This window comes from Pseudomonas sp. GD04015 (assembly GCF_029837675.1).
GTDB classification, from domain to species: Bacteria; Pseudomonadota; Gammaproteobacteria; order Pseudomonadales; family Pseudomonadaceae; genus Aquipseudomonas; species Aquipseudomonas paralcaligenes.
In genome coordinates, this window is sequence record NZ_JAOEEE010000018.1 from 1 (window position 1) to 55,979 (window position 55,979).

At 68.3% G+C, this 55,979-nt stretch carries 53 protein-coding genes and 1 pseudogene (1 of these 54 running past the window's edge); 24 read left to right on the forward strand and 30 right to left on the reverse strand.

What is annotated here, in order from left to right; genetic code table 11:
* Together N7640_RS15725 and N7640_RS15730 are read right to left on the reverse strand one after the other, a co-directional pair.
* Positions 1-760, reverse strand: a 760-nt coding sequence (locus tag N7640_RS15725) for a MetQ/NlpA family ABC transporter substrate-binding protein (protein ID WP_279906210.1), incomplete at its 3' end; no start/stop codon positions are given.
* 153 nt (positions 761-913) lie between these two features.
* On the reverse strand, positions 914-1,126 hold the full coding sequence (locus N7640_RS15730; RefSeq protein WP_220813575.1) for a hypothetical protein: 213 nt from the start codon (positions 1,124-1,126) through the stop codon (positions 914-916).
* Between the two features lie 219 nt (positions 1,127-1,345).
* On the opposite strand from N7640_RS15730, the gene N7640_RS15735 reads away from it, so the two are divergent.
* Positions 1,346-2,506: a methyl-accepting chemotaxis protein gene (locus N7640_RS15735; protein ID WP_279905702.1), complete on the forward strand. Its 1,161-nt coding sequence runs from the start codon at positions 1,346-1,348 to the stop codon at positions 2,504-2,506.
* A 12-nt stretch (positions 2,507-2,518) separates the two neighbouring features.
* Here the strand turns inward: N7640_RS15735 and N7640_RS15740 are convergent, their stop codons facing one another.
* The gene (locus N7640_RS15740; protein ID WP_279905703.1) at positions 2,519-2,809 is read right to left on the reverse strand and encodes a putative quinol monooxygenase; all 291 of its coding nucleotides are present in this window, start codon (positions 2,807-2,809) and stop codon (positions 2,519-2,521) included.
* Positions 2,810-2,963: 154 nt separating this feature from the next.
* Here N7640_RS15740 and N7640_RS15745 point away from each other — a divergent pair, with 154 nt between their 5' ends.
* On the forward strand, positions 2,964-3,551 hold the full coding sequence (locus N7640_RS15745) for an NAD(P)H-dependent oxidoreductase (protein ID WP_220813577.1): 588 nt from the start codon (positions 2,964-2,966) through the stop codon (positions 3,549-3,551).
* A 127-nt stretch (positions 3,552-3,678) separates the two neighbouring features.
* On the opposite strand, the gene N7640_RS15750 is transcribed toward N7640_RS15745, so the two are convergent.
* The gene (locus N7640_RS15750) at positions 3,679-4,530 is read right to left on the reverse strand and encodes a CAP domain-containing protein (RefSeq protein ID WP_279905705.1); all 852 of its coding nucleotides are present in this window, start codon (positions 4,528-4,530) and stop codon (positions 3,679-3,681) included.
* Positions 4,531-4,655: 125 nt separating this feature from the next.
* On the opposite strand from N7640_RS15750, the pseudogene N7640_RS15755 reads away from it, so the two are divergent.
* Both N7640_RS15755 and N7640_RS15760 read left to right on the forward strand, forming a co-directional pair.
* Positions 4,656-4,799: pseudogene (locus N7640_RS15755) on the forward strand (SAM-dependent methyltransferase); the annotation flags it as partial.
* A 135-nt stretch (positions 4,800-4,934) separates the two neighbouring features.
* Positions 4,935-5,573, forward strand: coding sequence for a flagellar biosynthesis protein (locus N7640_RS15760; RefSeq protein WP_279905706.1), 639 nt, complete (start codon positions 4,935-4,937; stop codon positions 5,571-5,573).
* Between the two features lie 78 nt (positions 5,574-5,651).
* Here N7640_RS15760 and N7640_RS15765 read toward each other — a convergent pair whose 3' ends face one another.
* The 4 genes from N7640_RS15765 to N7640_RS15780 all read right to left on the reverse strand — a co-directional run bounded on the left by N7640_RS15765 (position 5,652) and on the right by N7640_RS15780 (position 7,989).
* Positions 5,652-6,011: a S24 family peptidase gene (locus N7640_RS15765; protein ID WP_347815597.1), complete on the reverse strand. Its 360-nt coding sequence runs from the start codon at positions 6,009-6,011 to the stop codon at positions 5,652-5,654.
* The gene (locus N7640_RS15770; RefSeq protein ID WP_279905707.1) at positions 5,950-6,414 is read right to left on the reverse strand and encodes a hypothetical protein; all 465 of its coding nucleotides are present in this window, start codon (positions 6,412-6,414) and stop codon (positions 5,950-5,952) included. Before N7640_RS15770 ends, N7640_RS15765 begins: the two co-directional genes overlap by 62 nt.
* Positions 6,415-6,560: 146 nt before the next feature.
* Positions 6,561-7,745, reverse strand: coding sequence for an NnrS family protein (locus N7640_RS15775; protein ID WP_279905708.1), 1,185 nt, complete (start codon positions 7,743-7,745; stop codon positions 6,561-6,563).
* Positions 7,732-7,989 (reverse strand): transmembrane sensor/regulator PpyR, encoded by a 258-nt coding sequence (locus N7640_RS15780; RefSeq protein ID WP_279905709.1) that lies wholly within the window; start codon positions 7,987-7,989, stop codon positions 7,732-7,734. The genes N7640_RS15775 and N7640_RS15780 overlap by 14 nt, the downstream gene beginning before the upstream one ends.
* A gap of 274 nt (positions 7,990-8,263) precedes the next feature.
* On the opposite strand from N7640_RS15780, the gene N7640_RS15785 reads away from it, so the two are divergent.
* The 8 genes from N7640_RS15785 to N7640_RS15820 all read left to right on the forward strand — a co-directional run bounded on the left by N7640_RS15785 (position 8,264) and on the right by N7640_RS15820 (position 14,291).
* Positions 8,264-8,821, forward strand: a complete 558-nt coding sequence (locus tag N7640_RS15785) for a GNAT family N-acetyltransferase (protein ID WP_279905711.1) — start codon at positions 8,264-8,266, stop codon at positions 8,819-8,821.
* A gap of 80 nt (positions 8,822-8,901) precedes the next feature.
* Entirely contained in the window at positions 8,902-9,048 is a 147-nt protein-coding gene (locus N7640_RS15790) for a hypothetical protein (RefSeq protein WP_279905713.1), read from the forward strand.
* A 209-nt stretch (positions 9,049-9,257) separates the two neighbouring features.
* Positions 9,258-11,207, forward strand: a complete 1,950-nt coding sequence (locus N7640_RS15795) for an AAA family ATPase (protein ID WP_279905714.1) — start codon at positions 9,258-9,260, stop codon at positions 11,205-11,207.
* Positions 11,208-11,342: 135 nt separating this feature from the next.
* Positions 11,343-11,624 carry a peptidylprolyl isomerase gene (locus tag N7640_RS15800; RefSeq protein ID WP_220813586.1) on the forward strand — a complete coding sequence of 94 codons (282 nt, stop codon included), beginning with the start codon at positions 11,343-11,345 and terminating at the stop codon, positions 11,622-11,624.
* Between the two features lie 100 nt (positions 11,625-11,724).
* Positions 11,725-12,531: a methyltransferase gene (locus tag N7640_RS15805; RefSeq protein ID WP_279905715.1), complete on the forward strand. Its 807-nt coding sequence runs from the start codon at positions 11,725-11,727 to the stop codon at positions 12,529-12,531.
* Positions 12,532-12,834: 303 nt separating this feature from the next.
* On the forward strand, positions 12,835-13,536 hold the full coding sequence (locus tag N7640_RS15810) for a YebC/PmpR family DNA-binding transcriptional regulator (protein ID WP_279905717.1): 702 nt from the start codon (positions 12,835-12,837) through the stop codon (positions 13,534-13,536).
* A complete protein-coding gene (locus tag N7640_RS15815) occupies positions 13,536-13,724 on the forward strand; it encodes a hypothetical protein (protein ID WP_279905718.1) in 189 nt (62 codons plus the stop codon). Before N7640_RS15810 ends, N7640_RS15815 begins: the two co-directional genes overlap by 1 nt.
* Before the next feature lie 78 nt (positions 13,725-13,802).
* Positions 13,803-14,291: a hypothetical protein gene (locus tag N7640_RS15820; protein WP_279905719.1), complete on the forward strand. Its 489-nt coding sequence runs from the start codon at positions 13,803-13,805 to the stop codon at positions 14,289-14,291.
* A 54-nt stretch (positions 14,292-14,345) separates the two neighbouring features.
* Here the strand turns inward: N7640_RS15820 and N7640_RS15825 are convergent, their stop codons facing one another.
* Positions 14,346-14,639, reverse strand: a complete 294-nt coding sequence (locus N7640_RS15825; RefSeq protein ID WP_220813591.1) for a DUF1883 domain-containing protein — start codon at positions 14,637-14,639, stop codon at positions 14,346-14,348.
* 423 nt (positions 14,640-15,062) lie between these two features.
* Here N7640_RS15825 and N7640_RS15830 point away from each other — a divergent pair, with 423 nt between their 5' ends.
* From N7640_RS15830 to N7640_RS15840, 3 genes are all read left to right on the forward strand, one after another.
* On the forward strand, positions 15,063-16,103 hold the full coding sequence (locus N7640_RS15830) for an RNA methyltransferase (protein ID WP_279905720.1): 1,041 nt from the start codon (positions 15,063-15,065) through the stop codon (positions 16,101-16,103).
* Positions 16,096-17,391 carry a leucine-rich repeat-containing protein kinase family protein gene (locus N7640_RS15835; protein ID WP_279905721.1) on the forward strand — a complete coding sequence of 432 codons (1,296 nt, stop codon included), beginning with the start codon at positions 16,096-16,098 and terminating at the stop codon, positions 17,389-17,391. The genes N7640_RS15830 and N7640_RS15835 overlap by 8 nt, the downstream gene beginning before the upstream one ends.
* Positions 17,392-17,452: 61 nt before the next feature.
* Complete coding sequence (locus N7640_RS15840) at positions 17,453-18,382, forward strand: endonuclease/exonuclease/phosphatase family protein (RefSeq protein ID WP_279905722.1); 930 nt, start codon at positions 17,453-17,455, stop codon at positions 18,380-18,382.
* Positions 18,383-18,726: 344 nt separating this feature from the next.
* On the opposite strand, the gene N7640_RS15845 is transcribed toward N7640_RS15840, so the two are convergent.
* The 19 genes from N7640_RS15845 to N7640_RS15935 all read right to left on the reverse strand — a co-directional run bounded on the left by N7640_RS15845 (position 18,727) and on the right by N7640_RS15935 (position 44,849).
* Entirely contained in the window at positions 18,727-19,032 is a 306-nt protein-coding gene (locus tag N7640_RS15845; RefSeq protein WP_279905723.1) for a hypothetical protein, read from the reverse strand.
* Between the two features lie 48 nt (positions 19,033-19,080).
* Positions 19,081-19,524, reverse strand: coding sequence for a hypothetical protein (locus N7640_RS15850; RefSeq protein ID WP_279905724.1), 444 nt, complete (start codon positions 19,522-19,524; stop codon positions 19,081-19,083).
* Positions 19,525-19,618: 94 nt separating this feature from the next.
* Entirely contained in the window at positions 19,619-19,858 is a 240-nt protein-coding gene (rpsU, locus tag N7640_RS15855) for a 30S ribosomal protein S21 (RefSeq protein WP_279905740.1), read from the reverse strand.
* Positions 19,859-20,378: 520 nt separating this feature from the next.
* On the reverse strand, positions 20,379-21,239 hold the full coding sequence (locus tag N7640_RS15860) for an SDR family oxidoreductase (protein WP_279905725.1): 861 nt from the start codon (positions 21,237-21,239) through the stop codon (positions 20,379-20,381).
* Between the two features lie 22 nt (positions 21,240-21,261).
* A complete protein-coding gene (gene ligD, locus N7640_RS15865) occupies positions 21,262-23,769 on the reverse strand; it encodes a DNA ligase D (RefSeq protein WP_279905726.1) in 2,508 nt (835 codons plus the stop codon).
* Positions 23,770-23,784: 15 nt separating this feature from the next.
* Positions 23,785-24,648, reverse strand: a complete 864-nt coding sequence (locus N7640_RS15870; RefSeq protein WP_279905727.1) for a Ku protein — start codon at positions 24,646-24,648, stop codon at positions 23,785-23,787.
* A gap of 23 nt (positions 24,649-24,671) precedes the next feature.
* Positions 24,672-24,800, reverse strand: coding sequence for a PSPA7_2676 family Cys-rich small protein (locus N7640_RS15875; RefSeq protein ID WP_262880149.1), 129 nt, complete (start codon positions 24,798-24,800; stop codon positions 24,672-24,674).
* A gap of 182 nt (positions 24,801-24,982) precedes the next feature.
* Entirely contained in the window at positions 24,983-25,291 is a 309-nt protein-coding gene (locus N7640_RS15880; RefSeq protein ID WP_279905728.1) for a hypothetical protein, read from the reverse strand.
* Positions 25,288-26,904: a hypothetical protein gene (locus N7640_RS15885; protein WP_279905729.1), complete on the reverse strand. Its 1,617-nt coding sequence runs from the start codon at positions 26,902-26,904 to the stop codon at positions 25,288-25,290. Before N7640_RS15885 ends, N7640_RS15880 begins: the two co-directional genes overlap by 4 nt.
* Positions 26,901-28,037: a VWA domain-containing protein gene (locus tag N7640_RS15890; protein ID WP_279905730.1), complete on the reverse strand. Its 1,137-nt coding sequence runs from the start codon at positions 28,035-28,037 to the stop codon at positions 26,901-26,903. Before N7640_RS15890 ends, N7640_RS15885 begins: the two co-directional genes overlap by 4 nt.
* Positions 28,030-30,393: a DUF5682 family protein gene (locus N7640_RS15895; RefSeq protein ID WP_279905731.1), complete on the reverse strand. Its 2,364-nt coding sequence runs from the start codon at positions 30,391-30,393 to the stop codon at positions 28,030-28,032. Before N7640_RS15895 ends, N7640_RS15890 begins: the two co-directional genes overlap by 8 nt.
* Positions 30,386-31,498 carry an AAA family ATPase gene (locus N7640_RS15900; protein ID WP_220813605.1) on the reverse strand — a complete coding sequence of 371 codons (1,113 nt, stop codon included), beginning with the start codon at positions 31,496-31,498 and terminating at the stop codon, positions 30,386-30,388. The genes N7640_RS15895 and N7640_RS15900 overlap by 8 nt, the downstream gene beginning before the upstream one ends.
* Before the next feature lie 34 nt (positions 31,499-31,532).
* Complete coding sequence (locus N7640_RS15905; RefSeq protein ID WP_279905732.1) at positions 31,533-35,174, reverse strand: DUF4132 domain-containing protein; 3,642 nt, start codon at positions 35,172-35,174, stop codon at positions 31,533-31,535.
* Between the two features lie 104 nt (positions 35,175-35,278).
* Positions 35,279-38,929 (reverse strand): DUF4132 domain-containing protein, encoded by a 3,651-nt coding sequence (locus tag N7640_RS15910; RefSeq protein ID WP_279905733.1) that lies wholly within the window; start codon positions 38,927-38,929, stop codon positions 35,279-35,281.
* 161 nt (positions 38,930-39,090) lie between these two features.
* A complete protein-coding gene (locus tag N7640_RS15915) occupies positions 39,091-41,256 on the reverse strand; it encodes an ATP-binding protein (RefSeq protein WP_279905734.1) in 2,166 nt (721 codons plus the stop codon).
* On the reverse strand, positions 41,241-42,458 hold the full coding sequence (locus tag N7640_RS15920) for a hypothetical protein (RefSeq protein ID WP_279905736.1): 1,218 nt from the start codon (positions 42,456-42,458) through the stop codon (positions 41,241-41,243). Before N7640_RS15920 ends, N7640_RS15915 begins: the two co-directional genes overlap by 16 nt.
* A 44-nt stretch (positions 42,459-42,502) precedes the next feature.
* Positions 42,503-42,850 (reverse strand): hypothetical protein, encoded by a 348-nt coding sequence (locus tag N7640_RS15925; RefSeq protein WP_279905737.1) that lies wholly within the window; start codon positions 42,848-42,850, stop codon positions 42,503-42,505.
* Positions 42,851-42,973: 123 nt separating this feature from the next.
* Positions 42,974-43,753, reverse strand: coding sequence for a hypothetical protein (locus tag N7640_RS15930; RefSeq protein ID WP_279905738.1), 780 nt, complete (start codon positions 43,751-43,753; stop codon positions 42,974-42,976).
* A gap of 136 nt (positions 43,754-43,889) precedes the next feature.
* Entirely contained in the window at positions 43,890-44,849 is a 960-nt protein-coding gene (locus N7640_RS15935; RefSeq protein ID WP_279905566.1) for a hypothetical protein, read from the reverse strand.
* Positions 44,850-45,063: 214 nt separating this feature from the next.
* Between N7640_RS15935 and metH the strand changes: the two genes are divergently transcribed.
* From metH to osmE, 7 genes are all read left to right on the forward strand, one after another.
* Positions 45,064-48,774, forward strand: a complete 3,711-nt coding sequence (gene metH / locus N7640_RS15940; protein ID WP_279905567.1) for a methionine synthase — start codon at positions 45,064-45,066, stop codon at positions 48,772-48,774.
* A 19-nt stretch (positions 48,775-48,793) separates the two neighbouring features.
* Complete coding sequence (locus N7640_RS15945) at positions 48,794-50,212, forward strand: FAD/NAD(P)-binding protein (protein ID WP_279905568.1); 1,419 nt, start codon at positions 48,794-48,796, stop codon at positions 50,210-50,212.
* Positions 50,213-50,224: 12 nt separating this feature from the next.
* Positions 50,225-50,551 (forward strand): DUF6176 family protein, encoded by a 327-nt coding sequence (locus tag N7640_RS15950; protein WP_220813615.1) that lies wholly within the window; start codon positions 50,225-50,227, stop codon positions 50,549-50,551.
* A 25-nt stretch (positions 50,552-50,576) separates the two neighbouring features.
* Complete coding sequence (gene pnuC / locus N7640_RS15955) at positions 50,577-51,128, forward strand: nicotinamide riboside transporter PnuC (RefSeq protein ID WP_279905569.1); 552 nt, start codon at positions 50,577-50,579, stop codon at positions 51,126-51,128.
* Positions 51,125-51,646 carry an AAA family ATPase gene (locus N7640_RS15960; protein WP_279905620.1) on the forward strand — a complete coding sequence of 174 codons (522 nt, stop codon included), beginning with the start codon at positions 51,125-51,127 and terminating at the stop codon, positions 51,644-51,646. Before pnuC ends, N7640_RS15960 begins: the two co-directional genes overlap by 4 nt.
* Before the next feature lie 68 nt (positions 51,647-51,714).
* Positions 51,715-52,368: a potassium channel family protein gene (locus N7640_RS15965; RefSeq protein ID WP_279905570.1), complete on the forward strand. Its 654-nt coding sequence runs from the start codon at positions 51,715-51,717 to the stop codon at positions 52,366-52,368.
* 77 nt (positions 52,369-52,445) lie between these two features.
* Entirely contained in the window at positions 52,446-52,778 is a 333-nt protein-coding gene (gene osmE, locus N7640_RS15970) for an osmotically-inducible lipoprotein OsmE (RefSeq protein ID WP_279905571.1), read from the forward strand.
* Between the two features lie 238 nt (positions 52,779-53,016).
* Here the strand turns inward: osmE and N7640_RS15975 are convergent, their stop codons facing one another.
* Entirely contained in the window at positions 53,017-53,490 is a 474-nt protein-coding gene (locus N7640_RS15975) for a peroxiredoxin (RefSeq protein WP_279905572.1), read from the reverse strand.
* Positions 53,491-53,506: 16 nt separating this feature from the next.
* Positions 53,507-54,064 (reverse strand): glycine cleavage system protein R, encoded by a 558-nt coding sequence (locus N7640_RS15980; RefSeq protein ID WP_220813620.1) that lies wholly within the window; start codon positions 54,062-54,064, stop codon positions 53,507-53,509.
* A gap of 167 nt (positions 54,065-54,231) precedes the next feature.
* Here N7640_RS15980 and dapA point away from each other — a divergent pair, with 167 nt between their 5' ends.
* Both dapA and bamC read left to right on the forward strand, forming a co-directional pair.
* Entirely contained in the window at positions 54,232-55,110 is an 879-nt protein-coding gene (gene dapA, locus N7640_RS15985; protein ID WP_279905573.1) for a 4-hydroxy-tetrahydrodipicolinate synthase, read from the forward strand.
* 17 nt (positions 55,111-55,127) lie between these two features.
* A protein-coding gene (gene bamC / locus N7640_RS15990) for an outer membrane protein assembly factor BamC (protein WP_220813622.1) crosses the window boundary here: on the forward strand, positions 55,128-55,979 show its 5' portion. It continues 264 nt past the right edge of the window; the window shows 852 of its 1,116 coding nt (coding positions 1-852); it begins with the start codon at positions 55,128-55,130; its stop codon lies beyond the right edge, outside the window.

The window sequence follows — 55,979 nt, forward strand, 5'->3', positions numbered from 1 at the left end:
CCGAGTAGCGTTTCTCGATGAAGGCCTTCACTTCCGGGCTGGTCAGCGCCGCGGAGAGCTTGCGGATGGCGTCGCTGTCCTGGTTGTCCGGGCGCGACACCAGGTAGTTGACGTAGGGCGAGTCGCTGCCCTCGATCACCAGCGCGTCCTTGCCGGGGTTCAGCTTGGCTTCCAGGGCGTAGTTGGTGTTGATCAGCGCCAGGTCGACCTGGTCCAGCACCCGCGGCAGGATGGCCGCCTCCAGCTCCCGGAACTTGAACCCGTGCGGGTTCTCGGCGATGTCCTTGGGCGTGGCCAGGGCGTTGTTCGGGTCCTTGAGCACGATCAGGCCGGCCTTCTGCAGCAGGAGCAGGGCGCGGCCGCTGTTGCTACCCTCGTTGGGCAGAGCGATGGTCGCGCCGTCCGGCAGGTCCTTGAGCGACTTGTACTTCAGCGAGTAGCCGCCGAAGGGCTCGACGTGCACGCCCTTGACGATCACCAGGTTGGTGCCGCGGTCCTTGTTGAAGGTGTCCAGGTAGGGCTTGGTCTGGAAGTAGTTGGCGTCCAGCTGCTTCTGGCTCACCTGCAGGTTGGGCTGCACGTAGTCGGTGAACACCTTGACGTCCAGATCGACGCCCTCCCGGGCCAGCTGCGGTTTCACCAGTTCGAGGATTTCCGCGTGGGGCACCGGGGTGGCGGCCACGCTCAGCTTCTCGCCGGCATGGGCCAGGGTGGCGGAAAGGGCGGCCGCCAGGGCGGTCAACAGCAGGGTCTTGTTCATGTCCGTTCGTCTCGCTCGATACGCCGCGGCTGGATCGTCAGCCCGCGGCAGAAGGGGTTGTGGTCCGTGGGTAGGCGGGTAGCGAGACGGTACGGATTTTCTTTTATTCCATAAAATAATGTTTTCTTATTTTTATATATCCAAAATCAAAAATCAGGCGCGACGCAGCTCGCCGTCGCTCATCTGCGCGCGGGCGGCGCGCAGGTCCTGGGCGTCCTGATTGAGCAGGTGCACCACGTTGAGCAGCTGCTGGCGCAGCAGCTGGTCGCCGGTGCGCTCGGCGGCCCGCATCACGGCCAGCGCGGCGTCCTCGTTGTGGCTGGCCACCAGGTCGAGGGTCTTGCGGATCGATCGTGTCACACGCATGGAAAACAGCTCTTGCCGATGAACGAGCAGGCACCCTACTCCGCCCTCGTTGCCTTTTTGTTGCAGCCGCCCGGTGCGCCGACGGAAGACCTTTGCCAATCGTTACATGGGAGTCATTCGGACCGCGATGCGGTCACGAAGACACCCGGTCGAAACGACAGCATCACCACAAGACACTGATTGGAAAGGAAAATCTCGCTGGCACGAAAAGTGATCCGCATGGACAACTTTTCCAGAAATCCATCGGTGATCCCCATGCTCTTCGTCAGCGCCAGCCGCCATCGCACCCTCGAAGCCGAACACGACGCCCTGCGCGAACACCTCGCCGCCTGCGAGCGGGAAGCCGACGCGCTGCGCGAGGAACTGCGCCAGTGCCGCCAGGACACCCGCCTGCAGACGGACCTGGCCTTCTACCAGGGCCTGGCCGAGAACCTGCTGAAGTTCGGCCACTCCATCCACCACGTCGGCGAGTCGTTCGGCTACCTCAACGCCCGCCTCGACGAGAACAACCGGCGCGCCCAGGACGTCGCCGGCGCGGCGATCCAGAACAAGCTCAAGTTCGGCCACCTGCAGGAGGAATCGCAGCGCATGGAGAACGGCCTGGCCAGCCTCGAACGGCGCATCTCGGAACTGGTGGCGCGGGCCGGCGAGATCGACCGCATCGTCGGCCTGATCGGCAGCATCGCCAGCCAGACCAACCTGCTGGCGCTCAACGCGGCCATCGAGGCGGCGCGCGCCGGCGAATCCGGCCGCGGCTTCGCGGTGGTCGCCGGCGAGATCCGCGACCTGGCGGAGAAGACCGCCAGCGCTACTCAGGACATCGTCCGCGAGACGGCCGACATCCAGAACGTCATCCACGCCGCCCAGCAGGAAATCCGCGACCACGCCGGCAGCGCCAACCGTTTCCACGCCATGACCACCGAGGCCAGCGCCGCCATGCTCGACGTCCACGGCCAGGCCCAGCGCATGCACCGGGAGATCGGCCAGTCGTTCTTCCGCGCCGGCATCGAACTGGCCAACCTGGCCGAGCTGTCGCTCAAGGCCTCGGTGTACGAGGCCATCCTCCACGGCGGCGACGCCGGGCTGCCGAGCGAGGAGCAATGCCCGTTCGGCCGCTGGTACTACGGCGACGGCCACGAGGCGCTGCGCGGCAGCCGCGAGTTCCGCCTGATCGAGCGGCCGCACCAGCAGGTCCACCAGTGCGGCGCCGAGGCCATCGCGGCCTTCGCCGAGCGCCGCCTGGAGGTGACCCTGGAACGCCTCGCCACCATGGAGGCGGCCAACGTCGAGGTGATGCGCATCGTCGGCCGGGTACTCGCCGAGCACGACAAGGGCCTGGCGGCACCCGCCGTGGAGCGGCCGCGGCTGCGCGCGGTGTGAGCGGCGCGGGTGTCAGGCGCTGAGCATCTCGATCTCGCGGATCTCGAAGTCGCGGCGCAGGTACTCCATGCGCCGGGCGTGGAAATCGCGCATGTGCGGCTGGTCGCTGTGTACCACCAGGTGCGCCTTCGAGGCCCAGACCTCGAAGAAGATGAACAGGGTCGGGTCCTCGGCATCGCGCAGCATGTGGTACTGCAGGCAGCCCGACTCGGCCCGGCTGCTCTCGACGTGGGCGCGGAACAGCCGCTCGAAGGCCTCGGCCCGCTCGGGCCGGGTGTGGGCGTGGAGGATGAAGCCGTACATGGATGAACTCCGTTGCGGGAAAGGCCCACACCCTAGCGCAACAGAAACCAATTCATTCATGACTTTTCGGCAATGATCATTTGCCCGCCGGCGACTGTTTCCGGCGGGCGCGAGTGCCTACTCTGCAGCCCATTCCCGATGCCCGGAGGCTTCCATGAAAAAGATCCTGCTCCTCAACGGCGGCAAGCGCTTCGCCCATTCCGACGGCCGCTACAACGCCACCCTGCACCAGACCGCCCTGGCCTTCCTCGACCGCGCCGGCCACGACGTGAAGACCACCGAGATCGACGCCGGCTACGACGTGGCGGAAGAGGTGCAGAAGATCCTCTGGGCCGACCTGGTGATCTACCAGATGCCCGGCTGGTGGATGGGCGCGCCGTGGATCGTCAAGCAGTACCTCGACGAGGTGTTCACCGCCGGCCACGGCAGCCTCTACGCCAACGACGGCCGCACCCGCTCCGACGCCTCGCAGAAGTACGGCAGCGGCGGCCTGATCCACGGCAAGCGCTACATGCTGTCGCTGACCTGGAACGCCCCGCAGCAGGCCTTCGACGACCCCACCGACTTCTTCGAGGCCAAGGGCGTGGACGCGGTGTACTTCCCCTTCCACAAGGCCAACCAGTTCCTCGGCATGAGCGCCCTGCCCACCTTCCTCTGCACCGACGTGATGAAGATGCCAAACATCGAACGCGATGTGGCGCGCTACGAGCGGCACCTGGGCGAGGTGCTGCAGGCGCTCTAGGGTCTGTACGAAAAGTCGTCGAGCGAAGGTCAGGCGAGGCAAAAACGGGTGAGGAAGCGGAGTTTACGAACCCGTTTTTAACGAAGCATCACCGAGCGCAGGCACTTTTCGTACAGAGCCCAGGGGCTCAGGGCGAGCCGAACAGCGCCGTCCAGTAGATGCCCGCGTCGCTCTTCGGGTCCACCGCGTAGGCGGCGCCCATCTCGCTGAACTCGGTGCTCATCAGGTTGGCGCAATGGCCGGGGCTGGCCAGCCAGCCCTCCACCACCTTGGCCGAGGCGTCCAGGCCGGCGGCGATGTTCTCGCCGATGCGCTGGCCGCTGTAGCCGGCCAGCTCCGCCCGGTCGCCCGGAGTGCGGCCCTCGCGGTCGCGGTGGTCGAAGAAGTTGCCGTTGGCCATGGCCCGGCTGTGGGATTCGGCGGTGCCCGCCAGGGTGGCGTTCCAGGCCAGCGGCGCGGCGGCCGGCACGGGCTGGTCGCCGCAGTTGCGCGCCTGGCTGCGGGCCAGGTTGACCTGCTCCAGCAGCTTGTGGCCCTCGGCCTGCCAGTCGCCCAGGCGGCCGCCGAGCAGCGGCCGCGCCAGGACGATGCGCCAGTCGCGGTCCTGGCGGCTGACGCCCACGTCCACGTACTGCGGGTCGAGCACCACCCGGCAGAAGCTCTCGCGCAGGGCCTGCATGGCCGAGGCGGCGTCGCGCGGGCCGGACAGCGTGATCGCCTGCACGTTGACCATCGGGTAGCCGGCACGCGCCAGGGAGTCCTGCAGGTCCGCGCTGCCGGTGGCCGGCAGCACCAGGCGGATGTCCGCGGTCAGCGGCGGCAGCTCGGGCGAGGCCTGGTCCGCACAGCGCTGCGCCTGGCTTCGGTAGCTGTTGATCGCCTCGATCAGCCTGGCCTCGTCGACCGCGTGCGCCGCCGAGGCGGCGAGCAGCCCGAGCGACAGGGTGGCGAGACGCAGAACGGGTGACATGACGCGCATGGGAATCTCCATCGTCCAGATGCCGCCCATCATGCGCGATTAGGCCGCCGACATGAAAGGCGGGCTTGCCGCGCCGATGCCCCGGGGCTACCGTCGGCGCCTCATTTGCCGCAGGGATCGCCGCCATGACCGACTCGCTCGACCTCAACCGCAGCAACTGGGACGAGCGCGCCAGCCTGCACGCCGCGTCGCCGGACTACCAGGTGGAAACCTTCGTCGCCGACCCGGCGCACCTGTCCGCCGTGGTGCGCTTCGACCTGCCTCGATTGAGGCCACGATCTTTAAGGTGACCTCTCTACTACGCGCTTTCCTCGACGCACATTCGCGCCAACGGCTGGCTTTCTACATAATCGCCCCCGCCGGCTGCGCCGCGACGGCGAAGCCAATTACGCATGGATGGATACATGGCTGTAGTAAGAACGTTGAGGGCTGCCGCACTGATGTGTGCACTCGCGGTTACCGTAGGCTGCGCGACTAGCCGCTCTGAGATCGATATCGGAGTACCCGTGGCGCAAGCTGGCCAAGTGGCCAGCAGCAACGGGAAGCGCGTTTCGATCACCGCGGTGGATGAACGGAAATTTGAGCTCAAGCCCAAGGAGGCGGATATCCCGTCGCTGAAGAATGGCGAGATCAATGACTCGTCAATTACGCAGCGCGCAGTCGCTCGTAAGCGCAATGGCTACGGGATGGGCTTGGGAGATGTGTTGCTTCCATCCGGGCGGAAGGTATCCGAGTTGATCAGGGATGCTGTAGCCGAAGCCTACACGCAAGCCGGTTATGAGGTAGTGACTGACGCGGCAACCCCTGGCGCCTCTAAGGTGAAAGTGCGTGTTGTAGAGTTCTGGTCGTGGATGCGTCCAAGCGCGTTGTCAATCTTGGTGAACAACAAGTCGAAGCTGCTGATCGAGACTGATGGCGGTGTGGCAACTGAAGTGACTACCCTCAAAACCGAATCCCGGCAGATGGTGACTGAGGGCGCATGGAAGCAAATCACTGAAGCCGGACTTCAGGAGATCATCAGAGAAACCCGTAACGGGTTGTGATGAACCTGTCGGGAGGCCAGATCTAGCGGTTTGGCTTCCCGACCTGAACTGAAGTTGAGTAGTGATTGCAGTAGGCGCTCACGGCACACTCCTAGGCGCTTTCACGTCGACGATCCGTCCGATGACATCCCACTCGTCATCCATTTCGACCTGGCGGAAGTCTTTGTTCAGCGGTACTAGGTACTCGCGCCTGCCATCGTAGATGTACTGCTTGAAGGTGGTTTCACCGTCACGCTGCTTGGCGATGCAGAACTTGCCGCTGACCCACTCAAAACCATCCGGCCGGATCAAGATCGGCGCGCCCTCGGTGAGGACGGCGAGTGGCGACTGCTGCGCGAACGCTGGCGCCTGCCCCTCAGCTACACCCTGCAGGCGGTCAGACGTAGATGCTGATGCCGCCCTTCTCCTGCAACCAGTCGCGATAGGTGGCCAGCGAATCGGTGGTCTTGTCGCCGTTGCTGCCGGCGAAGGCCTTGCTGTCGCCCAGGCCGGCGTCGATCAGCTTCTCCACCTGCACCAGCAGCTTGGCGGCGTCCTCCCGGTCCAGGGCGGAGACGTCGGGCAGCTCGATCTTGCCGCTGCCGCCGCTCAGGCCGGAGCCGAGCGAGACGCGGTCGCTGGCCAGCGGCTGGCTGTTGGTAGCGCCGCTGGACAGCGCCCGCAGCAGGCCGCCTTCGCTGCGGGCGACCATCTGCCGGGCCAGGCTGCGCAGCTCGGCGATGGGGTCGCGGGCGGTCTCGGCCGGCTTTTCCTGGCTGGCGGCGGAGGTGGCAGCGGCGGTGTTCTTGTTCGCACTGGCCAGGTAGGTGGCCAGGGACGAGGTGTTGTTGATGGTGGTCATGGCGGCTCCCTGCGGGTGGCTTGCCCCCGTTCGTGTGCAGGATGCGGGCCAGGCGTCCGCAAGGCCCGTGGCTATGGGCCTGCGGCCCTTTCGCAGGGAGTCGCGACGGGAAAGGGCTTGCCGCCCCGGGCAAGCCCTTGCCGCCTTCAGCCGGGGTGGCCGTCCACCCGGGCGCTCCAGAACATCGCCGCGTAGTAGCGCAGGAACAGGGCGAAGGCCAGGCACCAGCCGGCCGCGGCCAGCCACAGGCCGTAGCTGCTGAAGCCGGCCAGCAGCACCCGCGACAGGGCCGCGCCGTGCAGCAGCGTGAAGGCCCAGGCCATGGCCCGGGGAGGCGTCAGCGGCCGCCCGGTGTGGCCGAGGCTGACCCGGGCCAGCATGGCCAGGATCAACCCGCCCATGGCGCCGACCGCCAGCGCGTGGCTGGCCAGGCTCGGCTGGCGCAGCAGCCCCAGGTGCCACAGGGCCATGCCCAGCGCCGCCACGGCCATCCAGGCATAGGCCAGGTGCAGCGACCAGAGCAGCGGCACCCGCCAGATGCCCGGGTGGTACCACAGCCACAGGCGCGCCACATGCAGGCCGGCCACCAGCAGGAACAGCGGCGCGGCCAGCGGGCGCGGCTGCTGGCCGGGGTCGAGGGCGAACAGCGCGGCGATGCCCAGCGAGCCGGCGAGCAGGCTCCACATCAGCCAGGGCTTGGCCGGCGCCTGGCTGTCCAGGCCCAGCCCGCGCTGGGTAAAGAAGGGAATCACCCGGCCGCCGATGATGCCCATCAGCGCCGCCACCAGCCACAGCGCGGCCAGCACGCCGCGCCGCTGCAGGCCGTCGTCGCCCGCCGCCAGGCCGTACAGGGTCAGCGCCTGGCAGGCGCCGAGCAGGGCCAGCACCACGACGATCGGCGCGTTGTGCTTCTGCCGCGCCTTGAGGATCATCCGGCCGAAGGCCAGCACCAGGGCCACGGCGAAGACCAGCTGGAGCAGCGCCAGCACCACCACCGGCAACGGCAGGAACCAGGCCAGGCGGCCCACCGCCCAGGCGCCGAACAGCGCCATCAGCGGCCGCCCGGAGAGGCTAGGCAGGCCGGTCCAGGTCTGCACGGCGGTGAGCAGGAAGCCGGCGATGATCGCCAGGCCGAAGCCGAACAGCATCTCGTGGCGGTGCCAGGCCAGCAGGCCGCCCAGCGGCTGCAGCGCGGGATGGCCCGCCAGCGCGGCGCCCCACAGGGCCACCGCGAGCAGGGCGAACAGCGCGCCGCCGAGGAAGAAGGGGCGGAACCCCAGGCGCCACAGGGGCGGTATGGACAGCGCGGCGCGACGGTCAAGCACTTGCACAGTTCGCCTCCCAGCCTTGTTTGCGCAGGTAGTGGTGGGCCAGCAGGCGCATTACGTAGCCGATCTTCAACAGGGTGGGGCCGATTATCACCCCGGCGTGGGCGGTCACCAAGGCGGGAATGCTCAACTGTCCTTCCATCCCGTAGGCGCCGACCACGCCGGCCAGCAGGATCGCCAGCCCGGCGAGCAGCATCCGGGTGGAGGTGCGCAGCACGTTGTGCGGGCAGTTGAAGAACTCGATCATGGCGGTGTCTCCCTTGAGCGAGGGCCGGAAAGCCCCTTTGCCTCTTCCGTATCAGAACTCATGCCAGGAATTTATTCCTTTTGAATCAGCCAGATACGAATAAATAGTCAAAAAGACACAAGCCAAGAAAGAGTCATACAGACAGCAACGAATCAAAATGACTACAACCAGCGCACAACTCCCGGACGGCAACATGCGGTAGGGTGCGCCATGCGCACCGGCTTCGCGAACGGACCGGCGGTGCGCGCGGCACACCCTACATCGGAACCACCCCATGCCCAGCCTGCCCACCCTCACCACCCGCCGCCTGATCCTGCGGCCGCTGGAGCTGGCCGACGCCCCGGCCATCCAGGCGCTGTTTCCGCAGTGGGAGATCGTCCGCTACCTGGCCAGCCGGGTGCCCTGGCCCTATCCCGAGGACGGCGCGCTGAGCTTCATGCGCGACGTGTCCCTGCCGGCCATGGCCGAGGGCCGCGAGTGGCACTGGAGCATCCGCCGGCAGGACGAGCCGGGGACACTGATCGGCGTCATCACGCTCAGCGACGAGCCGGACAACAACCGCGGCTTCTGGCTCGACCCGCGCTGGCAGCGCCGGGGCCTGATGCAGGAGGCCTGCGAGGCGGTGACCGGCTACTGGTTCGAGGTACTGCAGCGCCCCGTGCTGCGCGCGCCCAAGGCGGTGCCCAACCTGGCCTCGCGGCGCATCTCCGAGCGCGGCGGCATGCGCCTGGTGGAGGTGGTGGAAAAGGACTACGTCTCCGGCCGCCTGCCCTCCGAACTCTGGGAGATCACCCGCGAACAATGGCTGCGGCGAAAAACGCAGGGCGGGTGAAACCCGCGTGGTTTTTTATGGAAGGAACCCTGGCACGGCGGCGCGGACCAACCTCAGGTAGCCCTTTCCGGATACCCGCCATGGCCGACGATCCCGCCACCCCGGCACCCGCGCCGGAACCCGCGACCCCGGGCGAGGAACTGCCCGAGGCAGTCCGCGAGAACCTGGAGGAAGTGGCCCCGCTGCCGGCTCCGGTGCCCGAACCCGGCCCCCTGCTGCCGCGCTAGCCGCTGCGCCTGAGTGCTTCCTGCCGCTTCGCTAGATCGACCGGCGGTATGCCCGTTCGTCCCTGATCGCTTAAACCGTCACTGCCGACGCCGATAATCCGCTCGCGTGCCGAATCGCTGCCCCCGCGCAGCGGCCCCTCGCGAGCGGAGCCTCGTTGCCGCCTGGATTGCCCCTTCGCCGGGCGCTGTATCACCACTCCGGGATCGCCATGACCAAGTCGTTCTTCCTTCGCCACCGGCGCCTGTTCGGCGCCGCCGCCCTGTGCATCGCCCTGCTCGCCCTGACGCTCGCCTACTGGCAGTCGCGCACCCCCGCCACGCCGCCGGCCGGCGACGCCTCGGCCACGATGCTGGCCGAGCTGCGCCAGTCCACCGCGCCCTGGACCGCCCAGCGCCGCGACCTCTCCGCCCTGGTGCGCGACATGCGCGACGGCCGCATCGCCAGCGCCGCGCTGAGCGACGAGGCGGTCTACGTCACCACCCGCGAGGGCCAGCGCTACTGGCTGGCCGACCAGTCCGGGCGCATCGGCGAGATGATCCTGCGCGACTACGGCAGCGGCGCCATGCTGTTCCCGGTCAGCCTGTTCGACACCGACGGCGAGGCGCCCTGGTACCGCGAGCTGAAGGGCCAGTGGCCGCTGCTGCTGATCCTGCTGCTCGGCATCGGCCTGGTGGTGTGGAAACTGCGCCCGCAGCAGGCGCTCAAGCACAACACCGGCGTGCGCTTCGCCGACGTGATCGGCGCCAGCGAGGCCAAGCTCGCCCTGCAGGACGTCACCACCTACCTGCGCGACCCGGCCGCCTTCGCCACCCTCGGCGCGCGGCCGCCCAAGGGCGTGCTACTGACCGGCGAGCCCGGCACCGGCAAGACCCAGCTGGCCAAGGCCCTGGCCGGCGAGTGCGGCGCGCACTTCATCCAGGTCACCGGCAGCGACTTCTCCTCGATGTACTTCGGCGTCGGCATCCACAAGGTCAAGTCGCTGTTCCGCACCGCGCGCAAACACGCGCCGTGCATCGTCTTCATCGACGAGATCGACGGCATCGGCCGGCGCGGCGAGCAGAGCCGTTCCAGCGACGCCGAGGCCAACCGCATCATCAACCAGTTCCTCACCGAGATGGACGGCTTCGCCGCCGACAGCGGCGTGCTGGTGCTGGCCGCCACCAACTTCCCCAACTCGCTGGACCCGGCCCTGCTGCGCGAAGGCCGCTTCGACCGCAACATCGCCGTCGGCCTGCCCGGCCTGGCCGAGCGCGAGCAGCTGTTCCGCCTCTACGTCGGCAAGGTCAAGGCCGCCGACGACCTCGACCACGCCCAGCTGGCGCGCAACAGCGTCGGCCTGACGCCGGCCGCCATCGCCTACATCGTCAACCACGCCGCCCTGCTCGCCGCCCGCGAACGGCACGCCGAGGTGAACATGCGCCACTGCGTCGACGCCCTGGAGACCTGCCGCATCGGCGAGCAGCCGACCGGCGTCAGCCCGCTGTCGGACGCCGAGCGCACGCGCATCGCCGTGCACGAGGCCGGCCACGCCATCGTCGCCGCCGCGCTCGGCTGCGGGCGGGTGGAGAAGGTCACCATCCTGCCGCGCGGCCAGGCCCTGGGCGTGACCCTGGTGACCCCGGTGGAAGACAAGCGCCTGCACCTGGAATCCGAGCTGCGCGCGCGCATCCAGATGCTGCTGGCCGGCCGCGGCGCCGAGCGCCTGCACTTCGCCGAGGTGTCGTCCGGCGCCGGCCAGGACCTGCACGAGGCCAGCCGGCTGGCGCTGTCCATGGTCGCCTCGCTGGGCATGGCGCCCAGCGGCTCGCTGCTCAGCCTGCAGGCGGTGCGCGACGCCCACCTGGACAGCGACCCGCGCGAGGCGCTGGCCGAGGCCGACCGCCTGCTGCAGGAGCTGGACCGCGACTGCCTGGCCCTGCTGCAGCGCCTGCGCCCCGCCCTGCAGGACATCACCCGGCGCCTGCTGGAAGAGGAAACGGTGGCCGGCGAGGCTGTCACCGAAGCCGTCCGCGCCCTGCTGGGGGAGCCGCGCCACGCCGACCTGCCCGTCCGCCCCTGCCACCTGGAACGGGTGGCAGCCAGCCCGGTGAACGGCTTCGACCCGTACTTCGACCTGGACGTGGAAGAGCCGCAGGAGGCCGGCCCGGGCATGGCCTGAGCCACGGGATTGCGCTAGTCTCGCGCTCCTTCGCAAGGCCTGTCACCGGTAGGGTGCGCCTCGCGCACCGGTGTGCGCGGCACACCCTACTGGCGACAGGCCCCTCTAGAACGTTTCACAACGGAGATAATCCCCATGGCCCGAGCCACCGCACGCCACATCCTGGTTTCCAGCGAAGACAAGTGCAACGAACTGAAAGCCGCCATCCAGGGCGGCGCCGACTTCGCCCAGCTGGCCAAGGAGAACTCCTCCTGCCCGTCCAGCCGCGACGGCGGCAACCTGGGCAGCTTCGGCCCCGGCCAGATGGTCCGCGAGTTCGACCAGGTGGTGTTCAGCGCCCCGGTCGGCGAAGTCCAGGGCCCGGTCAAGACCCAGTTCGGCTACCACCTGGTGGAAGTCACCAGCCGCCAGGACTGACGCCTGCCGCCCGTTCCGACCGGAACGGGCAAATTAGGTGGAGCGTTCCGCCGCCCGGCGGGGTCTTCAGTTCATGAAGCCCGTCCGGAGGAACCTCCCCATGCCTGCCCGCCTGCCCCTGCTGCTCGCCCTTCTGCTTACCACCGGCGCCCACGCCGCCGAACCGCTCGACAGCGCCGGCCGTATCGCCGACGACCGCTTCAACAACGTGCTGGCCGGCGACTGGCGCTCGCCCGAGAACCGCCTGCTCGACCCCGGCCGCCGGCCGGTGGAAACCCTGCGCTTCTTCGACCTGACCCACAGCCAGACGGTGATCGAGATCAACCCCGGCGACGGCTGGTACAGCGAGATCATCGCCCCTCTGGTGCGTGACGAGGGCCAGTACGTCGCCGCCCTGGCCAAGGGCGCCGACGACCCGCTGCGGCGCAAGTTCGAACAGGACCCGGCGCGCTACGACAAGGTCAAGGTGCTCGACTTCGACCCGCAGCAACCGGTGCTCGGCAAGCCGCAGTCGGCCGACCTGGTGCTGAGCTTCGACGACGTGCAGGACTGGACCGCCGCCAAGGCCGACGGCGCCATGTTCGAGGCCGCCTACCAGGTGCTCAAGCCGGGCGGCAAGTTCGGCGTGGTGGCCTACCGCGCGGAACAGGGCGCCAAGCCCGAGGCCGCCGAGGAGACCGGCTACCTGCCCACCGACTACGTGGTGCAGAAGGCCAAGGACGCCGGCTTCGTGCTCGCCACCGTCGAGCAGATGCACAGCAACCCGCAGGACGCCCGCGATCGCCCGGCCGAGGAAGAAGGCCACGATCGCGCCGGCCACCAGGTGGTCGGCGAGCCGGACCGGATGACCGTGCTGTTCGTCAAACCGGCGGAGCCAGCGGGTGAAGAGCCTGCACAGACACGCTAGCCACACACCACACGCCGTCATTCCCGCGAAGGCGGGAATCCACATGCCGAGCACACTGGGTCCCCGCCTTCGCGGGGATGACGGTGCATTGGAATGTGCATGCGCATAGCCTGCTGTCCCGATCGACTGTCCGGCGCCATCCTGGCGCCGGACAACCCCTCACACGCGCCCGGAAAACCGGCACCGGCATGCCCCGACCCGGCGGCCGGATGACGATCACCGGGATCAGCCGTTAGAATCCGTCCCCTCAACTCGCCCCGCCCGCGCGGGGCTCCGTCACACGCAACCCGCGAGAACACCGCCATGGGCGCACAGTGGAAAGCCAAACCTAAAGAAGCCGCAGCCAACGCCAGGGGCAAGATCTTCGGCCGCCTGGTCAAGGAGATCATGGTCGCCGCGCGCGGTGGTGCCGACCCGGACACCAACGCCAAGCTGCGCGTCGCCGTGCATGCAGCCAAGAAGGCCTCGATGCCCAAGGACACCCTGGAACGGGCCATCAAGAAAGGCGCCGGCCTGCTCGGCGAGACCGTCAACTTCGAACGCACCACCTACGAAGGCTTCGCGCCGCACCAGGTGCCGCTGATCGTCGAATGCCTGACCGACAACGTGAACCGCACCGTCGCCGAAATCCGCGTGCTGTTCCGCAAGGGCCAGCTCGGCGCCTCCGGCTCGGTGAGCTGGGACTTCGACCACGTCGGCCTGATCGAGGCGAGCACCGACAGCGGCGCCGACCCGGAACTGGCCGCCATCGAGGCCGGCGCCCAGGACTTCGAGCCGGACGAGGAAGGCTCCACCCTGTTCATCACCGAACCGACCGACGTGGACGCCGTGTGCAAGGCCCTGCCGGAATTCGGCTTCACCGTGAGCTCGGCCAAGCTCGGCTACCGGCCGAAGAACCCAGTGACCAGCCTGACCCCGGAACAACTGGAAGAAGTCGAAGCCTTCCTCGAGGCCATCGACGGCCACGACGACGTGCAGAACGTCTACGTCGGCCTCTCCGGCTGATGAGCCGGGCCGCCTACCACCAGCAGCACGCCCAGCGCGCCGAGGCCGAGGCCCGGCGCCTGCTCGCCGGGCGCGAACAGCTCGGCGCGCGCTGGCTGGACCACGTGGCCGCCGAACTGTACCGCCTCTCCCCGCCCGAATACGCGGCCATGGTGCGCCGCGAACTGCAGCGCCTGAGCGCCGGCTGATCCGTTTCGCGACCTGCGCCACGCCGCCGAGCCGGCCTTCCGCTAAGCTCGCAACTCCCCGGACCACGGAGCGGCCTCATGCGCGACCCTCGCACCCTCACCCAGACCTGCAAAGCCGGCCCGCGCACCTGGGCCCTGGCGCTGCTCGCCCTGCTGCCCCTGCCGGCCCTGGCCGACTGCGCAACGGACAGCGCGCTGGCGGTGGCCTTCATGGACAGCTATCTGGAACTGATCGACAGCCGCTCGGAGCAACCCGTCGAGGCCTGGCTGAAGGAACAGCCGCTGGCCGCACCCGTCCTCGTCGAAGGCTATATCGCCGAGCATGAACGGGGCCTGGCCGTGGACCCGGAACTGGGCTGGGGCATGGACCTGCTCCTCGACGCCCAGGACTCGCCCGACGAGGGCTTCGAGCCCTACCGCTGCGAGGCGGACGGCCTGCTGCAGGTGCAAGGCAAGGACTGGCCGGAATTCAAGCTCGCCCTGCGCCTGGTCGACACCGCCGAGGGCCGCAAGGTCGGCGCCGCCGGCCAGATCAACCTGAACGAAGCCGAACGCGCCCCACGGTAGGGCGGGTGCAACCCGCGACCCGGTGTACGTTTTTACCTGCCCGACGTGACCAACTCAGGAACCGGAGCGGCGCACGAAGCGGATCGAATACTCCATCTTCGGCTTGCGCGTCACACTGACCGCGCGGCGGGTAACGGTGTCCAGGGTGACGTTCCAGAAACCGTCGCTGGGCACGCTGATGCGCGCCGGGAAGCGCTCGAAGGCGCCGCCGTGGTAACTGTGCCGGCCGCCGTTCTTGAAGCTGCGGAAGTTCGCATCGTTCATCAGGCGGATGTTGCACGGCTGCGAACACTGGATGACGACCAGGTCGCCCTCGCTCAGGTATTCGCGCTGGTGGATGAACTTCATCACGGTCTCCGCAAAAAACGCGGACGATAGCACGCCCGAGTCGCCAGGCGGCTGCCGGCGAATGTGGGAGCGGACTTGTCCGCGAACCGAGCCGACAGCAAAGCTTCGCGGCCAAGGCCGCTCCCACAGGGTTCGAGTTCACCCACAACAGCCGACCCGGGCATAGCCTTCCGGTACCACCAGCCCCGGCCGGACCGAGAGGCCCTGCCGCCGGGCATCTGCCGGCGAATGTGGGAGCGGACTTGTCCGCGAACGAGGCCGACAGCAATGCTTCGCGGCCAAGGCCGCTCCCACAGGGCTTGAGTTCACCCACAGCAGCCGACTCGGACATAGCCCTCCGGTACAACCAGCCCCGGCAGAACCAGGTCTCCCCGCACCTCCAGCCCTGACGCCCGCCCGCGCCGGTGGTAGCATGCGCGCCCCATGCGCATCTCCGACATCCACCGCCGCCTCGCCGACCTCGGCGCCCTGCCCGCCCACAGCGGCCGGGTGGTGCGCGCCTGGCTGCAGGGCAAGCCGCTCGATGCCGGCACCCGCCGCCAGCACACCGAGCACTTCCTGCCGCTGTCCGTGCGCAACGGCCTGCCGCAGCTGAGCGACGAACTGGAGGGCCTGGCCCGGGTGCGCTCCGAGCACCCGGCCGCCGACGGCTCGGTACGCCTGCTGGTGGAACTGGGCGACGGCCAGATGGTGGAAAGCGTGCTGCTGCCGCGCGACGGCCTGTGCGTGTCCACCCAGGTCGGCTGCGCCGTGGGCTGCGTGTTCTGCATGACCGGCAAGAGTGGCCTGCTGCGCCAGGTCAGCAGCGCCGAGATCGTCGCCCAGGTGGCCCTGGCGCGCCGCCGCCGGCCGGTGAAGAAGGTCGTGTTCATGGGCATGGGCGAGCCGGCGCACAACCTCGACAACGTGCTGGAAGCCATCGACCTGCTCGGCACCGACGGCGGCATCGGCCACAAGAACCTGGTGTTCTCCACCGTCGGCGACCCGCGGGTGTTCGAGCGCCTGCCACAGCAGCGGGTCAAGCCGGCGCTGGCCCTGTCGCTGCACAGCACCGACGCCGCCCTGCGCGAGCGCCTGCTGCCCAGGGCGCCGAAGATCGCCCCCGAGGAGTTGATGACCCTCGGCGAAACCTACGCCCGCCGGGTCGGCTACCCGATCCAGTACCAGTGGACCCTGCTCAAGGGCATCAACGACAGCCAGGCCGAGATGGACGCCATCCTGCGCCTGTTCAAGGGCCGCTACGCGGTGCTCAACCTGATCCCCTACAACAGCCTGGAACTGGACGACTACCAGCGCCCGGACGGCGAGCGCATCGTCGAGATGGTCCGCTACCTGCACAGCCGCGGCGTGCTGACCAAGGTACGCAACAGCGCCGGCCAGGACATCGACGGCGGCTGCGGCCAGCTGCGCGCCCGGGCGGTGGACGTGGTCAACACCAGCCGCCTGCGGCGCCCCCATGCATAGCCTGGAACAGCTGCGCCGTGGCGAACTGGCCGGCATCACCCGCCTGGACCTGGCCGCCGACCTCGACGAATTCCCCCGCGAGATCTTCGACCTGGCCGACAGCCTGGAAGTGCTCAACCTCAGCGGCAACTGCCTCACCGCCCTGCCCCACGACCTGTCGCGGCTGCACAGGCTGAAAGTGCTGTTCTGCTCGGACAACCCCTTCGAGACCCTGCCGGAAGCGCTCGGCGACTGCCCGCAGCTGGAAATGGTCGGCTTCAAGGCCAACCGCATCCGCCAGGTGCCGGCCGCCGCGCTGCCGGCCCGGCTGCGCTGGCTGATCCTCACCGACAACCGCGTCGAAGCCCTGCCCGCCGAACTGGGCGAACGCCCGCGCCTGCAGAAGCTGATGCTGGCCGGCAACCACCTGCGCGCGCTGCCGCAGAGCATGGCCGCCCTGCACCGGCTGGAACTGCTGCGCATCGCCGCCAACCGCATCGAGGCCCTGCCCGACTGGCTGCTGCACCTGCCGCGCCTGGCCTGGCTGGCCTTCGCCGGCAACCCGGGCAGCGACGCCAGCGAGGCCCTGGCGCGTCATCCGCTGCCGGCCATCGAGCGCGACCGGATCGAGCTGGGCGAGGTGCTCGGCCAGGGTGCCTCGGGCATCATCCGCCGCGCCGACTGGCGGCGCCCAGGCCAGCCCGCGCGCACCATGGCAGCCAAGCTGTTCAAAGGCGAGCTGACCAGCGACGGCCTGCCCCACAGCGAAATGGCCGCCTGCCTGGCCGCCGGCGAGCAGGACAACCTGATCCGCGTGGCCGGCCCGCTGGCCGAGCGCCCCGGCGAGCCGGCCGGGTTGCTGCTGGAACTGATCGGCCCGCACTACCGCAACCTGGCCGGCCCGCCATCCCTGGCCAGTTGCACCCGCGACATCTACCCCGAGGGCCGCCGCTTCGCCGTGGACGAGGCGCTGCGCATCGCCCGTGGCGCGGCCGCCGCGGTGGCCCACCTGCACCGACGCGGCATCCTCCACGGCGACCTGTACGCCCACAACCTGCTGGTCGACGCCACTGGCCACTGCCTGCTCGGCGACTTCGGCGCCGCCTCCTTCTTCGCCCCGCACAGCGCCGCCGGCGCTGCCCTGCAACGCATCGAGGCGCGCGCCTTCGGTTGCCTGCTGGAAGAACTGCTGCAGCGCTGCGACGCCGACGTGCCGGAAGCCCTGTGGCAGCTGCAGCGCCACTGCGACGCGGCGAACCCGGACGAGCGTCCCGATTTCGCCGAAATCCTCAACCGGCTCGCCCGCTGAACTTGCCGGCCCGGGGCGCAGCGGCCATGCTCCGCGCTCCGCCCATCGCCGGCTCCCGCCCATGCAGCCACTTCGCTACGACCTCTGGTTCCTCGCCCTCGCCTGCCTGCTCGGCCTGCTGCTGCCCTGGCTGCGGCCGCTGGCCGGCGCCGAGGGCACCCTGCCCTGGCTGCTCGACCTGGCCAGCCACTGGCAATGGCTGTTCGCCGCCGGCCTGGCGCTGACCGCCCTGGGCGGCGCCTGGCGCGAGCGGCGCTGGCTGCTGATGTTGCTGGCCGTGCCGCTGCCCTGGCTGAGCGCCGCGCCCGTGCTGCCGTCAGGTAGCGGGGAAGGCCCGCAACTGCGCGTGGCCAGCGCCAACCTGCATCTGGACAGCACCGACCTGGCGCCGCTGGCCGCCTGGCTGGAACAGGCCCGACCGGACCTGGTGGTGCTGCTGGAAGTCTCGCCGCGCTACGCCCGGGAACTGGAAAAGCTGCCCGGCTATCCGCACCGGCTGGTGCATGCCGAGCACTCGCCCTTCGGTATCGCCCTGCTCTCCCGCCTGCCGCTGGAACAGGGCCACAAGGGCCGCGACGACCAAGGCATCGTCCACCTGCGGGCGCAGCTGGAATTCGCCGGCTGCGCCCTGAGCATGACCGCCTTCCACCCCATGCCGCCGCTGCTGCCGGAAGACCAGGCGCGCCGCGACCGGCTGCTGAAACAACTGATCCAGGCCAGCGGCGCCGGCCCCGCCCTGCTCGCCGGCGACCTCAACGCCAGCCCCTGGTCGAGCGCCTTCGCCGGCCTCGACGCCCTCGGCTGGCACCGCGCCAGCGGCCTCGGCCCGACCTGGCCAAGCGCGGGGCTGGGCCTGGTCGGCATCCCCATCGACCACGTGCTGGCCTCGGCCCACTGGCGCCTGCTCAGCAGCGAGCGCGGCCCCGACCTGGGGTCGGACCACCTGCCGGTGCTGGCGCGCGTCGAACTGGTCGACGGCGCCTGTCGCTGACACTTGGTCAAGGGGTAGAACCCGATCGGTCCCGAGTGACCGGAGCAAACGGCATTGAATCTAGGTCGCCGGGCCACTGCTTCGAATTTTCTGGATATAGGGCGAGACCGAACCGTCCCAGAAACATTTTGAGCAGCGACCCTCTTTGAAGACGTGTACGCAAACGGGGTACCCGTAAAGAGCATGGGCACATTCCGGGCACAGAGCGTCCATCTCCGAACTCTCGAAATAGAACAAGCTTCCACATTCATCACAGACGTTGGTTGAGCACTGGCTTGGCATCGTGGTTATTACCCTAACCATCAGTTAAGAGGCGGTCTTCAGCTCAGAGCGAGCAGCATTCGTCAGGCGAAGTGCATACCGATATAGGGTTGCAGTTGCTTTGCCAGATGCAGGATGGCCAAGGCGGCCAACAGGATTGCGAAGAAAAACACGATAGACATGAACGTGCTGCCGCCAAAGCGCCTGTGCCAGCGAACCCTGACCTCAAAGAACGCGAGCAGTATGAAGGGCACAGTAGCCAGGGTGATGGCTACGCCAATCCACGTACTGGGCTCTGCCATCAGTACGGAGACGACCGCAAGGAGCACGCCAGTGAAAACGGTACTTCTTCTTTGACGCCAGGGGTTGTTCAGCGGAATGGGCTTCACGAATTTGCCTGGTAATAAGCCAGCGACGCGGCAGAGGGGAAGGTGCGGCTAGCGCACGCCGTAGTGGAAATTGAACGCCTGGACCTGCTGCCACCCATCACCCGGCTCGATGAAGGCAAGCAGGATGGCCTCCAGATCGCCCAGGGTTTCCGGCGCTTCACGCGTGACGGCCGCGATCCCCTCGCGGCGGTTCCTGTACATGGCGGAGAGGCCGTGCTCGGGATCGAGGCTGCCGCCCACCTCCATCGAGGTCCCGGGCGACAGCACGACCACCACCTGGTGGAAGCCGTTCACCCAGTCGACGCTCTGCAGCGCAGAACGCACGGCGGCCTCATCGATGTCCGGAGAGTGGATCACGGGGTCATCTCCGAAGTTGGGGATGACATGGATGCCGACCTCCGTTTCGGTCGGCTCCGTCTCCCAGGTCGTCTGTTGAGCCGTCGAGGCGGGTGGGAGAAGCATGGAAAGCAGGAAGTCGAGCAGTCGTTTCATGAAAGGCCTGACGATTATGCGGGGGGGCAGGCCTCAGCCTGCCCCCCGAACGAGATGCGCGACTTGGGCGCATGACTGGAAGATGACCGCGCGATCAGCGCCCCGCGGCCGGATTACCATTTCTGGAAAATTGCGCTTTCAAACCGATCCTGAGCCACAGCGTCCCTCCTGACTGTATGGCGAGCTTCTCCATTTTCCTGCTCTTGCGCTTCAACACCGACGGCTTTTCATAGTAGCCATATCGTCGCTTGTGCCACCGGCGCCCCAGCTCGCTCTCAACCTTCCGGCCCAACTGGCGCAGTGCCAGGTCGATGCACTCGCCCTCTTCCAGCATGACGCTCACTGTCATCGTCTGCGTTTTATGGACTGACACCTGTCCTTCTTGGATTGCTGGCGGAATTGTAAACAGAATCGTGGCGTTTACTGACCCGTACCGCCTGACAGCACACGGCGAACCAGGGTACTGACCAGGAACACGGCCAGCAGAGCGCAGCCCGATACCCACCAGGAGCCGTAGTAGAGCCCTGCCAGGAGGGCGATGAGGAAGCCGGCGGATACCAGAAATTCGTCCAACAACTCCAGGAGCGAGGCGCGCCAGGTGCGGCCGAATCCGGTTCGGCGCAGCGCTCTCCAGTTCACCGGCAAGCCCCCTGCGGATCGACCTCATGCCTGGGCGGGAAACGGTCACGCGCGACCGACGCCTGCCGTGCAAGAGCCTTGTCGGTCATCGGCAAAGCGAAGGGCACCGGTCCTTGCGAGCTGTCGAGAAGCATTGGAATCCTTTCCTGTTCATCCTGTCGGAGGCCGCCATCCTACTGCCCGACGCGGAATTACCCAACCCTCCGTGATCCCTGCTAACCGTTGACCACGTACCCGCCGTTCACGTGCAGCACCTGCCCGCTGACGTAGGAGGAGTCGTTGCTGGCCAGGTAGACGAAGGCCGGGGCCACTTCCGCCGGTTGGCCGGGGCGCTGCATCGGGGTTTCCGCGCCGAAGGTGGCGACCTTGTCTTCGGGGAAGGTGGAGGGGATCAGCGGAGTCCAGATCGGCCCCGGCGCCACGGCGTTGACGCGGATGCCGCGCTTGACCAGGTTCAGCGCCAGGGAACGGGTGAAGGTGGTGATGGCGCCCTTGGTGGACGAGTAGTCCAGCAGCATGGGGTTGCCCTTGTAGGCGGTGATCGAGGTGGTGTTGACGATCGCCGAGCCGTCCTTCAGGTGCGGCAGCACCGCCTTGGTCAGCTGGAACATGCCGAAGATGTTGGTGCGGAAGGTGCGCTCCCACTGCTGCTCACTGATGTCTTCCAGGCCGTCCTGGGGCTGCTGCTCGCCGGCGTTGTTGATCAGGATGTCGATGCGTCCCCACTGGCCCAGGGTCTCGCCCACCACCCGCTGGCAGAAGCCGGCGTCGGCCACGTCGCCGGGCAGCGGCAGCACCCGGCGGCCGCGTCGCTCGATCTCGGCCTGGGTGTGGCGGGCGTCCTCCTCGCTGTCGAGGTAGAGCAGCACGATGTCGCAGCCCTCCTCGGCGAAGTGCACGGCCACCGCCCGGCCGATGCCGCTGTCGGCGCCGCTGATGATGGCCACCTTGCCTTCCAGCTTGCCGGCGCCGCGGTAGCGCTCGTCGATGTATACCGGCTGCGGGTGCATGCGGCCTTCGCGGCCGTGGGCAATGTCCTGGTGCTGCGCGGGCAGGGTCTGCTTGTCGTCGCTCATCGCAAGGTCCTCCGAAAATCGTTCAAGGGGGTGTGGCGCCGAGCCGCACCCACATGGCGCGGGTCAGGCGCTGGCGGTTGGCGTAGCCGTGCCAGGGGTCCTGGCGGAGCCCGTCCAGGCGCTGGCGCAGGTTGCCGATGGTCCATTGCCGGGCGCTGCGCAGGTCGTCCAGCTCGTCGCGGGCGATGGGCACCGACACCGGCAGTCCCAGCCGGGCGCGCACCGAATAGGCGGCAACCGTGCTGGCGCCGCGGCCGTTGCGCAGGTAGTCGATGAAGATTTTGCCGACCCGGTTCTTCGGCCCGGAGGTGGCGGTGAAACGCTCCGGTAGTTGCCGCGCCATGAATTGGGCGAGCGCCTTGGCGAAGGCCTTGACCGTGTCCCAGCCGGCACGCCGGGCCAGCGGCACGATGATGTGGATGCCCTTGCCGCCGCTGGTCTTGAGGAAGGCCTGCAGGCCCAGTTCGTCGAGCACGGCCAGGGTCAGGCGGGTCGCTTCCAGCATGCTGCGCCAGGGCAGCGCCGGGTCCGGGTCGAGGTCGAGCACGAAGTGGTCGGGGGTCTCGATGCGGTCGCTGGTGGCGCCCCAGGTGTGCAGTTCGATGCAGCCCATCTGCGCGGCGCCGACCAGCGCCGGCAGGCTGTCGATCTCCATCAAGCGGGCGTGGCCGGGGTCCAGCGCCGGGTCCAGGTGCTTGATGTGGGGGATCGCCAGGCGCTCGGCGTGCTTCTGGAAGAACTGCTCGCCGCCGACGCCGTCCGGCGCGCGCACCAGCGATACCGGGCGATTGTCCAGGTAGGGCAGCAGCCAGTCGGCGATGCTCGCGTAGAACTCGGCCAGTTGCAGTTTGGTGGTGTCGCTCTCCGGGTCGATCACCCGCTGCGGGTTGCTGATTGGCACCCCGGCGACCACCGGCTTGCCCCGTCCGGCCTTCGCCGCACCCTGCCTGGGTTCGGGCGCGGGGAACGCGCCGGGGCGTTCGCGGACGATCTGTGCCGCCGGCTTGTCGCTGCGCAGGGCGATGAAGCTGGCCTGGCGCACGATGCCTTCCTGGGTCCACTCGGCGAATTCCACCTCGCCCACCAGTCGCGGCTCCACCCAGCTCACGCCGCGGGCCTGGGCCGAGGTCAGCGTGTGGGCCAGCGGCGAGTCGGCGCGCGCTAGTTTCGTCAGGCGCTGGTGCAGTTCCTTGAGTGCCATCTCGCCGAAGCCGGTGCCGACCCGCCCGGCGTAGCGCAGGCCGTCGTCGCCGTTGACCGCCAGCAGCAGCGCGCCGAAACCACTGCGGCTGCCCTGGGGCCTGGTGTGGCCGACGATGACGAATTCCTGGCGCAGGCGGCACTTGAGCTTGATCCAGTCCGGGCTGCGGCGCGACACGTAGGGGCTGCCGGCGCGCTTGCCGATCACCCCTTCCAGGGCCAGGGCGCAGGCACTCTCGACGATGTCCCGATGCTGGGCGGCGAAGGCGGCGGAGAAGCGCAGCGGACCGTCGCGGGTCTCGCCCAGGGCCTGCCTGAGCCGCTCCCGGCGGGTTTCCAGCGGCGCCTGGCGCAGGTCCTCGCCGTCGATGAAGGGAGCGTCGAACAGGTAGTAGAGGATGTCGTGGCTGCGGCCGATGTCGAAGGCGTTCTGCAGCTGCTGGAAGTCCGGCAGGCCCTGCTCGTTGAGCACCACCACCTCGCCGTCCAGCCAGCTGTCGCGCAGGCCGAGCCTGGCCAGGGCCTTGGCCTGCAGCGGCAGGCGCGGGGTCCAGTCGTGGCCGTTGCGGGTGAACAGGCGCACCTCGCCGCTGGCGATGCGGGCGAGGATGCGGTAGCCGTCGAACTTCACCTCGTACAGCCACTCCCCTTCCGGCGGCCGCTCGACCAGGGTCGCCAGTTGCGGCGCCAGGCTGTCGGGGAACGCCGAGTCGGGCGCCGCCTTCGCCTTGCCCGCCGGCTTGCGCCTGGCCTTGCTCGGCCCGCCGACCAGCGCGCCGCTGAGCACGCTCTGCGGCTGCGCCTCGACGATGTCGTAGTCGTCGCTGGAGCGGGCGGTGTCGTCGCGTTCCTTGATCAGCAGCCACTGTTCCTTGTCGCCGCTGCCGCGCAGGCGGGTCCGTACCAGGGTCCAGTCGCCGGCCAGCTTCTCGCCGACCAGGGTGAACTTGAGCTTGCCGGCCGCGTAGGCGGCGGCCGGGTCGTCGTGCGGTTGCCAGATGCCGTGGTCCCAGACGATGACGTCGCCGGCGCCGTAGTTGCCCTGGGGGATGCTGCCCTCGAAGCCGGCGTAGTCCAGCGGGTGGTCCTCGACGTGCACGGCCAGACGCTTGTCGCGCGGGTCCAGGCTCGGTCCCTTGGGCACCGCCCAGCTCTTCAGGGCGCCATCCAGTTCCAGGCGGAAGTCGTAGTGCAGGCGCCGGGCGTCGTGCTTCTGGATCACGAAGCGCAGCGCGCCAACCTTGCCGCGCCGCTTGCCGGGCCGCTCGGGGGGCTCGCTGGTGCGCTCGAAATCGCGTTTGCGGTTGTATTCGCTCTGCGCCCTGGCCATGGTCGGGCTCCCCGCCTACTTGCGCGCGGTCTTGGCCGGCTTGCGCGCCGCCGTGCCCTTGCCCGCGGGCTTCTTCGGCTTGTCGGCAGGCTTGCCGCCGAGGCTGCGCTTGAGCAGTTCGGTGAGGTCGATGACGTCGGCGCTGCGCCGCTCTTCCTGGCCCTCGATCCGCTCCACGTCCTCGATCTTGCCGGCCCTGGCCTTGCGCTCGACCAGTTCCATGATGCGGTCCTGGAAGCTGTCCACGTATGCCTCGGGCCGCCACTCGTCGCTCATGTCCCTGATCAGGCGCTTGGCCATGTCCAGCTCGCTCTTGGCCAGCTTGGGCCGGGTCACCGCCGGGCTCAGCTCCAGCGTTTCCAGGCCGCGCACCTCGCCGGGCCAGCGCAGCATCACCAGCACCAGCGCCGACTCCAGCGGCATCAGCGCCGCCAGGTGCTGGCGGGTGTGCAGCACGACGTGGGCCAGGGCCACCTTGCCGGTGCCGGCGAGCGCCTCGCGCAGCAGCGCGTAGACCTTCTCGCCGCGACGGTCCGGGGCCAGGTAGTACGGCGTGTCGATGTTCTGCAGCGGGATCTGCTGGCTGTCGACGAAGGCGAAGATGTCGATGGTCTGGGTCGATTCCGGGTGCGCCGCGCGGATTTCCTCCTCGCTGAGCACCACGTAGCGACCCTTCTCGTAGGCCACGCCCTTGACGATATTTTCCTTGGTGACTTCCTTGCCGGTGACCTTGTTCACCCGCTTGTAGCCGACCGGCTCCATGCTGCGCTGGTCCAGCCAGTCGAAGTCCACGCCGTGGGACGCGGTGGCCGAGGCCAGCGCGACCGGGATGTGGACCAGACCGAAGCTGATGGCGCCTTTCCAGATGGCTCGCGGCATGGTCGTGGCTCCAGGGGTGGCGGCTATTCACCCGGTACGTAGCGGAAGCTGCCGCAGCGGCTGCAGCACTGGCAAAGCAGGGTTTCCTTGCCGATCAGCGTGGCGACGCCAGCGGACCAGCTGCAACCTGCAATCAAGCATCGGATAGTCATGGGTGCCTCCTTCGGCCGGCGGCCAAAAATGCCTGTCAATCTGTCGACCGTGGGGGCGGGAAGAAGGTTTTAGTGAAATGCTGGGCAACCGCTGCGACGGCGTAACGGCGGACACACATGCGCGGTCCGCGAAAGCGAACCGCTGAGTGCGCTGTGCGCCCCTGAATTCGCCCAAAGGATAGCTATACGAGAGGCTCTGCCAGCGCCTCGGCCCGGTCCCTGAGCTGCCGAACCTCGTACAGCCGCATCAGCATGTCCTGCTCCTGCAGCAGTGCGAAGAAGGTGCGGGCCCGCTCCGCCATCGCCACGCCTTCTTCGAGCAGGCGCAACGCGGCCAGGCGCTGGTCGAGGAAACCGAGCAGCTCGGCCTCCTCGCTCCAGCGGGCGATGCGCTGCCTCGCCTCGCGGGTCGGGCAGGCCAGGCCGGTGGCCAGCAGGGCGTCGAGCCACTGCCCCCAGTCTTCCAGCCAGTCCCTCAACGGATCGTTCATCGAACCTCACTGAACAGATGATGCCGGCCACGGGCGTCGAACAGCGCGACCGGTGAGAAAAGGGGCGCATCGCCCTCGACGACCCAGCGGCCGAACAGCAGCACGTCGTCGCCCTCCGCCGCCGCCAGGATACGGGCGGCGCGCGGGCACCCGGCGCCAGCGGCCATCACCAGGGGAAAGCGATAGCCGTCCTCGCTAGCCGCCTCGCCCAGCCAGCGCTGCCCCAGGCGCTCGAACACCGGTGCCTTGAGCAGGCGCGCGGACACCAGCCCCCAGGGCTGCGGATCGCTGCGGTAGAGCCAGGCCTGACGATGCTCGGCGATGCGCAGCAGGCGGGCAGCAGGCGCATCGACCAGTGCCGGCAGCGCCTCCTTCGGCCAGGGTTCGATCACCCGCAGGCGCGTTCCGGCACGGGCGGAGAGCCGTCCGTCCTCGCTGACCCAGCCCCGTTCCAGCAGGCACTCCATGCCCAGCAGCTTCACCGCCGGCTGGTCGGCGAGCATCGCCTGGGCCAGCGCGCCCTCGGCGCTCCAGTCGGGATGCAAGGCCTGTGAGCGGGACTCGGACAGGCTGTAGCAACGGCGATCCGTGGGAGAAACGAAATGCAGGCGGTATCCGCGGTAGCCGCCGGCGGTCTCCCAGCATTCGGCGGTCAGGCACAGCAGGCGCAGGTTCTCGCAGGCGGCGAACTTCTGCCGGTGCAGGCCGGCCAGCCGTGACAGCGGCTGCGGCAACGGCACCCGGGCCAGCGCATGGCGGTGGGCCAGCAGCTCCGCCAGTTGGCGGCGCACCTGCCGCACCTGGCTGGCGGCCATGCCCTGGCGCTCGTCGTCGAGCAGGCCCGCCAGGCGCGCCAGCAGGCGCCCCGGCAGCGGCAGGTCGGCCTGTAGCAACTCGGTGGCCAGGGCCTGCCCACGCGCGACGAACAGGCTCGAACCGCCGCTCATGCCGATCGCGGCCAGCTCCTCCAGCCAGCCATCGAGCGCCGCCAGTGCCTGCCGCTGGGCGTCGCTCAGCGCCTCGGCCTCCGGCTCGTCCGGCTCGACCAGCTGCAACACGACCAGCGCACGGTGGGCGCAGCGGCTTTCCCGGCAGGAGCACAGCGACGCCGGCAGGCCACCGGCGCGCGGGATCATCAGCGTGGCGACCTCGGGATCGGTCAGCGTCGCCGCCAACTGGCGGTCATCGATCACCCATTGCGCCTCGGCACCCTGGGCCCGCCAGCGCCGGGCCTTGGTGATGGAAGCCCGCCCCAGCAGCCTCTCGCGCTCGCCGGCGTCGTCGATCAGCCAGGGCTCGCCCGCCTCCGGCTCCAGCGCAAGCGGAGCCGTTTCGGCGCCAGCGGCCAGGCGCTCGCTCAGCCCGAGCAGCAGGCCCAGTTGATGGTGGCAGACACCGAAGGCGGGGCAGCTGCATCGCAGGTGTTCGAAACCGACACCGTCCAGCTGTTGCCGGTAGCCCTCCAGTTCGGCCTCGGCGCGCGCCTCCTCCAGCAACCAGCCGGTGGGGTCCTGATCCTCCAGCAGCTTGCGCGCCCGCCGGACCAGGCCGCGATTGGCCCAGCCCACCAGGGTCTCCTCGGTGAGGCCGCGCAGCCAGGCGTGCAGGCTCATGCCCCCTTCTCCGCCATGCAGTTGGCCACCCAGTCGGCCAGGTGCTCGGGCGTCATCGCCGCCACCGCCATGCCGCGCGCGACCAGTTCGCCCGCCATCGCCTGGTCGTAGGCCGGCTGCGCCTGCTCGTCCAGCGCGGCCAGGCCGAGCAGGCTGATCCCGGAATCGGCCAGGCGCGTCACGCAGCCGAGCATCCGGGCCGGGTCGGCCCCCTCGCAGAAGTCGCTGATCAGCACCAGCATGCAGCGGCTCGGCCGGGTCACCAGGGTTTCCGCGTGGGCGAGGGCCAGGCCGATGTCGGTACCGCCGCCCAGCTGCACCGCCAGCAGCGTGTCCACCGGGTCGTCGAGACGGTCGCCGACATCCACCACCTGGGTATCGAACAGCAGCATCCGCGTCTGCAGGCTGCGCAGGCGGCTGAAGATGCCGGCGACCACCGCGGCATGGATCACCGAGCTGCTCATCGACCCGCTCTGGTCGACCACCAGGATGATCTCCCAGGGCAGACGGCGCTGGCGCTGCGGGTTGTAGTAGAGGCGCTGCAACAGCAGCACCTGGTTTTCCAGGTCGTAGTGGCGCAGGTTGCGGCGCAGCGTCATCGACCAGTCCAGCACCGCGTGGCTGGGCCGGCCGCCCTGGGCATGGCGTATCCGCCGCCCTTCGATCCGGTTGCGCACGTTGCGCGCCAGCCGCTCGGCCAGGTCGTCGCAGACCTGCCGGATGATCTGTCTGACCTCGCCCATCAGGGCTTCCGGCAGCCAGTGGCGGAAGGTCAGCAGCGTCTGTACCAGTTCGATGTTCGGCGTGGCCCGGCGCAGCACCTCGGGATCGGTCAGCAACGCGGTCAGGCCGTAGCGCTCGATCGCCTGGCGCTGCAGGGTCTCCACCGTGCCCTGCGGGAACAGGCGACGCACACCCTCCAGCCAGCGTACCGCGGTCAGCCGGGAGCCTTCGCTGCCGGCGCCACGCTCGTGGTCCCGCGGCCCGTGGGTGCGCTGGGCGTATTCACGCTGGTACAGGTAGTCCAGCGCCGCATCGCGGGCGCCATCGACCCCGCTCAGCTCTCCACCGGTGGGCTCGCTGTCCCGCCCCAGCACCAGGCGCCAGCGCCGGCGCAGTTCGGCATCAGTCATCGCGCCCTCCGTCCCAGAGCAGGCGCGCCGCACCCAGGTCCGACCGCAGCTGCGCCGCGCGCTGCAGGTCGTCGCTCGACCAGTGCCGCGACGCTGCCGGCAGACGCGCAGCGACGCCCGGCATGACGTTGCCCGCCAGCTCGCTCAACTGGCGCGGCGACAGCTGGGTGAAGGCCAGGCGCAGACCCGGCAGGGCCTGGAGAAAGGTCTCCTCGCCCCAGGACAACAACATATCGCCCATACATGCCTGCAACCGCTCCTCCTGCAGCAGGCGGTGGCGGGCGACGCGCAGGAATCCGGCGACGAACCGCCCCGGTGCCTCGACGTCGACGAAGGCCTCACCTGCCGTCGCGCCCAGGGCATCGACCACGGCCTCCACATCCATCCGCCGCCCTTCCAGCAGCACGCCATGGATCAGCCCTCTCAGCAGTGCCGAAGGCTGCATCGTCAGCATCAATTGCAACGCCTCGAAGAAGGCCTCCGGCTCGCAACCCGGGGTGTCCAGGGTAACCAGGTTGAGCATGTCCACCAGGGCATCGGCCAGCTCGTCATGGTTTTCCTGGGACAACCCGCTCTGCCAGGGCAGGCACAGGCAGATGCGCTGGAAACACAGGGCGAGCAGCCCGTCGAGCGCTTCCAGCCCCTGCCCACCCAGCGCCGAGCGCGCGTGGCGGGCGGCGTCCAGGCGCAGCAGGCCCCGGCACAGTTCGAGCAGATCGCCCTCCCTTTCCAGCCAATGCTCGACCTGATGCAACAGGGCGCCGAGCAGGTCGTGCAGCCCCATCGCCAGGGCTTCGATCAGCAGGCTCGCCGGCTCCCTGCGCTGGCGCCGGGCCTGCTCCATGCGTTCGCGGCAGCAGGCGGTCGCCGCGTCCAGCAGGCGGCCGCCATAGTGGCTGCGCTCGGTCAGCACGGCCTCCGTTTCCGGCTGCCAGCGAACCGACCACACCTCGCGCACCCGCTGCAGGTCCTGCCCCTGGGCGAAGCGCGGGCCGGCGAGCAGGGTCGCGTAGGGCACCCCGAGGAATTCCAGGCGATGCAGCATATGCGACTGCTCGCGGTGCCTGGCGCTGCGGTAGATATCCAGCGCCCGCTCGAGCGGCGCGCCGGCGGAAGATGGCAGGCGCAGGCGACGGCAGTACTGGCGGAAGTCGGCCACCAGCGGCGGCACCGGCAAGCCCGCCGGCAGGCGGCCACTCTCGTTGCCGGCGAGAAAGCGCTCGATCTCGGCCAGCAGCGCCTGTTCGCTGCCGTCCCGGGCCTGCTTGAGCACGCTGCTGAGCAGCGCCTCGCGCAGTTCCAGCCGCCCTACCCCGTACCCGCGCAGAGCCGCCAGCCGCCTGGCCATGACCACCGCCTCCACCGCGTCCGGAAAGGCCGCGCCCAGACGCTGCTGGCGCAGGTGCTCGACCAGCTCCAGGGCCAGGCCGGCGTGCACCTCCTGATGCACCTCGCCGGAATTCTCCCGCCGCCGCGACAGCACCGACCAGACCCGCGCCTGGTACGCGCAATCCGGGATACCGGCGGCATAGTGGCGGGTCGCGTTGAGCCGTTGCAGCGAGTAGTTCACCAGGTGCACGCCGGCCGCATCCGCCGCCACTTCGGGAAACGCGCCGGGCGCCTCCAGCTGCGCCAGGATGCCCAGGCAATGGAACGCGCCGCACACGACCAGGCAGCGCTTGCCCTCCGCCCGCGCCCGGTTGATCGCCAGCGCCATGTGCGCTTCGCGCGCCAGGGTCAGGGCATCGATCCCGTCACCCTCCCGCAGGTAGTGGCCCAGGTGCAGCAGGCGGACGAAGAAGTCCTCCGCCTCCGGGTAGACGACGCCGCTCTCGAAATGGCGCTCCCACCAGGTGTCGAAATCCGCACAACCGCTGACCGCCAGCAGCGTGGCCATGGCATCGGCCCGGACCATCTGGCGATCGTCGTTGAGCGGCGGCTCCAGCTCGTCGTCCGCCTCGGCGTCCGGGTCCAGCAGCGCCTGGCGGGCCATGTAGGGCAGATCGATGAAGCGGGCCTCGATGCCCAGGCGGTTGGCCTCGCGCAGCGCGACCCACTCCGGCGACATGGCGGCCATCGGCACGAAGCAGCGCGCCTGGGCGGTCTGCCTGGCGGGCGACCGGGCATGGATGAACAGCGCCACCGGCGGCCGGGTCTGCTCGTCCAGCAGGTGGGGCAGCAGGTCGTTGGCCTCGCTGGGTCCCTCGATGAGCACCACGTCCGGGCGAACGGCCTCGATCAGCCGGCGCACCTGCCAGGCGCAATGCGGGCTGTGATGGCGGATCGGCGCCCAGATCAGCTCGGGATGGGCGGCATAGGCCGGGGGCAGCCGCGCGAAGTCCCAGGCCTCAGTCATCCTGGGCGTCGGCAAAGTCCTGCCACTCCGGGCTGCCGCTGCGCAGCCGCCGCACCACGCGCAGGTAGTCGCGGAAGCGCCGGGCATCCTGCTCGTCATCCTTGATCACCGTGCCCAGCATGAAGCGCGACAAGTCGCGCGGCCGCACCTCGGGCAGGCCGAAGTAGTGACACTGCACCGCCGCGCTGAAGGCCACCGCGATGGCCTCGGCCGTCGACAGCACCGTCGTCGGCGACTCGACCGCCGTGCCCTGCACGCTGCCGGCGCGCAGCTCCTGGAAGGCGGTCGCCAGCAGCTGCGCCACATCGCCGCTCAACCCGGTGGCGATGCCCTGCTCGCTCAGTTGGCGGTTGACCTCGCGCTGCAGCAGTTCCTTCTGCTCCTGCAGGCGCGCCAGCGGGCGCATGGTTTCGAAATTGAAGCGTCGCTTGAGCGCCGAGGACATATCGTTGACGCCGCGGTCCTTGAGGTTGGCGGTGGCGATCACGTTGAAGCCCGGCTGCGCCAGCAGGTAGGCGCCGTCGCTCTCCTTCATCTCCGGCACCTGCAGCAGGCGCTCGGAGAGGATGGGGATGAGGTTGTCCTGCACCTCGGTCGGGCAGCGGGTGATTTCCTCGAAACGCAGCAGGGCGCCACGGCTCATGGCCCGGTGCAGCGGCCCGGGCACCAGCGCCTCGGGGCCCGGCCCGGAACGCAGCAGGAGGGCGTAGTTCCAGCCGTAGCGGATGTTCTCCTCGACCACCCCGGCGCTGCCCTGCACGGCGAGGGTGCTGTCGCCGCAGATGGCCGCCGCCAGCAGCTCCGACAGCAGCGACTTGGCCGTACCGGGCTCGCCCACTAGCATCAGCCCGCGCTGGCCGATCAGGGTGACGATGGCGCGCTCGACCACATCGTCGTTGCCGAACACCTTGCGCAGCACCGGGGCACCGCCGATCTCGTCGCCACCGCTGCCGAGGATGAAGGTGCGCACCATGGCCGGCGACAGGCGCCAGCCGGGCGGACGCGGGCCGCCGTCGGCCTCGGCCAGGCGCTGCAGCTCGGCGGCGTGCGCCTGCTCGGCGGGCAGGCGCTGGACCGCGTCACTTTTCGGATCGTTCCCGCTCATTCGCCTCTCCTCGTGGTGGCATGCGGCGCGGCCATCAGGCCGACTCCAGTTGCAACAGCGTTTCAGCCTGGGCCAGCAAGGTGTTGAGCAAGGCGGGCGGCAGATCCTCCATGCGCTGGCGGACATAACCCTCCTCTTCCCGCCTGCTCACCGTGAAGGTCCCGACTTCCACTTCCTCGTCCGGATCGAAGAACACACTGATTCCGCTATGGTCGAGGCTCATCAGCCAGCGCTCGCCGTCCAGGGACCAGTAGTGCTCGTTGACCATCGCGCCATCGCCGGCCTCCCCCTTGATGTAGCCCCAGCGCTCCAGCAGGCTGCCCAGCTTGCCACGCGACAGGCACGCGCCCTTGGCGCGGGCGAGTTCGCTGGCCTGCAGCTCCTCGGCGGAAGGTCGAACCACCACGACCTCCCATTGGCCGATCGGCGAAACCAGGGCGTAGTCGGCGAAGTGCTGCGCCCAGGCCGCGCGCTCGGCCTCCTCCAGTTCCAGGGGATGGGCGATATGCACCCGCGCGCCGTCCGCCAAGGTGAAGTCCCGGTCCTGCAGGTCGATCAATGCGCCGGTATCGTCCGGCCGGAAACGCGCCAATGGCTGGCCATCCGCCGACTCAGCGGCCCACACCACGCCCTGGGCGATGCAGGCCATCAACGGATGCTCGGCGAACAGGCGGCGCCAGGTCTCGGCCGGCCAGGAGGTGCCGAGCTGCAAGGCACGGGTCAGGCGCCTGGCCTGCTGCTTGAGCACCGGCTTGAGGTTCTTGGTCAGCGCCTTGTACTGGTTCTCCGCCAGGCTGCGCTTGTCCGGGTCCTCGCCGGCCTTGGCCTTGGGCAGGCTCTTGCCGGCCTTGCCCTTCTCGTCCAGCACCGCCAGGCTCAGGTCGGGGCGGATGCGCACGGTGTAGACGGTCGGCCCCACATCCAGCTTCAGGCCGTCGCGCTGCAGGCCGAAATCGGGCACCAGTTGTTCGAGAAACTCCTCCAGGGTCATGTCCTGCTTCTGCGCCACCTCGGTGAGCGCCAGGCGGGCATTCTGCATGATCGAATCGGAGAACTTGCCGCTCTCCCACAGTTCGCGCGCCTGGGACACCCCATAGTTGCCAGGCAACCGGCACAGCAGGCGGATGGCGGCGCTGGCCTTCTGCTTGCGCACCTTCTTCCAGTCCTTGACGGCCTTGACCAGGGCATTGGCCGCGCGCTCGTCGCCGTAGGGCTCCAGCGGCAGCAGCAGCCAGTCCTGGGCGGTCGCGCCATCGGCGGCGATCCACTGCTCGACGCCGAGCAGCGCCAGGTCGCTGCGCCGCCCGGCCGGCAGGAACGCCAGGATCTGCCGGGCACGCCGCGGCAGCACTTCGCCGCCTTCGGCGAGGATGGCCAGCAGGAACTGCCCGAGCGGCTCGCCGAGGGGCGCCAGCAGGCTGGCAAAGGCGTCGTTCCAGCATTTGCCGACCGCCGAGGGGACCTTGGCGCCCTTCGCCTGGGCCTGCAGGCCCGCCAGGTCGACGCCGGCCCAGGGGTCGAGCCCCTGCAGCGGGTACCCGGCGCGCTCCAGCGCATCGAGGCTGACGCTGCGGCTGTACTCGTCGTGGGCCTTGTCGGCGATATGCCGCGCGATCGGCTCCGCCATGCCCGGGTCCGGGGACAGGGCCATGCCGATCAGCACCGGCTTGCGGGCCTTCGGCGCGGCGTCGAGCAGACCGCTGCGCAGCAACACCTGGGGAGCGCACCGGGCGACCAGGGATACCGCGGGCGCCCGCAGCGTCTTCGAGTTGCTGGCGAAGACCCGGCTCAAGGCATCGGCACAGGCTTCGAGGCACGCATCGTCGAACAGGGGCAGCAAGGTGATCTGCGCCTTCTCGTCGAGATCGGCGAATGCCGAGGGATGGACCAGCAGGGCGCGCCGCACGGCTTGCACGACCGCCGGACGGGCGCGCGAGCCGAGCGTCAGGAAGCGGCCGGCCATCGAGGGAAGCAGTTGCAACAGCGGCGTCTGGTGGCTCCCGAGTGCCACGACCACGCGCTTCAGGGAATCGTCATATTCCTCTTCGACGTATCGATGGAAAAGCTGCGGGGCCTCGTCGAACAGCGTCTCGACAAAAGCCATCAGCCCTTGGTGCTCGGTGTCGCTGCCCAAGCCATCATAGGCAAAGCATTTCTCTATTATTTTCAGGCGGTCGTCGGCATCACCTGCGGTACTCCAGAGCAACGTCCAGCGCTCGATGCGATCGCGCCCCCGCCAGAGGTCGCCCGCGTCCAGGCAGTCGATAAAGAGCGCGGGATAATCCCGGCTGACCTGGGTCAGCACCTCCCAGTTGCCTGGCTCCGGCACCCAGGCATCCCGGCCCCAGCCGTCCTCGTCGTCAGCATTCCTGAGGACAGTGGCCAGCTCGAGCAAACGCACCGCAGCCATGCCCGGCAACGAGGCATTGGGTGACTTCAGGTAGGAGCGGAGCCGGTCCACATCCGCAACCTTATCGAGCAGCCTGAAGCACGGCCGGGCCTGCGGATCGTTGGCGAGCACCCGCACGATGAGGTCGTGCAGAGCGGCCTCGTCGAGGTGATCCGCCAGCTTCTCCAGTACCTCGGCAAAATCCCGGCTATCCGACGGGATCTGGGCAATGACCTCGCCATACCATTCCAGGGCCTTCGGCGAGTTCAGGTCCGTGCTGAATCCCGCCCCCAGCTCGAACTTGCGCTGGTGGAACATCAATGCCGCCTCCGGGCAACGGGCGTGGAATTCGCCATTGCCCCACAGACCGGCCAGTACCTTTTTCGAGGTGCCCTCCAGGAGCTGCCTGAACCCATCCAGAGGCTCGGCGACCAGAACCGCCAGGTTGAGATCACCGAAGATTTCACTGACGGGGAAGTCCCTCGCCGAATCCGCGCCCAGAATCTCCCTCAGGCGTGGGCTCTCGACCAAGAGCTTCAGCAGCGGCAGGTGGAACTGGTGCCTGACGTTTCGGGCCACGCCATAAGGGAAATCGGAGTCATCGGGACTGCGTGAGATGCTTCCTGCATTGACCAGCAGCAGATCGATCCAGCGCTCCGGAGTCACCTCGTCGAGTTGGAGCTGTTCCCGGATGATCGTCATGAACATCCGAAGCCCGATCAGCCTTTCCACGACAAACAGAGGAAGCTCCTGCCACTCGACCAGTGCATCGCTCAGGCACGCGGGATCGGCTTGCGCCGCCAGCAGCCACTGGTGAACCGCCAACCAGTCGCCCTCGCCAGTGGCGATATCCCGGGCCCATGCCTTCATCAGCGTGCCCGCCACGCGTTCCCAGGCGCGCTGCCCGGCTCCGCTCGCGCTGGGCAGCCAGGTCCGGCCCAGGCTCCCGCTGCTGGCGAAGGGGCTGAACAGCAGGATGACGCGCTCCCAGCAGTCCAGCCACGCCTCGGCGGGCCGGTCGGCCAGTGCCCAGCCATAGAACGCCTTGACGCGGTCGCCGATGTAGAAGTTGGAGGCGCCGTGGTTGTGCAGATAGGCGTTCTGCGCCAGCACCCTGCGCCACTCGTCAGGCAGGTCCGCCTGCGCCCGCCAGTAGCGCTCCACGCCAGCGAAGTCGAGCCCCGCGCCGATGGAGTGTCGCTGGTAGGCGCTGGCCAGCCGCTGCAGAAAGTCCGCCTCGTCCTTGGCCTGCGCCAGATGATGGATAAAGTCGATGTCGTCCGTCATGAATCACCGTCCCGGGTAGATTTCGAAGTGCTGTTTCTCAGAGGCTCGCACCGGTCGCGGCCGGTCATCCGGCCCGCGTCTCATCGGTTCGCAGCGCGAAGGCATCAGGCCGACTCCAGCCGCAGCAGGGTCTCGGCCTGGGCCAGCAGCGTATTGAGCAGGGTCGGCGGCAGGTCCTTGAGCCGCTGCGGCACGTAGGGGCCGTCGTCGTCCTTGCGGCTGACCGTGAACGAGCCCACCTCCACCGGCTCCTCGGCCTCGAAGATGACGCTGAAGCCATCGTGATCGAGGCGGATCATCCAGCGCTGGTTGTCGAGATAGGCGTAGTGGTCATCGATCATGGCGCCGTCGCCGGTATGCCCCTTGGTGTAGCCCCAGCGATCCAGCAGGCCGCCGATCTGGGCGCGGGTCACGTTGACGCCCTTGGCCCGGTCGATCTGCTCGGCGCCCAGTTCCTGTTCGGTCGGCGGGCAGACGGCCGCCTCCCATTGGCCGATGGGCGAGGTCAGCTCGTAGTCGGCCATGTGCTGCGCCCAGGCTTCGCTCTCGGCGACATTCAGTTCCAGCGGATGGGCGATGTGCACCTGCGCATCGGCGGGCAGTTCCACCGGCACGTCGTCGAGGTCGATCAGGACGCCGGTGGCATCCGGGCGGAAACGGACCAGGGGTTGGCCGTCCGCGTCTTCCGCGGCCCACACCACGGCCTGGCCGATGCAGCTCATCAGCGGCTGCTCGACGAACAACCGGCGCCAGGTCTGCGCCGTCCAGCTGGTGCCCAGCTGGAAGTGACCGACCAGCCGCTTGCCCTGCTGCTTGAGCACGGGCTTGAGGTTCTTCGACAAGGCCTTGAACTGCGCCTCCGCCAGGTCACGCTTGGCCGGGTCCTCGCCGGCCTTGGCCTTGGGCAGACTCTTGCCGGCCTTGCCGTTTTCGGCCACCACCACCAGGCTCATGTCCGCCGCGATGCGCACGGTGTAAACGGTGCTGCCGACGTCCAGCCTGAGGCCGTCGCGCTGCATGCCGAAATCGGGCACCAACAGTTCGAGGAATTCGTCCAGGTCCATGTCCTGCTGCTGGGCGGCCTCGACCAGGATCTGCCGGGTGGTGTCCTTGAGCGCCTCGGCGAACTTGCCGTTCTCCCACAGCTCGCGCGCCTGGGAAGCGCCGTAGACGCCCGGAATCCGACAGAGCGTGCGCAGCCCCAGGGCGGCCTTGGCCTTGCGCTGTTTCTTCCAGCCCTTGATGGCCTTGACCAGGGCGTTGACCGCCCGCTCGTCCCCGTACAGCTCCAGCAGAGGCAGCAGCCAGTCGAACTCGGTCGAGTCCTCGCGCAGTATCCAGAACTCGACGGCGTGCAGCGCCAGGTCGCTGCACCGGCCGGCGGGCATCAGGCGCGTGATCTGCCGCACCCGGCGCGGCAGCCCGCCTTCGCCGGACTCGGCCAGCAGCGATAGCGCGTAACGCCCCAGCGCCTCGCCGAGCGCCTCGGTGAGTTGCGCAACCCGGTCGTCCCAGTACAGGTCGACGACGGGCGCGATGGTGGCGTCGCGCGCTATCGCCTGCAGGGCCGCCAGGTCCAGGTCGAGCCAGGGGTCCAGCCCCTGGAGCGGATATTGGGCCCGCTCCAGCGCATCCAGGCTCAGGTTGCGGCTGTAGTCGTCGTGGGCCTTGTCGTCCAGGTGGCGGGCGATCAGTCCAGCCATCCCGGAGGCGCGCGACAGCGCCATGCCGGTGAGGATGGTCTTGCGCGGCTTGGGCGATGTATCCAGCAGCGCGCAGCGCTCGATGAGCTCAGGGCTGCAGCGGGCGATGAGCGCGGCGGCCGGAACGCGGACCGGCCTGGAGCTGCTGCCCAGCAACTGGATCAGGGCATCCCGGCAGGCTTCGACACAGGCTTCGTCCATCAGCGGCAGTAGGCGCAGTTGCTCCTTCTGGTCGAGCGCGGAGAACGAGTCCGGGTAGGCGCTCAAGCTGCGGCGCACGGCCTTGAAGATGGCCTTGCCGGGCCGCTGGCTGGGCTTGATGAAGCGTGCGGCGACAGCGGCCGTCAGCGCCTGCAGGGGCGAGTCGATGGCCCCCAGCAAGGCCGCGATGTCGGACAGGTTGTAGGGGTGCTCCTTCGCGATGTACTGCTGGAACGCTTCGGGAGCCTCGGCGTACCGGGACTCCGCGAAGCGCACCGGCTCGTCGAAACCGCGCTGCGCGTAGTGCAGGCTGCCCAGCAGCAGCCCGGCCATCCGCTGCCGGTCATCCGGGCTGGCGGCCCGCCACAGGATGGCCCAGCGCTCGAAGCTGTCGGCGCCCGACCACAGGTCATGCACGAAAAGCGCGGAGATGAACAGATGCGGATACGCCTGGCTGGCACGTTCGAGCAACTGCCTGTTCTCGGGCTCAGCCTGCCACGCGTCACGGGCCTTGGGGTCGGCGCCGGGCTGGCGCAGCGTGACGGCCAGCTTCATCAGGCGCCTGACGGCAGCGTGGCGCAGGCTATCGTTGGCGGCGTCCAGGTAGGCATAGAGGCGGTCGGTATCCAGCGCGTGCGAAAGAATGTCCCAGTGGACCCAGGCGCGCTCATCGTTCGCCACGACGCTGGCGATGACCTCGTGGAACTGCTCTTCGGCCAGGTGATCCCTCAGCACCTCGCACAGACGCTCGAACAGACGATCCCCCGACGGAACCCGGCCGATGATCTGGCGATACCAGCCCACGGACTCCGGCGAAATCGGGAAGCAATAGATCTCGCCCTTTGCGGCGAAGCGCCGCTGCTCCAGGGCCAGCGACGCGGCGGGGAACTCGGTAACGAATCGCTCGGAGCTGCGCAACCCGCCCACCACCTGGCCCGGCAGCGAGTCGAGCCAGGCCACGAACGCCGGCAACGGTTCCGCCATCAGCACGGACAGGTCGAACATGCTGAACAGCGTGTTGCTGGCGGATTTCCTGTTGTGGTCCTCGCTGAGCAGGCCTTCGGCCAGACGCGGGCTGACGGCGAGCAGGCGCAGGGTCGGCAGGGTGAGGTTGTGGCAGAAGGCGTACATGTCCCCCCGCAGGTTCAGCCGGTAGGGCAGATCGTCGAGGCGTGACACGAAGCTGTACAGCCAGTCTATCCAGTGGTCCGGCCCTTGCTCGCCGAGCAGCAGTTGCTCGCGGACGATGGTCAGGTACAGGCGCAGGTTGAGCAGGATGTCCAGTTGGCTGGAGCTCAGTTTGGGAATTCCGGCCAGCACCCGCTGCAGCAAACCCGGATCGGCCTGGGCATCGAGCAGCCAGCGATGCAGGCCACCCCACTCGCCCTCGCCGGTGGCGAGCGCCCCGGCCCACGCCAGCATGGCGTCACGCATGACGCCTTCCCATTCGCGGGCCGGGATCTTGCCGTCCACATAGTGGGCCCTGGGCATCCAGTTCGAGGCCAGGTAGCAGTCCGAGGTGAAGGGCGCGAGCACCACCACCAGCCGCTCCCAGCACGCCAGCCAGGCCGGCAGCGGCAGATCGCCCAGCGCCCAGCCGTAGAAGGCGCTGGAAACGGCGCTGATCGAAAAGTACTGGGCCTGCCGCTGGCCTGGGATCATTTCCCGGGCGAGCCGCTGCCGCCATGCCTCGGGCAATGCCGCCTCACCGCGCCAGTAGCCTTCGATGCAGGCGTAGTCCAGGTCCTGGCCGACATCCCGCTCCCGATAGGCCTGCTTCAGGCGTTGCAGGAACTCATCATGGCCGTGGGCCTCGGCCAGATGGAGGATGACATCGAAATTGCTCGACACGGTGACGCTCCTTATCCGTCGATACGCACTGACGGTGTTCTTCGCGGGTTACAGGGCCAGGCTTTCTTCACGCCTGGCGGTCGGCTACAGATTCGTCGTTCGCATCGACCGGAGGAAGCGGCGAGTTGTCCAGTCGGGTGCCGGGGAAACTTGACGTAGCGTCAAGTCGTTCCGCTGGAAGCCCTGGAAAGGTTGACCAGCTCCTGTTGCAGCAGCAGCCGCAGCTCCTCCCGGTCGAACTGCCGGGCGAACAGGGGAACGGCGAAGGCGTAGCCGGTTTCCGTGCGCTTGAGGACGAAACCGAGCAGCAGCCGCGCCAGGGAGTGCTTGAGGGCGTCGACCTCGGCGTGGCGCCCGCTGGCGCGGATCAGCGCGACCAGGTTGGCCAGGCTGGTGCGGCCGTGGTAGGCGGTGTGGTAGACGACGATCCGGTCCAGGCGGCAGGCGTTCTCGTCGTGGCTAAGCCGAGCCCAGCCCGCCAGGGCGTCCTGCACCGCCTGGGAGGCCAGCGCCTTGGTCAGGTGCGCGCGCTCCACCACGGAGGCGCCGGGGCCCATGGCTTCCAGGCATTCCTGGCAGATGATCGCCACCAGGTTGGCGCGCTGGCCGCTGGCTTCCACCAGTTCGTCGACCAGCGTGCTGCTGGCGAAGCCGAGACGCAGGCGGGCCAAGGGGATGGTGGCCAGCTCCCGGCAGGCATCGGCCTCCAGGCCGCCGATGGTGATGACCTCACCGAAGTTGCGCAGTGGCGACTGGTAGTCGAGCACCGCCGTGGCGTAGAGGTCCCAGAACCCCGCCAGCATGAACCAGCAGCGCCCCTCCTCGCTCAGCGCGCGCAGGGTGGAGAGCTGCGGGTAGCCGTGGCCGGACTCGTCGCGAAAGAACAGGTCAGCCTCGTCGATCAGCAGGAAGACGCGCTTGCCCTCGTGGCTCGCCACCACGTGCTCGATGATCCGCTCCAGCGGGGTTTCCGCCGGCAGGCCGAACTGCAGGGCCAGGCGCGGCGCCAGCCGGTGGTCGCGCAGGGAGATGTAGTGGCAGACCATCAGCGGATGGTTCTGCAGGCGCCGCTGCACCGCCTTCAGCAGGCTGCTCTTGCCCAGCTGGCGCCCGCCCACCACCAGGTAGTTGGAGGGCTCCCGGTTGAGCACGCGGGCCAGCAGGTGGGCGCGGCCGAAGAAGGAGTCCGCGCGCACCACACCACCGCGCGTCTGGTAGGGGGAGATGCGGGTCAGGCGCAGCTGGGCGGCGAGCAGACGCAGGAGCACTTCGCCGGGCTTGCGCCCCAGCAGCCATTCCGTCTGGCTCGGGCTGTCCAGCGCGACGAACAGGTTGGCGTGGTCGGCACAGAACGTCTCCAGTTCCTCCTGCCCTTCGGCGGTCGGCACCAGCATCACGTCCAGCCCGGTCTGCACCGCGCGCAGGTGGTGGACGATCTGCTCGGCGGCCATGCCGGCGGCCGGCAGGTACACCAGGCAGCGGTCCAGGGCGAACGGCAGGTCGGCGGTGAAGCGCCACTCGAACACCTGCCCGGGCAGCGACCAGCCCGGACTCGGCTGGGAATTCGCGCCGAGCTTGAGCGCCAGCTGCGCCACCCGCGCCTCGCCGTCGTCCGCGGCGCAGGCCAGCGCCTGCTGCCAGCTGGAAGGCGTGACACCCGCGGCCTGCAGGGTGGTGGCGCGGCGCCCGAGCATACCCAGCAGCCGGTCGAGCTTGGCCAGGCGCTCCAGCGGCGTGCTCAGCAGGGCCTTCGGGCGCATCTGCACCGGCCCCAGCAGCGGGTGGCGGAACAGCAGCAGCAGGCCGGCGATGACGAACAGCAGGAAGCAGATGATCACCAGCCACTTCAGGTCCAGGACCAACGGGCTCTCGCCGCCACTGCGCTGGCAGCTGATGGGCAGGTAGCGGGTCGAGATCGGCGGCACACCGGGCCGGCAGACCCAGCTGTCGTCGCTGCGGGAGAAATCGAGGATCACCTGCTTGCCGGCCAGGCCGCCCAGTTCGTCGCGGTCGGCGATGTCGGCCGCCAGGCGGTACGGCTGCGGCGAGCTGATGCTGACCAGCGGGTCGTCGATCGGCGGCCGGTAGGTCTCGATGTCCTTGGGCCAGCCGTCTTCGATGGCGCGGGCCTCGGCCATCACCGTGCGCCACACCAGCAGCTCGTTCCAGACCCGGCTGAGGTTGGCGGTGCCGAGCGCGTAGTCGCGGGTGAGCGGGTTGTACTGCGGCGTGAGCAGGGCGCTGGCGACGAACAGGGTGGCCAGGGCGATGATCACTCGCCGGCGCGGCGTGGCCTCGGCCAGCCGCTCGATCAGGTAGCGCAGCATGTCGCCAGCACCTTCAGGCCGGTGGCGCGGATGATCTCGCTGCGCCAATGCAGGCGGGCCGAGTCGCCCTGGCCGCGTACCGTGATCAGGTTGTTCCAGAACAGGCGGCGCAGCTCTCCGTCGGCCAGGTAGGGGCTGGCCCGGCCGAGGTCCAGCGCGGTCAGGCGTTCGCGCAGGCGCTCACGCGCAGAGGGGTCTTCGGCCAGCGGCAGGAAGGCCTGCCACAGGCGGGCGCTGTCGCCCAGGTGGTCCTGCAGCGCCCGCTGCGAGGCGGCGTTCAGGCCGGCGTGTTCCACCAGCCACTGCAGCCCCTCCTCGGCCAGCGCCGGGTGGCCGCCGCAGCTTTCCAGCAGCTCCGCCAGCATCGCCTGGTCGAAGCGCCGGCCCGGCCAGCGCTTGGCGGCGAGCGAGGCCAGTTCGGACAGGTCGAGTTCGGGCCAGTAGCGGACCTGGGCGATGTTGAGCAGCGACAGGTCGCCGCTGCGGTATTTCAGGTCGGCCAGCGCCTCGCCGCCACACAGCAGCAGGTGCAGGCGACCGCTGTGCATCTCGCTGAGGCTGCGCAGGATGCCGGCCAGCGTTTCGCGCAGCGCCGGCGTACCCTGCTCGAAGCGGCTCACCAGGCAGAAGATGCGCTCGCCGGCCAGCAGGCGCTGCTCCAGCGCGGATTCGAATTCGTAGTCGGACGTAACGTTGCCGAAGCCGCACTGGCGGCCGATGGCGGCGAAGTAGTCCGAGACCAGGGTGCTGGTGCTGTAGGGCGGCTGGATATGCAGGACACAGGCGTCGCCGTACAGGCCGCGGGCCCGCGCCAGTAGCTCCTGGCGGAACGGCGGCTGGCCCCAGTGTGCCTGGGACAGCAGCAGGCCGATGGGATAGGGGGTCAGGCGCCCCAGCTGCTCGAACACGGACTCGATGAAGGCGGCGAACGGCGTCTCGCCGGTGCCGTCCGCCTGCAGCGGGAACTCGCGCTCGAAGCCGGCGGCGCTGAACAGCCGGTTGGTCTCCTGCTCGGTCAGGCGCAGGTAGCGCGCGCACGCCGCCAGCTTGTCGCGCGAGCGCGGGTTGGGCAGCGAGAGGCCGTTGCGCCAGTTGTTCACCGCCTCGCGGCTGAGGCCGATCTCGGCGGCCACGCCGGAGGCGCTGGCGCGAATCCTGCGCATGTACAGGGTCAGCAACGTGGAAAAGACTTCTGCTTCCATTCCTAGCCCCTGCTGAGGTTCCCGATCCGGGCCAGCGGCCGCGGTCAGCTGCGCTTCAGGTAGAAGATGCGGCCGCTGTTCTGGTCCTTCCAGGCGATCTCGCGCATGCCCGGCGACACGATCTCCAGCACCCAGGGCATGGTCTTGTGCACCGTGATGGTTCTGCCCGAGCAGGTGTAGGGACTCTGCGCCGACATGAACGGCAGGCTCACGTCCAGGTTGTCCCTGGAGAAGCTGAACGCGGAGGGCATGTCCTCCTTGACCCGGGGAGCGCCGAGGCGCTCGCTGGTGTGGGTGACGCTCCAGGTACCGACCAGGTCCACCGAGCAGGCGGCCTGGGCCGCCGGGACCACGAACAACAGGGCGCTCGCCGCGCAGATCAACGCTTTCATTCCATTTCCCTCGACTACGCGGGCCGCGAGTGTATCAGCAGCGCCGCCTTGGTTTGCAATGGCCCGACATCATGGCGGCAAAAAGCCACATCCGACAGCCGGACCGACAGGTTTTCCTTCTATCTATTCCGCGTGCCCGCCGGCGAACTCGGCGTTGGCGCGAACCGCGTAGATCAGCGGCAGCACGATCGCCAGCAGCAGGCCGATGCCGACCCACAGCCACACGCCCTTGAAGAACACCAGGGCCACCACCGTGAAGATCACCGCGTGCAGCAGTCCCTTGCCGATGGCCCAGAGCACCATCATCCCCTTCATCAGCTGGATCGGGTTGGTGCCGGACTCGCGCGCCGCCTTCGCCAGGCTGACGATGCCCTCCACCGCCTCGCGGGCCTGCGCCTCGTTCTTGCGCGCCTCCGCGATCAGCTTGCGCAGGGGCACCGGGCGGCGCACCCGAACCTCGGTGCAGCCACCCTCCTCGTCCACCTCGCCCACTTCCTGCTCGACGATGGCCCGCAGCTCGGGCTTGTGCCGGTAGAGGTCGTCCGGGTTGACCAGGGCGCCGGCGAGGAAGTGGTGGCGCTCGGTCTCGCCGACCTGGTCATGGAAGACCTCGATGACCGCCGCCTGCAGGCCGTGCTCGAACAGGCTGAGCAGCAGCTCCAGCGGCAGCGACGAGGTGGTGGAGCTGTCGAACGCCAGCCGGATGAATTCCGGTTGCGCCCTGAATTCGTGGTTGAACCAGTCCTCGTGCCAGTGGCTGGTCAGGTCCACGCCCAGCTGCTCCTGCCAGACCTGGCTCTTGGCATCGTCGCCACGCATCAGGTTGACGATGGCCAGCACGCAGCTTTCGTGCTGCGCCTTGTCCTCGAAGAACAGCATCAGGACATTCGAGTTCTGCGACATCTGGTTTGCCTCCGCAGGGATGCGTTCACGATCCCGTGAGCAAGGAAATAGGCAACCGCCGTAGGAGCGGCCTTGGCCGCGAAGCCTTTGCCGTTGACCCGGTTCGCGGCCAAGGCCGCTCCTACGGCAGGTGTTCTCAGGCAACGCCGAGGCTGTCGGCGATCACCGCCAGGGCGAGCTGCTCCGTCCGGCTGATCCGGCTGCCGAAGCCGAAGAAGCCGCCCGAGGCGCTGGCCACGTCCCGCGCCATGGCGAGCACTGCCTCGCCGAAGCGGCGACCGGCTTCCGGAGATATCCGCGCATCGACCAGAGCGCGCACCTGGCGCAGTTCGGTGGCGAATTCCGGCGGCTGCTCCAGCACCTGCGTCACCATCGGCGCCACGTCGTTGACCACGTTGGTCACGATGCGGGTCAGCAGCGGATCGGCGTACTTGTCGGCCTCGACCAGCTGGTTGCCGAAGGCGGCGATTTCCTTGCGGTCCACCTTGCCGTCGGAGGCGGCGACCAGGAAGAACACCAGGAACGGCACCCGGCGCAGCAGCTGGAACTCGTCCGGGTCGAACTGGCTGTTCTCCTCGCCCTGGTGCTGGGCGCTTTCGCCGGCCTGGTCGACGTAGACGTCGCGCCACAGCGCGCCGCCCTGCTCGTGGCTGTTCAGCCCGTCGATCAGGGCCTGGGTGAAGGCGTCCACCTCCTCCATCGAGAGGCCGTGCCACTGGCTGACCTTCAGGCGGTGCACGGCGAACCCGGAGGCGTGGGCGGCGTTGCGGTACGGCAGCAGGTACTGCAGCTGGCGCTGGCCGCCGTCGGCGAAACGGATATCCAGGCTGAGGCAGTCGGTCTTGCCGGTGGGCAGCGTGACCAGGGCGTCCTTGATGAACACCGCGCCGCGCTCGTCCGGCTGCAGCGCGTTGATCCGCCGCTCGCCGGTGGCCACGGCCTGGATGGAACCCATCGCCAGGCGCTGCATGCTGCGCGAGTCGTCGGCCTTCAGGTAGCCGAGGATCGGCACCAGCACCTCGCCATCCGACACGCTCCAGAGCGCATGCCCCAGGAAATACCCCGCCATCTCGGCGACCCGCTGTGTGGCTTCCATATCCCTTCTCCTCGTTGGCTGGATATGGGGCGGATTATTCCAGCGGACCGGCCGCCGATCAGTTCCGGACTTGTCAGGCGCGGGGCCGCTGCGGTTGACATCCTGTCAAGTCACCAACATGAGCCGAATTCATGCAAACCCCGCAGCGCCCGGAATTCCACGCGGCTTTGCTATCATCTGGCACTTTTCCGCACGCTTCCCCCAGGTAGTCCCCATGTCCGACCGCAGCGCCCGCCTCCAGGCTCTTTCGCAAGCCCTGAAAGAACGCATCCTGATCCTCGACGGCGGCATGGGCACCATGATCCAGAGCTACAAGCTGGAGGAGGCCGACTACCGCGGCGAGCGCTTCGCCGACTGGCCGCAGGACGTCAAGGGCAACAACGACCTGCTGATCCTCAGCCGCCCGGACGTGATCGGCGCGATCGAGAAGGCCTACCTGGATGCCGGCGCGGACATCCTGGAAACCAACACCTTCAACGCCACCCAGGTGTCCCAGGCCGACTACGGCATGGAAAGCCTGGTGTACGAACTGAACGTCGAGGGCGCGCGCCTGGCGCGCCAGGTGGCCGATGCCAAGACCCTGGAGACCCCGGACCGGCCGCGCTTCGTCGCCGGCGTGCTCGGCCCGACCAGCCGCACCTGCTCGATATCCCCGGACGTCAACGACCCCGGCTACCGCAACGTCACCTTCGACGAGTTGGTGGAGAACTACACCGAGGCGACCAAGGGCCTGATCGAGGGCGGCGCCGACCTGATCCTGATCGAGACCATCTTCGACACGCTCAACGCCAAGGCGGCGATCTTCGCCGTGCAGGGGGTGTTCGAGGAGATCGGCATCGAGCTGCCGATCATGATCTCCGGCACCATCACCGACGCCTCCGGCCGTACCCTGTCCGGGCAGACCACCGAGGCCTTCTGGAACTCGGTAGCCCACGCCAAGCCGATCTCCGTGGGTCTCAACTGCGCCCTTGGCGCCGCCGACCTGCGCCCGTACCTGGCCGAACTCGCGGCCAAGGCCGGCACCCATGTGTCCGCCCACCCCAACGCCGGCCTGCCCAACGCCTTCGGCGAATACGACGAGCAGCCCCACGAGACGGCGGCAGTCATCGAGGAATTCGCCCAAAGCGGTTTCCTCAACATCATCGGTGGTTGCTGCGGCACCACTCCGGCGCATATCCAGGCCATCGCCGAGGCCGTGGCCAAGTACCCGCCGCGCGCCATCCCGGAGATTCCCAAGGCCTGCCGCCTGTCCGGCCTGGAGCCGTTCACCATCGACCGCAGCTCGCTGTTCGTGAACGTCGGCGAGCGTACCAACATCACCGGCAGCGCCAGGTTCGCCCGGCTGATCCGCGAGGAGAACTACACCGAGGCCCTGGAAGTCGCCCTGCAGCAGGTGGAAGCCGGCGCCCAGGTGATCGACATCAACATGGACGAGGGCATGCTCGACTCCAAGGCGGCGATGGTCAGGTTCCTCAACCTGATCGCCGGCGAGCCGGACATCTCCCGCGTGCCGATCATGATCGACTCCTCCAAGTGGGAGGTGATCGAGGCCGGCCTCAAGTGCATCCAGGGCAAGGGCATCGTCAACTCGATCTCCATGAAGGAAGGCGTCGAGCAGTTCAAGCACCACGCCCGCCTGTGCAAGCGCTACGGCGCCGCCGTGGTGGTGATGGCCTTCGACGAGGTCGGCCAGGCCGACACCCAGGCGCGCAAGGAAGAAATCTGCCAGCGCAGCTACGACATCCTGGTCAACGAGGTGGGCTTCCCGCCGGAAGACATCATCTTCGACGCCAACATCTTCGCCGTCGCCACCGGCATCGAAGAACACAACAACTACGCGGTCGACTTCATCAACGCCTGCGCCTACATCCGTGACCACCTGCCCTACGCATTGAGTTCCGGCGGCGTGTCCAACGTGTCCTTCTCGTTCCGCGGCAACAACCCGGTGCGCGAGGCGATCCACTCGGTATTCCTCTATTACGCGATCCAGAACGGCCTCTCCATGGGCATCGTCAACGCCGGCCAGCTGGAGATCTACGACGAGATCCCGAAGGAGCTGCGCGACCGGGTCGAGGACGTCATCCTCAACCGCACGCCGGAAGGCACCGAGGCGCTGCTGGCCATCGCCGACAAGTACAGGGGCGACGGCGCCGCCAAGGAAGTGGAAGACGAGGCCTGGCGCGCCCTGCCGGTGGACAAGCGCCTGGAACACGCCCTGGTCAAGGGCATCACCGCCTTCATCGTCGAGGACACCGAGGAATGCCGCCAGCAGTGCGCGCGCCCCATCGAGGTCATCGAGGGTCCGCTGATGAGCGGCATGAACGTGGTCGGCGACCTGTTCGGCTCAGGCAAGATGTTCCTGCCCCAGGTGGTCAAATCCGCCCGGGTGATGAAGCAGGCCGTGGCCCACCTGATCCCCTTCATCGAGGCCGAGAAAGGCGACAAGCCCGAGGCCAAGGGCAAGATCCTCATGGCCACCGTCAAGGGTGACGTGCACGACATCGGCAAGAACATCGTCGGCGTGGTGCTCGGCTGCAACGGCTACGACATCGTCGACCTCGGCGTGATGGTGCCGGCGGAGAAGATCCTGCAGACGGCGATTGCCGAGAAGTGCGACATCATCGGCCTGTCCGGGCTGATCACCCCGTCGCTCGACGAGATGGTCCACGTCGCCCGCGAGATGCAGCGCCAGGGCTTCACCCTGCCGCTGATGATCGGCGGCGCCACCACCTCCAAGGCCCACACGGCGGTGAAGATCGAGCCCAAGTACCAGAACGACGCGGTCATCTACGTCACCGACGCCTCGCGCGCCGTGGGCGTGGCCACCCAGCTGCTGTCGAAGGAACTGAAGGCCGGATTCGTCGAGAAGACCCGAGAAGAGTACGTGGTGGTGCGCGAGCGCACCTCGGCCCGCGCCTCGCGCACCGAGCGCCTGGCCTACGACAAGGCCATCGCCAACAAGCCGCAGTTCGACTGGAGCGCCTACCAGGCCGTGCCGCCGACCTTCACCGGGGTCAGGGTGCTGGACGACATCGACCTCAGGGTGCTGGCCGAATACATCGACTGGACACCGTTCTTCATCTCCTGGGACCTGGCCGGCAAGTACCCGCGCATCCTCACCGACGAAGTGGTCGGCGAGGCCGCCACCGTGCTGTTCGCCGATGCGCAGGCCCTGCTGAACAAGCTGATCGACGAGAAGCTGATCAGCGCCCGCGCGATCTTCGGTTTCTGGCCGGCCAACCAGATCGACCACGACGACATCGAGGTCTACGGCGAAGACGGCCAGCCCCTGGCCACCCTGCACCACCTGCGCCAGCAGACCATCAAGCCCGACGGCAAGCCGAACCTGTCCCTGGCCGACTTCGTCGCGCCGAAGGACAGCGGCGTGACCGACTACATCGGCGGCTTCATCACCACCGCCGGCATCGGCGCCGAGGAAGTGGCCAAGGCCTACCAGGACGCCGGCGACGACTACAACTCGATCATGGTCAAGGCGCTGGCCGATCGCCTCGCCGAAGCCTGCGCCGAGTGGCTGCACGAACAGGTGCGCAAGCAGTACTGGGGCTACCAGCCGGACGAGCATCTGAGCAACGAGGAACTGATCAAGGAAGCCTACAAGGGCATCCGCCCGGCGCCCGGCTACCCGGCCTGCCCGGACCACACCGAGAAGAAGACCCTGTTCGCCCTGCTCGACCCCGAGGCCGAGTTCGACAAGGCCGGCCGCAGCGGCGTGTTCCTCACCGAGCACTACGCCATGTTTCCCGCCGCCGCCGTGTCCGGCTGGTACTTCGCCCACCCCGAGGCGCAGTACTTCGCGGTCGGCAAGGTCGACCAGGACCAGGTGGAAAGCTACACCGCCCGCAAACGCCAGGACCTGGCCGTGACCGAGCGCTGGCTGGCGCCGAACCTGGGTTACGACAGCTGAGCAGGAGGACAGGGAAGTCATGCCGCAAGATACGGATCGCCTGCTTACCACAACACTGCCGATAACCGGCGAAGTGCCCACGCAACGGATCGGCATCATCGGCAGTGGCTTCTGCGGTACCGCCCTCGCCATCCACCTTCTGCAGAAGGCTGATCGCCCTTTGCATGTGCGGCTGCTCAATCGTACCGGGCAACTGGCCCGTGGCCTGGCCTACGGCACCCGCTCGGCCAGCCATGTCCTGAATGTCCCGGCCGAACGCATGAGCCTGTTCACCGACAAGCCGGGCGACTTCCTCGACTTCGCCCGCCACGAACTACCCGAGGCAAAGCCGGGCGACTTTCTGCCGCGTCGTCTCTACGGCGACTACCTGCAACGGCGCCTCGACCAGGCGATCGCCAACCGCGCGCCCACCGTCACCTTCGAGTGCGAGCAGGCGCATGTGGTCGACCTGGTACGAGAAGACGACCGATACCTGCTCCGCCTCGACGACGGCCGCAGCATCACGAGCGACAAGGTGGTGATCGCCACCGGCAATTTCACGCCAGCCACTCCTGGCGCCCTGCGTGAACTGATCGGCGATCCCCGCTATATCGCCGATCCCTGGTGTCACGCCGCCCTGGATGGCATCGCGACGGATGCCCGCGTGCTTCTGCTGGGCACCGGCCTGACCATGTACGACATGGCCCTGGCGCTGCAGGACCGTGGCCACCAGGGCCCGATGCTGGCCATGTCCCGCAGGGCGTTGCTGCCTCACGGCCATCGCGACAATGCCGAGCACCCTCGCCTACCCCAGCTTCCCGCCAACCTGAAGGCGAAGGGCAGCGCCCGCCAGTTGCTGTCGCGGGTAAGAACCTTCGTGCGCAACGCCGAGGCCGATGGCTTCGACTGGCGTGACGCGATAGCGGCTCTGCGTCCCGTCACTCCAGCGCTGTGGCAGATGCTGGACGCACGCGAGCAACGGCGCTTCCTCTGCCACCTGCAGGCCTACTGGGACATCCATCGCCACCGGGCCGCCCCCTTCATAGCCGGCCGTGTGGAGCGACTGCTGCAGGGGCAGCTTCGTGTGCAGCCGGCACGACTCGTGGCGGTGGATGGGGCGGCGGACTGCCTGAACCTGCAGGTGCGGCCTCGAGGCAGCAGCAGCCCCAGGCCGCTGGTGGTCGATCACATCATCAACTGCACCGGTCCCTGCAACGATCTCCGCAACCTCGACGAACCGATGCTCAATGCCCTGCAGGCCCGCGGCGAGGTGGTCCAGGATGACAATCGCATCGGCCTGAACGTCGACGATGACTACCACCTGCTGAACACCGAGGGCCATCCGCAATCCGGGCTCTACCTGCTCAGCCCGATGCTGCGCGCCCGCTACTGGGAGAGCACCGCCGTCCCGGAGCTGCGCCAGCATGCCGAGCGCCTGGCGCTGCAACTGCTCCGATGACGAGGAACTGATGTGGACATCAAGGCCAGACTGATTCGCCTCAAGCCCGACACCGGCGCTCTGGTCGCCGGCTGGCAGGAACGTATCCTCCAGCTCAAGGAACAGGCCATCGAGTCCATCCGCAACGAGGGCATCGAGGTCGAGTCCTGGTTCCAGGTGCAGATCGCCGGCGAGCACTACCTGCTCGCCTACATCCGCAGCCAGGACATCGAACGGGCCCAGGCCATCGGCGCCCAGTCCAGCCTGGAGGTGGACGCCGTGCACCGGCAGTTCAAGCGCGACACCTGGGACCGCGAAGGCATGATCGACTGCGAGCTGCTGGTGGACCTGCAGGCATGATCGGCACGAGCCGCCCCGGCGCCGAATGACGCCCCTCGAACTCCTCGCCTCCGCCCTGGGCGTCACCGCCGTCTGGCTGACGGTGCGCCAGAACAGCCTGTGCTGGCCCATCGGCCTGCTCATGGTGCTGCTCTACGCCTGGTTCTTCTTCGATGCCCGCCTCTACTCGCTGGTGCTGCTGCACGGCGTGTTCGCCGCCATGCAACTGTACGGCTGGTGGCAATGGCGCCAGGGCGTGGACGAGAGCGGCCGGCGCCCGATCAGCAACGCCAGCCGAGGCGAAGCGCTGATCGGGCTGGGCGCGGCTGTGCTGATCGGCCTGCTGCTGGGGCTGGTCATGGATCGCTTCACCGAGGCCGTCCACCCTTGGCCGGACGCATTCCTGACCGCCTTCAGCCTGCTGGCCCAGCTGTGGATGGCGCTCAAGCGCTGGCAATGCTGGCTGCTGTGGATCGTGGTCGACGTGCTCTACGTCGGCTTCTTCGCCCTCCAGGACTACTGGCTGACCGCCGGACTGTACGGCGTGTTCACCGCCCTGGCCGTGCTCGGCCTGCGCGAATGGCGGGCCGCCCGGTGAAGGTGGTGGTGCTGACCGGCCCCGAGTCCAGCGGCAAGAGCTTTCTCGCACAGCGCCTGCAACAGCGCTTTGGCGGCCTGGTGGTCGGCGAGTACGTGCGCCACTTCATCGAACGCGAGCGACGCGACACCTGCCTCGCGGACATCCCCGCCATCGCCCGCGGCCAGCTGGACTGGGAAGACGCCGCCCGCGCCCGCGAGCCGGCGCTTCTGATCCTTGACACCCACCTGCTGAGCAACATCCTGTGGAGCCGGACCCTGTTCGGCGACTGCCCGGCCTGGCTGGAACCGGAGCTGCTGGCCCGCCGCTACGACCTGCACCTGCTGCTGTCGCCGCTGGGCGTCGAGTGGCAGAGCGACGGCCAGCGCTGCCAGCCCGACCTGGCCGACCGCCTGCGCTTCCACCGGCACTGCGGCGACTGGCTGCGCCAATACGGCCAGGCCTGCGTCGATGTCGGCGGCGACTGGGCGCAGCGCGAGCGCCAGGTTCTCGAACAGGTCGCACGACTGATCGACTGAAACAGCGGGAACCTGCCCTACACTGCGGGTTATCGAACACCTTGCCCACCAGACGCCGCAGGAAGCCCATGTCGCCCATCACCTACATCCGCCGCCACCCCTCCGCCGGCCTGCTGTTCGTCCAGCTGCTCGGCGTGCTGCTGTATCCCTGGATGGAAGACACCCAGATCGGCCGGGCGCTGTTCGGCGCGTTCGGCGTGCTGGTCCTGGGCATGGCGCTGCACGTGGTCAAGCGCAGCCCGGCGCAGGCCTGGGTCGCCGGGGTGCTGGCCGTGCTGGTGGTGGGCCTGACCCTGCTCGACGTGGTCACGGCCAGCCTGCTGCTGGAGGCGCTGATCTCGGTGCTGGAGGCGGCCTTCTACTTCTACGCCACGGCCAGCCTGATCGCCTACATGAGCGCCGACCTACACGCCAGCACCGACGAGCTGTACGCCGTCGGCGCCACCTTCACCCTGCTCGCCTGGGCCTTCGCCCACCTCTACACCTTCTGCCAGCTGCTGGTGCCCGGCAGCTTCGGCGCAGCCATCGAGCCCGAGGCGGCGCGCACCTGGATGGAGCTGCTGTACCTCAGCTTCACCACCCTCTCCGGCGTCGGCCTGAGCGACATCACGCCGCTCACCCCGGTGGCCCGCTCGCTGGTAATGATCGAACAGTTCGCCGGTGTCATGTACCTCGCCCTGGTGGTGTCGCGGCTGATCGCCATGACCGTGGCCAAGCGCTGAAAAAACTCGAACTCCGCCAGGAGCGCGCCGCTCCAAAAACCAGGGAGCCAGTCCGGCTCATGCGATGGAGCGACACTATGTACAAGCGCACTCTGGCAGCACTGGGCGTGGTCACCGTGATCACCGGCTGTTCCACCGTGGAAAACCCGGCCGACTACGTGACCTACCGCGACGAACCACTGGTCCAGGACATCCGCGACGGCATGACCAAGGAGCAGGTCCGCACCCTCGGCGGCCCGCCCTCCTCGGAAGTGGAGAACACCGTCACGCCCGGCACCTGCAACAACTACGTCCTCAACGTGGACGGCAAGGAACAGCCCTACTACGTGACCTTCGACGTCAACAACCGGGTCGAGGGCAAGGGCTTCATGACCTGCGAGCAGCACCAGAAGAACAAGCGGCGCATCTGACCCACGGCAGGGTGCGCTGCGCGCACCACCGCCCCTGCGCACCGCCCAAGTGCCTCCGGTTCAGTGTTACCCACCTTGTGGGAGCGGATTTATCCGCGAATTTCGCAGCCAGTCGGATGCCGACCAGCCGCACCCACAAAAGCAGGGTTGCTCTACCAACACGTAACGGGGACATAGCCAAACGAAAAGCCCTGGCTCAGGCCAGGGCTTTTCGTAGGCATACTGGAACCGGACTACCTCAGCCCTTGTTCAACGCCTCGGCCGCGGCCAGCACCTCATCCACATGCCCCGGCACCTTCACGCCACGCCATTCGCGGCGCAGCACACCGTCGGCGTCGATCAGGAAGGTGCTGCGGTCGATGCCCATGTATTCCTTGCCGTACAGCTTCTTCAGCTTGATCACGTCGAACAGCTGGCAGAGCGCCTCGTCCTTGTCGCTGATCAGCTCGAAGGGGAACTCCTGCTTGCACTTGAAGTTCTCGTGGGACTTGATGCCGTCGCGCGACACGCCGAAGACCACGGTATTGGCCGCCTGGAACTGCGGATAGCGGTCACGGAAGCCCTGCCCCTCGGTGGTGCAGCCCGGGGTGCTGTCCTTGGGATAGAAATAGATCACTACCTGGCGGCCCTTGAGCGCGGCCAGGGAAACCTGCTGGCCGCCGGTGGCGGCGGCGTTGAAGTCGGCGACCGGCTGGTCGAGGGAAACGGCCATGTTTCGGCTCCTTTTATTAAGGATTCTGCGGGCGCCAGGGCTCGATCAGCGCATCCAGGTTCAGGGCGTCGGCGAAGTCGAGGAACTGGTCGCGCAGCCAGCTGATCTGGGTGCCCGGCGGCAGGGTCACGGTCAGGGTGGCGTTGAGCAGCGTGCCGCCGGTCTGCGGCGCCTGGTAGGTGTCGCAGGTGATGTTCTCCAGCTCCACGCGGTGGTCGCTGAAGAACTGGCACAGCTCGTTGAGGATGTCCGGACGATAGGCACAGCTGACGTAGGCCACGTAGGGCAGTGAGTTGGGGCGCGCCTCGAGGGCGCCGCTGCGGATCATGTTGACGCTGAAGCCATGGCGCTTGGCCAGCGCCGGCAAGGCGCCTTCGAGGCGCGCCAGGGCATCCCAGCTGCCGCTGATCTGGAGGGTCAGCGAGCTGTACTCGCCGTGACGGGTGAGACGGCTGCTGACAACGCCACAACGGTTTTCCTGGCTGGCCCGGCAGAGCACGCTGGTCAGCTCCATGGGGTTGGGGCCGAGGGCACTGATGACGAGGAATTGTTCGCGAACCTGAGGGGTGGACATGCAGCTTTCCTGAAACGAAGGGTCCCGGCGCAACGGGCGCCAGAGCAAAGGCAGAAGGGTAGCGAAAAGCGCCGCCCAGGGGAATGCCGGCCGGGCCTCCGCTCGCTTGTGCAACACCAGTGGCGCCAGTACCATTACCGCTCTTTTTTCCGGCAGGAGCGGTTTGCATGATTTCGGGCAGTATGGTGGCACTGGTCACGCCCATGGACGCACAAGGCGGTCTGGACTGGGCCGGGCTGAGCAAACTGGTCGACTTTCACCTGCAGGAAGGCACCAACGCCATAGTCGCCGTCGGCACTACCGGCGAATCCGCCACCCTGGACGTCGACGAGCACGTCGAAGTCATCCGCCGAGTGGTCGACCAGGTCGCCGGCCGCATCCCGGTCATCGCCGGCACCGGCGCCAACAGCACCCGCGAAGCCATCGAGCTGACCCAGAACGCCAAGAGCGTCGGCGCCGACGCCTGCCTGCTGGTCACCCCCTACTACAACAAGCCGACCCAGGAAGGCCTGTACCAGCACTTCCGCCACATCGCCGAGAGCGTGGCGATTCCCCAGATCCTCTACAACGTGCCCGGCCGCACCGCCTGCGACATGCTGCCGGAAACCGTCGAGCGCCTGTCCAAGGTGGCCAACATCATCGGCATCAAGGAAGCCACCGGCGACCTGCAGCGCGGCCAGGAAATCCTCGACCGCGTCGGCTCCGACTTCCTCGTCTACTCCGGCGACGACCCCACCGCCGTCGAACTGATGCTGATCGGCGGCAAGGGCAACATCTCGGTGACCGCCAACGTCGCCCCGCGCGCCATGGCCGACCTGTGCGCCGCCGCGATGAACGGCGATGCCGCCGCCGCGCGCGCCATCAACGAGCGCCTGATGCCGCTGCACAAGAACCTGTTCATCGAGTCCAACCCGATTCCGGTGAAGTGGGCCCTGCACGAGATGGGCCTGATGCAGGACGGCATCCGCCTGCCGCTGACCTGGCTCAGCCCGCGTTGTCACGAACCGCTGCGTCAGGCCATGCGCCAGTCCGGCGTCCTGGCTTAATCGAGGAATACTTGCGCATGAAGCGACTGGCTGGACTCTCCGCCCTTGCCCTGATCATCTCCAGCACCAGCGGTTGTGGCTGGCTGTGGGGCGACGAAGGCTACTTCCGTGACCGCTCCACCGACTACCTGGAAGCGCGCCGCACCGCGCCGATGCAGGTACCGCCGAACGTCGAGGCCAAGCGCCTCGACCCGCTGCTGCCGATACCGGCGCACGTGGCCGACAGCAACGCCAACCCGCGGGAATTCGAAGTTCCCCGGCCGCAGGCGCTCGGTGCCACCGGCGAAGCCAGCGAATTCAGTCTGCAGAAGAGCGGCGACTCGCGCTGGCTGGTCGCCCAGCGCGCGCCGTCGGAAGTCTGGCCGGTGGCCCGCTCCTACTTCGAGAACAGCGGCTTCCGCATCGCCGAAGAACGCGCCCAGACCGGTGAGTTCATCACCGAATGGCAAGGCGCCAAGGACCTGACTCCCTCCATGGGCCGCCGCCTGGGCAGCCTGATGAGCGACAGCGACAACCAGGTTCGGGTGCGCGTGCGCATCGAGCCCGGCGTGGTGCGCAATACCAGCGAAGTGTTCGTGGTCAGCGCCGAACGCGAGGAAGGCAGCCGCGCCGATGTGGCTTTCCCGGCCCGCACCGGCAACGCCGGCCTCGAAGCCTCGCTGCTCGACGGCATGCTCGCCGACCTCAGCAGCAGCGCGGAACACGGTTCCGTCTCCCTGCTGGCCGCTCGTAACTACGATGCCCCCAGCCGCGTAACCCTGTCCCAGGACGGCGCCGGCAACCCGGTGCTCAACCTCAGCACCGACTTCGACCGCGCCTGGTCGAGCATCGGTCGCGCCCTGGAGCTGAGCAACGTGCGCGTGGAGGAC

Bases quoted from the DNA above. Each gene is read 5' to 3' on its own strand.
- N7640_RS15730 (WP_220813575.1), bottom strand. From the start codon at position 1,126: ATGCGTGTGACACGATCGATCCGCAAGACCCTCGACCTGGTGGCCAGC.
- N7640_RS15735 (WP_279905702.1), top strand. From the start codon at position 1,346: ATGGACAACTTTTCCAGAAATCCATCGGTGATCCCCATGCTCTTCGTC.
- N7640_RS15740 (WP_279905703.1), bottom strand. From the start codon at position 2,809: ATGTACGGCTTCATCCTCCACGCCCACACCCGGCCCGAGCGGGCCGAG.
- N7640_RS15745 (WP_220813577.1), top strand. From the start codon at position 2,964: ATGAAAAAGATCCTGCTCCTCAACGGCGGCAAGCGCTTCGCCCATTCC.
- N7640_RS15750 (WP_279905705.1), bottom strand. From the start codon at position 4,530: ATGCGCGTCATGTCACCCGTTCTGCGTCTCGCCACCCTGTCGCTCGGG.
- N7640_RS15760 (WP_279905706.1), top strand. From the start codon at position 4,935: ATGGCTGTAGTAAGAACGTTGAGGGCTGCCGCACTGATGTGTGCACTC.
- N7640_RS15770 (WP_279905707.1), bottom strand. From the start codon at position 6,414: ATGACCACCATCAACAACACCTCGTCCCTGGCCACCTACCTGGCCAGT.
- N7640_RS15780 (WP_279905709.1), bottom strand. From the start codon at position 7,989: ATGATCGAGTTCTTCAACTGCCCGCACAACGTGCTGCGCACCTCCACC.
- N7640_RS15785 (WP_279905711.1), top strand. From the start codon at position 8,264: ATGCCCAGCCTGCCCACCCTCACCACCCGCCGCCTGATCCTGCGGCCG.
- N7640_RS15790 (WP_279905713.1), top strand. From the start codon at position 8,902: ATGGCCGACGATCCCGCCACCCCGGCACCCGCGCCGGAACCCGCGACC.
- N7640_RS15795 (WP_279905714.1), top strand. From the start codon at position 9,258: ATGACCAAGTCGTTCTTCCTTCGCCACCGGCGCCTGTTCGGCGCCGCC.
- N7640_RS15800 (WP_220813586.1), top strand. From the start codon at position 11,343: ATGGCCCGAGCCACCGCACGCCACATCCTGGTTTCCAGCGAAGACAAG.
- N7640_RS15805 (WP_279905715.1), top strand. From the start codon at position 11,725: ATGCCTGCCCGCCTGCCCCTGCTGCTCGCCCTTCTGCTTACCACCGGC.
- N7640_RS15810 (WP_279905717.1), top strand. From the start codon at position 12,835: ATGGGCGCACAGTGGAAAGCCAAACCTAAAGAAGCCGCAGCCAACGCC.
- N7640_RS15815 (WP_279905718.1), top strand. From the start codon at position 13,536: ATGAGCCGGGCCGCCTACCACCAGCAGCACGCCCAGCGCGCCGAGGCC.
- N7640_RS15820 (WP_279905719.1), top strand. From the start codon at position 13,803: ATGCGCGACCCTCGCACCCTCACCCAGACCTGCAAAGCCGGCCCGCGC.
- N7640_RS15825 (WP_220813591.1), bottom strand. From the start codon at position 14,639: ATGAAGTTCATCCACCAGCGCGAATACCTGAGCGAGGGCGACCTGGTC.
- N7640_RS15830 (WP_279905720.1), top strand. From the start codon at position 15,063: ATGCGCATCTCCGACATCCACCGCCGCCTCGCCGACCTCGGCGCCCTG.
- N7640_RS15835 (WP_279905721.1), top strand. From the start codon at position 16,096: ATGCATAGCCTGGAACAGCTGCGCCGTGGCGAACTGGCCGGCATCACC.
- N7640_RS15840 (WP_279905722.1), top strand. From the start codon at position 17,453: ATGCAGCCACTTCGCTACGACCTCTGGTTCCTCGCCCTCGCCTGCCTG.
- N7640_RS15850 (WP_279905724.1), bottom strand. From the start codon at position 19,524: ATGAAACGACTGCTCGACTTCCTGCTTTCCATGCTTCTCCCACCCGCC.
- rpsU (WP_279905740.1), bottom strand. From the start codon at position 19,858: ATGCTGGAAGAGGGCGAGTGCATCGACCTGGCACTGCGCCAGTTGGGC.
- N7640_RS15860 (WP_279905725.1), bottom strand. From the start codon at position 21,239: ATGAGCGACGACAAGCAGACCCTGCCCGCGCAGCACCAGGACATTGCC.
- ligD (WP_279905726.1), bottom strand. From the start codon at position 23,769: ATGGCCAGGGCGCAGAGCGAATACAACCGCAAACGCGATTTCGAGCGC.
- N7640_RS15870 (WP_279905727.1), bottom strand. From the start codon at position 24,648: ATGCCGCGAGCCATCTGGAAAGGCGCCATCAGCTTCGGTCTGGTCCAC.
- N7640_RS15875 (WP_262880149.1), bottom strand. From the start codon at position 24,800: ATGACTATCCGATGCTTGATTGCAGGTTGCAGCTGGTCCGCTGGCGTC.
- N7640_RS15880 (WP_279905728.1), bottom strand. From the start codon at position 25,291: ATGAACGATCCGTTGAGGGACTGGCTGGAAGACTGGGGGCAGTGGCTC.
- N7640_RS15885 (WP_279905729.1), bottom strand. From the start codon at position 26,904: ATGAGCCTGCACGCCTGGCTGCGCGGCCTCACCGAGGAGACCCTGGTG.
- N7640_RS15890 (WP_279905730.1), bottom strand. From the start codon at position 28,037: ATGACTGATGCCGAACTGCGCCGGCGCTGGCGCCTGGTGCTGGGGCGG.
- N7640_RS15895 (WP_279905731.1), bottom strand. From the start codon at position 30,393: ATGACTGAGGCCTGGGACTTCGCGCGGCTGCCCCCGGCCTATGCCGCC.
- N7640_RS15900 (WP_220813605.1), bottom strand. From the start codon at position 31,498: ATGAGCGGGAACGATCCGAAAAGTGACGCGGTCCAGCGCCTGCCCGCC.
- N7640_RS15905 (WP_279905732.1), bottom strand. From the start codon at position 35,174: ATGACGGACGACATCGACTTTATCCATCATCTGGCGCAGGCCAAGGAC.
- N7640_RS15915 (WP_279905734.1), bottom strand. From the start codon at position 41,256: ATGCTGCGCTACCTGATCGAGCGGCTGGCCGAGGCCACGCCGCGCCGG.
- N7640_RS15920 (WP_279905736.1), bottom strand. From the start codon at position 42,458: ATGGAAGCAGAAGTCTTTTCCACGTTGCTGACCCTGTACATGCGCAGG.
- N7640_RS15925 (WP_279905737.1), bottom strand. From the start codon at position 42,850: ATGAAAGCGTTGATCTGCGCGGCGAGCGCCCTGTTGTTCGTGGTCCCG.
- N7640_RS15930 (WP_279905738.1), bottom strand. From the start codon at position 43,753: ATGTCGCAGAACTCGAATGTCCTGATGCTGTTCTTCGAGGACAAGGCG.
- N7640_RS15935 (WP_279905566.1), bottom strand. From the start codon at position 44,849: ATGGAAGCCACACAGCGGGTCGCCGAGATGGCGGGGTATTTCCTGGGG.
- metH (WP_279905567.1), top strand. From the start codon at position 45,064: ATGTCCGACCGCAGCGCCCGCCTCCAGGCTCTTTCGCAAGCCCTGAAA.
- N7640_RS15945 (WP_279905568.1), top strand. From the start codon at position 48,794: ATGCCGCAAGATACGGATCGCCTGCTTACCACAACACTGCCGATAACC.
- pnuC (WP_279905569.1), top strand. From the start codon at position 50,577: ATGACGCCCCTCGAACTCCTCGCCTCCGCCCTGGGCGTCACCGCCGTC.
- N7640_RS15965 (WP_279905570.1), top strand. From the start codon at position 51,715: ATGTCGCCCATCACCTACATCCGCCGCCACCCCTCCGCCGGCCTGCTG.
- osmE (WP_279905571.1), top strand. From the start codon at position 52,446: ATGTACAAGCGCACTCTGGCAGCACTGGGCGTGGTCACCGTGATCACC.
- N7640_RS15975 (WP_279905572.1), bottom strand. From the start codon at position 53,490: ATGGCCGTTTCCCTCGACCAGCCGGTCGCCGACTTCAACGCCGCCGCC.
- N7640_RS15980 (WP_220813620.1), bottom strand. From the start codon at position 54,064: ATGTCCACCCCTCAGGTTCGCGAACAATTCCTCGTCATCAGTGCCCTC.
- dapA (WP_279905573.1), top strand. From the start codon at position 54,232: ATGATTTCGGGCAGTATGGTGGCACTGGTCACGCCCATGGACGCACAA.